This window comes from Paenibacillus sp. CF384 (genome assembly GCF_900106745.1).
GTDB lineage: Bacteria > Bacillota > Bacilli > Paenibacillales > Paenibacillaceae > Paenibacillus_Z.
In genome coordinates this window covers 288,358-346,028 of sequence record NZ_FNNV01000003.1, presented here as the reverse complement: position 1 = coordinate 346,028, position 57,671 = coordinate 288,358, and the positions used below count along the sequence as shown (strand labels likewise).

Below are 57,671 nucleotides of genomic sequence, written 5' to 3'. Positions count from 1 at the left end.
GCCGTTCTGAGCGCCGCGCTCATCCTGACAGCTTCGACGCCAATGACTTTTGCTGCGGCTACGGCCCCATCGGCTCAAGAGCCAAGCGTTGCCCAGGTCGCAGACAAACAAGCGTCCGACCGCGTTCACTTGACGAGCAAGAACGTCACCAAATCGAACGCTCAATTGAAAACCGATTTGGATGTGCCAGTCATCAGCGGCATGAAAGATACCTCCTATCAGAATGCGCTTAACGCCAACATTGCGGCGCGGGCCAATGCGGCAGTCGATGCTATCGCGAAGCAGGCTGCAGAAGCTTATGCGTCCAGAGACTCCTCCGATGTATTCTGGCCATTCGAAGCAGCCGTCAAGTTCGAGTTGATCTCGGACGGCAGCGCGGCTAATTGAGGTATCTTGTCGTTCAAGGTACTCACCTATACGTATAGAGGCGGCGCGCATGGGGAGACGGTCGCTGCTACCTACAATGTTCGCAACGCGGCGAAAGCTTCCCCTGTCAAGCTGAAGGACCTATTCGGTTCCAATTACAAAAGTATCGTCAATTTCGCGGTCAAGGCCGAGATCGCTACTCGCCCGGACGAATTCGACGCGTTCAAATCGATCTCCGATAACCAGGCGTTCTTGGCGCGGCTCCGGCTGCCAAAGGCGGTTCCTTGTACGTCCCGCTGGCCTATTTCACCAAAGTTCTGCACGCCGATTTATCATTCGTGAATGAGGCTATCGTGCTGACCTCGGCCGCAACGAAATAATCGAAGCCGACATACATTGCGTTATAGAAGAGAGGCCGCCTAACATAGGCGGCCTCTCTTTAATTGCTGCGGTTAGGACGATCGAGGGCGATGAAATTAATCCCTGCTTGCTTCGAATATTTTTTGTGCTAAATAGGCTGGTCTTGTACGTGTATATGTAAAGTGGTCCCCATCACCCACGATAAGGCGGAACAAACCGAGTCGATTTGACATGTGGGGATTCCAGCCGTAACCTTCCCCTTGCGGCAATACGTTATCCTGATAGAAATATACATAGCTTTTGGGGATTTGCAGCGTATAGAACTTTTTTAGATCCAATTTCTCAAAAAGGGGTTTAGCGGGCTCAGGCAGGACACTTGTATAAAAGAGTTTTGCGTCCTCCGTTGTTGCCGTATTTACAAACAATGCTCGAAATATATCGAATGGAAGCATAATCGTATCGTCAGCTGACATCGCTCGGAGTTGTTCAAAACCCTGTACGGTTTGGGGAGGTATTTCATCAACCACAGCTTCTCCGTCCTTTAGAACGAAAGCATCCCAGAATACTAACCGCTTGATCCGCTCGGGCACTTGTTCGGCGACTTTTTGGATAACCGATCCGCCAAAGCTGTGCCCGACGAGGATAAAGTCTTGTAATTGCATCTGTTTGATATAATCAACAACTGATTTGGTTATCATCGCATGGGTAACATTTTTATTGCTGTTGATTCCGTGTCCTGCGTATTCTGGCGTATAAACAATGTGTCCTTGACTTCGCAGTACGGCGGCTACGCCATTCCAGAAATGCGCGTCAGCCCAGGAACCATGCACCAGTACGAAAGTAAGCTGCTGTCGTGCAGGTATCAGATAGTTTCCTCTCCCATCTTGCGGATAACTCCACCATACATGTCCGGGTCCATAATAAGGGTTATAATAATATGACATCACGAGAAACATCCTCTCCTAAGCGACTTTATTGAGTTTATGCTTCTAGTGTCTTGTGAATTCACACTTCTGTTACCAGCTCGAAATGGTCCAAAAAAAAAGCCGAACCCGGTAAGATACCAAGCTCATGCCCTTATTTCTACTCCTTTATTCGGTCACGCTGAACAGACTTTCCATTGACATAGGCTTGCGTTTTGCCAATCGTAAATTGTACGATATTGTTTCCGTGTGTGATTATGATAGGTTCCGAAGTTAATTTATTCCTGTATTCAAGCAAGTTCCTCCATGGCTTTTTCAATATGAATCATGACCATTTTCCTGCTAGATACGAGGATACCCTCATTTGATAATTCCTGTAAAGTACGTGATACTGCTTCTCTTGTAGCACCAATCATATTAGCCAACTCTTGATGAGTTAGTGGAATATCAATCTTTTTATATCCATTTTCTTCAACGCTGAATTTTTTAGAAAGTCTGATTAGGAAATATAGCACTTTTCCTCGAAGATCTTTAAAAATAAGCTTTTCCACTAATTCATCCTGATCTCGCATCCTCATACTCATTTCAGATAAAAATCTTAAAGCAAGTTCTGGATATTTCCTTAAAACCGGCTCGAACTGTTCAGTCGGAATCGAATATATTATCGTTTCCTCCATCGTTTCTGCGTAAGCCCCGCTTGCGCCAAGCGAAAACGATTCGACTTCACCAAATACCCCACCTTCAATAACGATGCAAACCGTATATTGTTTACCGGTTGAATTAGCCTTGTATAATCGAAGCTTACCGGCGATTACGAAACATAATCCTAGCTTCTCGTTGTCAGAAGGTTGAATGAGGTAGTTTTTAGGAAGCTTATTGATATTTGACTTCCTAATAAGTTGTTCAAGTTCATTGACAATTTTCATTGGAAGGGATTCCAATATTTTGAATCCAGACAATATTGACGTTTGACTGCTGTCCTGTTCCATATGTATAACTCCGATCAATTTTATGCCGAGGAAACATCGAGTTTTCAGATATTCACTGATTTGAGTCGGCGTTTTGCGAATTTATTATGCAAATGATTCAGTTGGTGACCATTTTTGAATACGAGCAAAATTGGAATTCAGCGTACAGCGTATTATTCATCGAGCATAACAAAATTGTTCAGAATCACCGGCGAAGAACGATTTGTCATTATGCTCATTGTTGATATCTCCGATAAAACGCTCTAAATCCTTGCAATCGGGACAAGATGTGTCGTCGAATTTTTGTACCAAGACGGCATCCGTTACAATTATCCTGAATACCCTGCAGTCGATTGTCACTTCATCATAAACCATCATAATTCAATCTTCCGTAATCCAGATTACAATTTTTGCTCCGTGAGGGTTGAATTAAAAAAAAATTCAAAATCAGTAACTGATCTTTCTGAGTTAGAGTTTTGGCTTATTCATAAAATAGATGCAAAAGGATGACATCCGTGTGAGTTTTTAGCTCTCGACTATGCTATATCTTTAATATTTTCACCTTCACTTAAGGATTCAAGAGCCACCAGCGGAGCGAAGCTCTTGGAAACTTAATTTTTATCCCCTAAAAAACAAAAAAGAAACCCGCCGTTTTGAAAAAACGTGGGTTTCTCGTCACTCTGAGGAAGCGCGTGCGTTTGCGCTTCCTTTTTTCCTTGCCTAGCCGCTTATTCGGTTAACCCCAAATCCAAGCTCGCATCCAGCGCACGCAGGATGAGGACCACAGCCTCTTCGCGCGTTGCATTGGCGTTCGGGGCAAAGGAATGCTCCCCTCTGCCTTTCACGACGCTCGCTTCGGTCATGGCATCGATCGCTTGAGCTGCCCAGTGGTTATTCAGATCGGTGAACGCACTGCTATGGGCGGCTTTGCCGAAGTCGATGACCTTCGCCAAAATCGTTACCATTTCCGCGCGCGTAATCTGTTGGTTCGGCTTAAAGGAGCCGTCGCCGTATCCCTTGATGAAGCCCAATGCTTCCAGCGCGCTGATGACGTCATGCGCCCAATGGTTGTCTTTCACGTCCGTGAACGACACCGGTGCCGATCCGGCCAGGCCAAACGCATTTGCCAGCATCGACGCGAATTCGGCGCGCGTCACGTTCTTCTTCGGCAGGAAAGAGCCGTCCGCATAACCTTGGACTAAGCCGGCTTTCGCAGCCAATTCGATCGAAGATGCGCTCCAAGAAGCAGATGGTACGTCGCTGAACGTAACGGATGCCGGATCGGCTTTCGCCTTGCCGATACGGTCCTTCACCGCTGCCCCGTTTACGGAAGCGTTCAATACCGGCGTTTCCGGCGTCGGATCTGTTTCAGGATCCGTTACCGGAGGCGCCGGAGGAGTCACGATCGGCCCCCCACCGCTGCCGCTGCTCGCTTGCATAACCGTAATGGTCAGGTATTCGTTGAAGCCCCAATAGTGCACGCGAAGCTTCGCCGTACCCGGCTTGACGGCAGTGACTAGACCATCTTGGCTGACGCTAACTACGTCCGGATTCTTCGACTCGAATTGCGCAGCAAACGTCACGTCAGACTCGCTCAAATCGCTCATCGATTCCTTTACCTTCAACTGCTGCGTTCCGCCGACCGTCATCGATGTCAGATCGGGCGTAATATCCAGGCGCGTAGTAAACGGCGCTTCATTCGAGTAGGTTGCGATAACAGGCACCCTGACGCCGATCCCCTTATATTGGCCAACGATGTTCGTTCCGCCCTTGCGGGAAGTACGCTTGATCTTGCCGTCTTTCGTAAGATCGGCAACCGTCGGATCATTGCTTAACCACGTCAAATCCGCATTGTTCAGCGTCTTAATGGTCGCGTCGCTGTAGATGGCTTTGACGACTGGAGTAACCGGCTGATCGTCGGCGTCATCGAACACGTAATAAGTCGGATCCGCGACAATCGTCATGATTTTTGGTTTGATCGGGTTCTTCGTGACCGTCACGTCGAACGTGATCGGATGGCCGAAGTATTCTCCCGTCACCTGCGTCGTACCCTCTTGCGTTCCGCCAACGAAACGGACATAAGGAGATTCGTCGTAAACTTCGATGATCGAAGGGTCCTCGACCTGCCAATTGACGAATCCAGACAGTGGATCCGTATGCGATTGGTTATCTTTATCCACATACGTTTCATTCAAGGCGACGAGCGACGAGCCTTGCGGATGTACGTCGACAGCGTAGACGCCGCCTGCTTCGTCCGCATCGGCAGCGATGCCCTGCAGGTCGATGACCTCGAAGTGCAGCGTACGCGTGTAGGTTACGCCGAAACGCTCGTACGTGAACACGGCATCCGTCTCTCCGTTTGCCTCGGCCACAAAGCCGCTTTCATCGTTAACGCTGACGATTCCTGGCTGCGAGAACGTCCATTGACCTTCCGCCGGGAAGGTTTCCCCCGTCGTATCCAGAGCGAACGGCTTCAACTCGTAAGGCGATTGCCCTTTGTACAATCTGAAAGACGCATTGTCGAAGTACCAATCGTATTTGGAAGTGCGGAAGCCAAAGTCAAGCACGTCGGGCTGATCCGGCTGCTCGCTAACGGACACGTTCACGATCGTCGGCTTAAAATCGCCGTATCCGACTTTAAGCGTCGTTTTGCCGAACTTCTGATACTTCTCGGGCGGATTCTCGTTACCCGTCGATTTGCCGAGGATGCTGACGGCACCGTTCTCCTTCACCACGTCGGCGATTTCGGTATCATAGACCGACCAATCCGCTTGGTCGCTCACGTCCTCCGTCGTGCCGTCGCTCTTGATTGCTAGTAGCTGAACGGGATATTTATGCCCTTTCTGAACCATAACCTTCGTCGTCGACAACAGCAGCGCATCAATCGTCGGTTCCGCCGCTGCTCCTTGGTCCGACAATCGGACGTTGGAAGAGTAGTCGCCTTCCGTAACGGTTACCCGAACCACTGTTACCGCGCCGTCCAGCACCAAATGCACGAGGGTAGAACCGGGAGCCACCGGCGTCAAGACGCCGTCCTTGACCGTCACCACGCCGGCATCCTGCGTCGACCACTTGCCCTGCCCCGTTACGTCTGCGCTCGTGCCGTCACTGTAGGCAGCCTGCACGGTAACAGGGCGAGGGCCAGCCGTCACATCCAGCGTGATCTTTGGATCGCTTACGGTAATGCCGGTAATCTGCTTCGGCGTCTCCGCTGCCGGCAGCAATCCTTCGGAAGCAGCGACCTCGATCGTGACCGTTTGCTGCTGTCCGCCGTACGACACCTCGATGTCTGCCGTCCCTTTGCCGACAGCCGCGATCTCGCCTTTGCGGTTAACGGTGATTACCTGAGGGTTGGATGAACGATAGGCGGCAGCCTTCGTTTTATCCAGCTTCTCGCCGCCGGACATCACTGCTTCGACCGACAACGCTTCATGCTTGCCAAGCTGCAGGTTCAGCGAGCCCGGCGTTACGGAGAGAGAGACCGCCGTCTTCGGCTCGGCCTGCTTCACGATAACAGGAATAATGACGACTGCATCGTTATAGATCGCGCCGAGGACGGCCGATCCTACGGCTTCGGCAACGATCGTACCGTTGTCGCTGTGGTAGGCTAGCGTTGCATCGGAAGTGAGCCAATCGCCGTCGGCGATTTGGGACGTAACATCCACTACCGTGCCGTCGTTGTAAATGGCTTTGATGGTCGGCGACTGAACAGGCTTGCCGTCCTTGATTTCCACGTAGGCCGGTTCAGCCACCAAATTCAGCACCGTGTTCGCGGAAGCAGCCTTCATCACCGTCACTTTGAACGTGAAAGGCTCAAGCGCTAAATAATGGCCCGTAATGGTCGTCGTACCTTCCTGGCCGCCTGCAAAGATGCGGCCGGATTCGCCGATGGTCGCGATGGATTTATCCGCGACGGTCCATTCAATATCGGCCGTGACGTCATCGGCGATATAGTTATAGCCTGTCCGAGGATCCTCGGAGTACACGCCCATGATCGTAATTTCCTGATAGCTTCGCGGCGCAAGCGTGACAGGCGTGTCGAGGTCCAACTGCGCCATCATGTCCGGCGAGAACCGCTCCAGCTTGAATGGTCCGCCGACGAACACGAGCGAAGAATCGACCAGCAGGCCGTCGTCGTAGCCGTCTTGCCCTTCCGTGCCGGACGGCGCCGTATACTTATATTCGAAGTAAACATAGGCCTTACCTTTGCCTACCGGCGTAACTTTGCCTGTCTGGTCGACCGTGGCAACGGATTCGTTGCTCGAATACCATCGGCCCAGATTCGTCACCTCGTAACGATCCGCGTCGGGATATTCCAGATTCACATATAATTGATGCGGCGCGTCGGTCTCCATAATCTTCAGTATGCTTTCCGACATCATAAGACCGAACGACTGAAGCGGAATGGGATCCTTCTGAACGGTGACCGCGATCGACAGCGTCGGCATGCTGCCGTATTTCACGTGGATGAATGTCGATTTTCCAGCTTGGATACCCTTGATCATCCCGTGCGACACCGTCGCGACCGCGGCATCTTCAGTGCTCCAGACGGCATTGGACGTAATATCCCGCTTCTCCCCGTCCGAGAACGTCCCATACAGATGAAGCGGATAGTTCGTATCCGCCTCGACGAACACGTTCAGCGTGGACACCAGGTATGTGACAAGCGTCGGCTCCGAAGGCTCATTTGCTTCCGCCGCTCCGGCGCCTGCGGTGATCGTAACAAGAACGTTGACAACGGCGTCGCCGAGATTAAGGCTTACTTCCGTCGTTCCGGCCGCTTTGGCCGTAATGACGCCCCGGTCGACGACGGCGATTGCTGGATTCTTCGACATCCACATGCCTTGCGTCGTCACGTCTTTCGAAGAACCATCCTTGTACTTCGCTTCGACCGTTACCGGATGGCTTCCATCCGACAAGGCAAAGGCCACCTTCGACTCGCTTGGTGTCAGCGTGTCGAACTGCGCGGAAGACGCATCCTGAACAGCCGGTTGTTCTTGCGCGTTCCCCTGCTCGACGCTGATTCCCGTGCTTGTGCTTGGCGAGGCAGAAGCCATGCTGCCGAACAACGAACTAATAAGTACGGCTAATGCAAGTGATAATGAAAGAACTTTTCTGACAACCTTCCGATGATACATGACTTTCCTCCTAAATAAAATTTATATGTAATCCTTTTTTTAAGAAAGGCTCATATATAAACCAAAAAACTGTGATCCTAAATTAATGCAGGTAAGTTTACAAAATTAAAATAAAATAGATATAGCGTACATAATACATAATTTTCCGATATTTTGTCTGTAATCCACGTCACAATTTACCACATTTTAGCGCAAGGCATACTTTTTTGTGCCTGAGAAACAGATAGAGGCAAGGGGAACTCCCCTTGCCTCTCACATCTTATTTTCTAGCTCTGATAATCATAACGTTCTGTTAATCATGTATAGGAAGACTGAAAATTATTACTTTGACACATAGAGTAATCTGTGATAAATTTACTCCATCAGATAGAACTATGTCAGATAGAGCACTATGTGACATAGTAAATGACAGATCTATTTATTTTGTACTGGAGGACCACACATGATTCGAAGTGATATCATTCGCGGACATCTCGATGCGATCATTTTGCGGCTGATTTATGAAGAAGACCGCTATGGCTACGAGATTTCCAAAGAAATCAGTTTGCGGACCGGGGATCGATTCCAAATCAAGGAAGCCACGCTGTATGCGGTATTCCAAAGGCTCGAGCGCAAAGAACTGATTGAATCGTACGTCGGCGACATTTCGCACGGGAGCAAGCGGCGTTATTACAAGATTACGAAGCTCGGCAAGGCGTATTTGAAGGAAACCATTGAAGAATGGATCGAAATCAAAGAGATCGTTAATATTTTCATGGAGGGATTGTAGGATGAAGAAGATTAGTGCACATGTTGAGGAATGGTTTTTCGATATACCGGACAGCGAACAGAAGCAATCGATGCAAGAGGAAATAACGCAAAATTTAGAGGAAAAGGTTTATGATCTGATGCGCCGCGGCAAATCAGAGGAAGATGCAATCAATAAAGCTATTGTCGAGTTCGGCGATATCTCCGATATCAAATTGGAATTCGGCGCAAACAGCACAGATCCCGTATCAGCCCGAAAACAATATGGACTGCATTTGGGTTTCTCGCTCTGGGGAAGCGGCTTGATCGTCGCCCTCATGGTTTTCATCAACGTGTATTACACGCCGGGCACGATTTGGTTTGTATATCCTACATTCGGCGTCGCTTGGTGGCCGCTTGTGATGTTCTACAAGTGGCTCGGCTGGAAATGAGGAGGTCGTGAGATGACAAGTCCCCGCGTCGCTTTTGCCGTGATGGGCAGTCTGATGAGTATTGCATTTCTTATTCTCGTCAACCATCTGACTTCGCCCGGCTATCTGTGGGTTATTCACCCCGCTTTCGCCATTATTCAATGGCCGATTGCCATGTATTTCGCCGCTTCAGGCAGGATCAAAGCCTACTCGGCCGTAACCAGCTTATTGATTATCTTGTACCTCATCGTGGAGAATATTGCACAAAGTTCTGGTCATCCGTGGTTCTTGTATCCGGCTTTCGCCATTATTTGGTGGCCGATCATCATGTATGCCGGCCGCTTTGCCGGAACGCTTCGGATGGCTCTTATCGGCAGTTTCTGTATCATCATATCGTACGGTGCGCTGAATTTGCTGCTGTCGCCTCAGTTTCCATGGATCATCTTCCCTGCTTACGCTGCGATTTGGTGGCCGATGTCCATATACTTCAGCCGCAGCCGCAAATGGTTTGAGTTTGCCTTATGCGCCTCGCTCCTTACCAGTGCTTTGTTCATTATTCTGAATGCCGTTACGTCACCGGAGGAAATCTGGGCAATCTATCCCATATTCGCTGTCATCTGGTGGCCGCTCAGTATATATTTCTACGCCAGACGCCCTCCCGTTTGATCGCTTAAGGCATCGGATGCTATAATGTTCAAAAACATAAAACGGAGAATGAACTATGCCCTCATACCTCATGAAAAATAATCAAGCCAACGCACGTATTCAAGTATCCCAAGCAGTGGCGGCTGATGCCCCTGCTGTCATGGAACTGCTAGTCGGAGCTGCGACTTGGCTAAAGAGCAAAGGCTCCAAGCAATGGAGCGCCTTGTTGAACGGTGACGATCACCATAACGTAACTGGTCATATCGACAAAGGGGAGCTGTTCCTCTTTAAGGAAGGCGAGGTTCTGGCTGGCATCGTCCTGCTGATGCAAGTTCCCGGCGACTGGGATCATGGCTTATGGGGCAAGGATGGGCACGAATCGATCGTTTATCTGCACCGCTTGGCGATCAACCGCGAATATGCAGGACAAGGCCTCGGAGCTGATATTGTTCGCTGGGCCGAAGAAGGCGTATCATTCCCAGGGAAAGATCGCATCCGACTCGACTGCATCGCAAACAACGAGAAGCTGAACGCCTTCTACGTCGGTCTTGGCTATACGTATAAAGGAACCTCGCCTAGCGGGTTCTGCTTGTACGAGAAGTTTTACAGCTAAGTATTATCGAAGCTGCCTCAAGTCATCGCGACTTTGAGGCAGCTTTTTGTTTTGATCAGAGATGGATCTGCTGCTTAATTAGGAGCGGGGAGCGACTTTCACCGTGAGATTATCGAGCGACAGCTGCGTGTTTTCGTTCCCTATACTTCTAACGAACCGTAGCGGGCTTATTTGCTCGAAAAACCTCGATTTGGAATTCTAACGGATCCTACAGGACTTATTTGCTCCAAAACCCGTGCATTTCCCTATAAAATCACGAAATAAGACCTCTGTGGTTCGTTAGAATTTTGAAAGTGTCCATTTCTTCAAAATAAGACCTCTACGGTTCGTTAGCGTCGCGGGAGCGGGAGAAACGGTGGAGGCTGACTAGCATTGTTGGGCATGTGCAACGGGCCAATCCGTGAGACGGGTAACGAGGAGCGGCAACAAAAAGGTGGCAAAAGGGCTTCACCCTATTGCCACCTTTCTTGATTTCATGAAAAAGACTACTAGAACGCCCAGTTGCCGCCGCGGAACAGCGGTTCCAGCGTACCGTCCTGCAGAACGCCGTCGATATCCAAATCCTCGGTACCAATCATGAAATCAACATGCGTTAAACTGTGATTCAAGCCGCGTTCGGCAAGCTCTTCCTTGCTCATGGACAAGCCGCCTTCCACGCAGAACGGGAACGCGAAGCCGATCGCCAAGTGGCAGGCGGCATTCTCATCAAACAAGGTGTTGTAGAATGTCAGGTTCGTATCCGAAATCGGCGAACGGTAAGGTACCAACGCAATTTCCCCCAGATAGTGAGAGCCTTCATCCGTTTCAACGAGCCCTTTTAGAGCCTCGTAGCCAACCTCAGCTTGATACGCCGTAATTCTACCTTCCACGAAAGTGATCGAGAAGTTGTCAATCAGATTACCGTTATAACTAAGCGGCTTGCTGCTGACTACCGTACCGTTCACGCTTGTTCGCAGCGGCGAAGTGAATACTTCCTCCGTTGGCATATTCGGAATAAAGGTTGTCCCCTGTCCGTTGCGTGTCCCTGCGCTTACCCAAATATGACCTTCCGGAAGTCCTATCGTCACATCGGTTCCCGCCGAACTGCGATAACGCAGCTCTTGGTATCTGCGCTCGTTCAGCCGGCTTGCCTTGGATCGCAAGTTGTCAGCATGCTCGCGCCAAGATTGAACCGGATCTGCCGCATCCACCCGCGTTGCTGCGAAGATCGCTTCCCACAGGGCATCGACGCGCTCCGTGGCAGGAAGTGCCGGGAATACCTTCTCCGCCCATTCCGGCGTAGGTACGGCGACTATCGACCATGAGACTTCATTGCTAAGCGTAAATTTGCGGAACGGCTGAAGAGCAGCTTGCTGGGATTTGGTTGCAAGACCAATCCGGGAAGCGTCGACTCCATTCAGCAGATCCGGGTTCTCGGCAACGACCCAGAGAAAAGCCGCGCCTTCTTCCGCCAACGCCACTCGTCCCTTCGCATGCCATTCCGGATAATAGGAAAGTCCCTCTTCCGGCGATTTCTCCAGGCGCGTACGTGTAATTAACTCGTCGCTCCAATCGACATGTACATAGCTTGCTCCTATTTCATAGGCACGTTTCGCCACTTCTCGGACGAACTCTGCTGCTGCGATCTGCGAAATAATACAGAGCTTTTGACCGGGCTGAACGTTAACGCCGACCTCTACGGCAAGTGCCGCGTATTGCTCCAGACGATGTTGGAATGATTTCATGTTATCGACTCCTTTATGTAGGGCTGAATTCTTCACCATTGAACCCTAATACCGATACCAATTATAACAGTGCCTAATTAGCAGATGCAAAAAAACACCTGAACAGCCTCCAACTACGGACAGCCGTTCAAATGTTCATCGTTCACTTATGTCGTCTGAAATTGTGCATAATGTAGTCTGCTGTAATGGCCGCCGGCTTCAAGAAGCTCTTCGTGCTTGCCCTGCTCCGATACGCCATCTTCCGTGTCAACGACGATGCGATCAGCATTCTTGATCGTCGCCAAACCATGCGCCTGTTCTTCATGAATTATCTTGTCCTTGTGAGCAAATAGAGAAAATACGGGGCCCCGATAATAGCAACTACGATTCCCGTCGGCACATCGTACATACGAGCGAGTGTATCTGAAATGATGAGCAGCAATCCACCGGTAATCGCCGAAGCCGGCAACAAGTATGTATGCTGCGGACCGACAAGTCTGCGAGCCAGATGAGGTCCGATTAACCCAACGAAGGCGATTCCGCCGCCAACCGCTACGCAGGAAGCGGCCAGTGCGACGGCTGCCCCGTACAGATACAACCGTTCACGGTTAAGTGCCGTACCAAGTCCGGAAGCGGTTTGATCCCCCAGATTCAGCACGTCCAGCACACGTGCCTTGTAGTGGACGAAAGGCAGCAGCACGACGATCCAAGGCAATAATGCCAAGACGAAACGCCAATCCATCCCGAGCATGCTGCCTGCCAGCCATACTTGCACGAACTTGAATTGATCGGGATTGAGCTTCAGCGTCAATACGAGCATGAATGCTGAAATCCCGGCAGCTACAGCGATTCCGACGAGCAGCAGCCGAATGGTCGAAATGCCGTGATGACGTCGATAGGAGAGACTATAGATTAGCGTTGCTGTCGCTCCCGCTCCAATCATTGCAAGAAGGGGCAGCAGAAATATGGCATGGTTTATCGGGGTTACGGATATATACAGAATGACGATCAGTCCCGCTCCGGCGTTTATGCCAAGGATGCCGGGATCGGCCAGCGCATTTCGCGTAACCCCTTGCAAGATACAGCCGGACACCGCGAAACCGGCGCCGATCAGCAGTGACATGACGATCCGAGGCAGACGGAACTGATACAGGATCAGCTCCTGTTTTGCCGTTCCGGATCCGATTAAGGTATGCATCATCTCGCTTGGCGATAGCCGGAGGGTGCCTGTACTCATGCTAATCATGAATACAATGAGAATGAGACCGCCCATCCATCCCATGACGATGTAAGCCCGCTTCTTCCGCGCCTTCTCTGCAGGAGTAACTGTATAAGCATCCATTACAGCTCCCTCCTTTCATTAATGGCCAAGTAAAGGAAGAACGGTACTCCAATAACGGCAATCAGCGCGCCTAGCGGCGTTTCGGAGTACGGATTAAACATCCGGGCACCGATGTCGGCTACGATGAGCAGCAGCGCCCCCAGAACGGCAGAGCACGGAATGATCCAGCGGTAATCAACGCCAACCAAATACCTTGCAATATGCGGAATAATGAGTCCGACGAATCCGACAGCCCCTACTACACTGACTGAAGCTCCGGCAAGGATTAACACCAGAATCGTTCCGATTAGCTTTATCAGCCCTGTGCGTTGTCCGAGACCAATTGCAATATCTTCACCGAGACTTAACAGTGTAATGGAACGCGAAATCATGATCGCCACGATTATGCTGCCGAGCACCCAAGGCCAAATAATCCGAATTTGCGTCCACTCTACGCCTGCCATTCCGCCCGCGAGCCAGAAGGCCAGCTCACGACCTACCTGATAATGAATGGCGATCGCATCGCTGATGGCGAGCAGCAATGCCGTTACGGCAGCACCTGCAAGAACCAAACGCACCGGCGTAAGACCGCCTTTGACAAACGCTCCAGTCCCGAACACTAGTCCAGCAGCAGCCGCTGCGCCGATGAAAGAGAACAACATGAGATTCACGAATGACATGCCCGGAAAGAACGCAAAACAGACGGCAAGCAGGACCCCTGCCCCTGCATTAATGCCGAGCAAGCCTGAATCTGCCAGCGGGTTACGCGTCATTCCCTGCATAATCGCACCGGCTGCGGCAAAGGCCGCTCCTGTCAGCGCAGCTGCGAGCACGCGTGGAATCCGAAGCTCTCTGATGATTTGATGTTGGGTCAAATCCGTATTGAAGTGAAAGAGCGCATCCCATACGGTTGATAAGGATGTGTCTGCGGCACCGACACAAATCGAGATTGCGGCAGTCAATACAAGTGCAAGCGTTCCGAAAATCAGAATCATTAAAGCAGCGAGCGGCCGGGACTGAATGACCGGTTGCTGTGAGTGTGAGGAAGAATGAACGTCCACTTCAAATAAACCACCTTTACATGGATGACGAACGAGCCGAAATGCGATCATTGAGAATTATTTTCATTTTCATAATAAAGAGTTCAGCGACTCTTGTCCATTTATTTGACGATTGTTTCCTAGGAACGTGCAAGATTCATGTGAAAAGCTCGCATTATTTGAACAAGTCTCGGTAGGAGGTGACTCCCATGGATCAGCGCATGGATCGCGGGATTGATCGACTGGTTCAGCTGTTGCTCCGCAAACAAAGCCAAGATGGCAGTTGGCGGCTTGGCTTTATTGATAGTGGAACAACCACTGACGCTGCTGCGGTTATGCTTCTGACTAGTGCAGGTATCCGGAAGCCTGCCTTAGTCGCTTCCTTATGTGAGCGCATATTAGCCAAGCAAGGTGCGGACGGCGCTTGGCGTGTATATCCAGACGAAGAAGGCGGCAATCTCGCCGCGACGGCAGAGTGTTATTTTGCCTTACAATTCGCCGGTCTATCACCTTCCCTTGCTCGTATGAAGCAGGCTCGCGAACGGATCTCCGAGCTCGGCGGGCTCTCCCGCATCGACAGCCTATTGACCAAGTTCCTGCTTGCAATTGTCGGTCAATACGAATGGCCGCGCTGGTTCCCGGTTCCACTCTCCCTTCTGCTGCTTCCGCCGAGCGCACCGCTGCACTTCTATCAATTCTCCGGATATGCCCGTGTCCACATGGCCCCCATGATGCTGCTCGGGTCTGTCAAGCCTACATTCACCTTGCCTCATATCGAACCTCTTCGCTCCCATGATAGCGATCTGTCGCTTCAGCAGCTGCTCACGCAGCAGGACAGTTGGCAGCAGCATATCAGTATGCGAATCCCTTCCATCTCAGGCTTGTCGCCGCTTACCGCTCTTAACAAGCTAGGCACTGCTCGTGCGCTGCAATATATGCAGCGTCGCATTGAGCCGGACGGCACGCTGTACTGCTATGCCAGTGCGACCATTCTAATGATTCATGCGCTGCGTGCATTGGAATACGACATTCGGCATCCCCTTATTACGAAAGCAGTTTCGGGGCTCGAAACACTGCTGATTCGCGACGATACGAACCTGCTAACGACGCAGAACACGACCTCAACCGTGTGGGATACCGCATTAATCAGCCACACGCTCCAAGATGCAGGCGTTAACACGAATCATCCGAGCATACGATCCGCCGGGCAGTATTTATTGAAGCATCAGCATACCAAGCTTGGCGACTGGAAGCTGAACGTGGAGCATCCGCTGCCCGGAGGCTGGGGCTTCTCCGAATCGAATACGATGAATCCTGATCTCGATGACACCACTGCAGTTTTGCGCGCAATTGAAAGACTCGCACATTCCGCTCCTTACCGGGAAGCACGTGAACTCGGTCTGCAATGGCTCCTGTCTATGCAAAATTCCGACGGAGGCTGGGCTGCTTTCGAGCGAAATGTGAACAGCCGTTTAATCAGCTGGGTGCCGCTCGACGGAGCTGAAGATGCTGCGACAGATCCGTCTACGCCGGATCTGACCGGCAGAACGCTTGAATATTTAGGCAAGCATACGGGGCTGACAACCAGCGGCAGCCACTTCATGCGCCGAGCCGCAGATTGGTTGTATTGTGCGCAGCAGGCAGACGGCTCATGGTACGGCCGCTGGGGCGTCTGTTACATCTATGGCACCTGGGCCGCTCTTACCGGTTTGATCGCTGCAGGTGAGTCGCCGAACCATCCTCAGATCCGCAAAGCCAAAGAGTGGCTGCATCGCATCCAACTCCCGGATGGCGGCTTTGGCGAATCCTGTCGCAGTGATCATGTGAAACGATACATCCCGCTCTCCTATTCGACACTTTCTCAAACCGCATGGGCGCTCGATGCGCTTATCGCGATAAGCGCTGAGCCTTCACCTGCCATGGAGCGAGCATGCGATTTCCTGCTTCGCGCATCGGATTCGGAGAACCCACTCCCGCGGAAATATCCGACCGGAGCAGGTTTACCGGGTTATATCTATACGCAATATGAGAGCTACTCCCACGTATGGCCGCTCCTCGCGCTTGCGAATTATCGCGGCAAATTTGGAGGCGGCGCGCTTCCTGCCACATGACGCTCACGCCAAATTAAAAGGGACTATTCCGTACACACGCAATCGTGCGACGGATAGTCCCAAGTAACGCAATAAGTTCGATTAACGCTGCAAACGCCAGTACATATCATTCAAACGAAGTTCATTGCGGAACGCCAGTGGATTCGTCGAGTTGTCGATGATGACACACTCAATGCCGATCATCTCTGCCCAGTCCACCAACTGCTCTGCCGTAACCTCGTACGAGAAAACCGTATGATGGGCACCGCCTGCACGGATCCACGCTTCCGCGGAATCTTTAAGCGATGGCTGAGGCTTCCATAACACACGCGCAACCGGAAGATTCGGCATATCATGCGGCGTTGCTACGGCATCGACGATGTTTACAATGAGGCGGAAGCGATTGCCGACATCAATAAGCGATGCATTCACGGCTTGGCCGCTGCGACCGTTAAAGGTCATACGGGCCGGGTCAGCTTTGCCGCCAATGCCAAGCGGATGAACCTCAAGACGAGGCTTGCCATCAGCGATCGTCGGGCAAATTTCGAGCATATGCGCGCCAAGAATGAGTTCATTGCCCGGCTCCAGATGATACGTATAATCCTCCATAAAGGAAGTCCCTTTATTGCCCGCAATCGTCTTCATGACACGTGTCAGTGCCGCGGTCTTCCAGTCGCCTTCACCGCCGAAGCCATAACCTGCCTCCATCAAACGCTGCACGGCCAGCCCCGGCAGCTGCTTCATGCCGTGCAAATCCTCGAACGTTGTCGTAAATGCGGTGAAGCCGCCTTCTTGCAGGAATGCTTTCATGCCAAGCTCAATGCGAGCCTGCTCGCGAATCGATTCCCATTTCTCGGCGTTGGAACGAGTCTCCGGCGTAATTTCGTAAGTCGCTTCGTATTCGTCAGTCAACGTGTTCAGCTGCTCTTCCGTCACTTGCGCGATGTATGCAGCCAAATCGCCGATTCCGTAGCCGTTAATCGACCAGCCGAACTTGATTTGCGCTTCTACTTTGTCGCCTTCCGTTACAGCAACTTGGCGCATATTGTCTCCGAAACGTGCTACTTTGAGCGAACGGCCTTCTGTGTAAGCAACCGATGTGCGCATCCAGCCGGCGATCCGGCCGCGTACCTCAGTATCTTCCCAGTACCCAACGACCACCTTGCGAGCAATCCCCATTCGAGCACCGATAAATCCGTATTCGCGATCACCGTGCGCGGATTGATTCAAGTTCATGAAATCCATATCAATGGAATCCCATGGTATATCGCGGTTAAACTGGGTGTGCAGGTGAAGCAGCGGCTTGCGCAGCTCGGATAAACCGGAGATCCACATCTTCGCGGGAGAGAAGGTATGCATCCAGGTGATCAGACCCGCACAATGCTCATCTGCATTTGCTGCCGCGCACAAGCTATAAATTTCTTCGGGAGTTGTCAGTACCGGTTTAAACACAACTTCATACGTAATCGCTTCATCGCGATCCAAGCCCTCAGCAATAATGCGGGAATGATCGGCAACCTCAAGCAGCGTTTCCGGGCCGTAGAGATGCTGACTGCCGGTAACAAACCAGAATTGATAACGTTTCACTTGTATCACGTGAATACTCCTCCTCAGGATTCGGAATGAAATTAACTTGTACGAACATGATAGCAAATTCAAGCAGCATATCGGTCCTTATACAGACATTTAAGCCTAATTCAAGCCCAATATCCGACTATGTACAGCCAATAACTTGTACGTACAACTACCAACAACCTCATTGTACGCTCCCGCAGATCGGTTTTCAATACTTAATTATTAACGTTTCTATACTTAACACTTGACACTGATACACTTTGTATCATAAATTACTATTAGTGGGGCCGAAGTGTAGCTTTTTCACTAGTACTAGATGTGAAGATTGAGTAAGGAGCTAGAAACTATGACGATGGGAGATCGATTAAGGGAATTGCGGCTTCGCAAGCATATTTCACAAGAAGAAGTCGCAAGGCAAATTGGCATTACCCGTTCTGCTTACAGTCATTACGAAATTAACAACCGCCAGCCGGTCTACGAAACGTTAAAGAAGCTTGCCATTTTGTTTAACGTCTCTCTGGACTACATTATCGGCGGAGAGGCTGCAAGATCGGAAACGCCTGTAACTCCTGAAGCGATCGAAATTATCCGTATTCTAAACGGCATGGATCAGGAACGCCGAAAGCAATCCATCGATCGAATGATGGCGGTTATCAGGCAAGCTGACTAACGCTTCGTAGGGTTGCAGGCAGCGCGAACCAGATCATTGTCCCTTTATCCAAGGTACTGACAGCACCGATTGTGCCGCCATGTGCTTCAACAATTTCTTTGGCAATCGCGAGCCCCAAACCGCTGCCGCCTTCTGCTGAGTTCCTGGAAATTTCTTTCTTGTAGAACCGGTCGAAAATAAAGGGCAAATGCTCTTCCTCAATTCCGCTGCCTGTATCACTAACTGTTACGATCGTCCGGTTTGCTGTCTCATCGAAGAAAAAAGAAAGCGCTATCTCGCCCCCCTTCTCCGTATGTTTGATCGCATTGTAAATGACATTTGCAATGACTTGATCCATTCTCGGCAAATCCAGGCGCAGCATGATGCGGTTCTGTTGCTCCATTTCATGGGCATGTCCCTCCTGCTCGGAGTGCGCACTGTGAAAATCGCATCTGAACCGCATGCCGCTGCTTACGACATCGATTTCGTAAAGATCATGCAGCTGTTGAATCCAGTGACCAAGCGGCACGTTCGCAAAGTCGAACCTCGTCTGTCCAGCCTCCAGCTTCGTCAGCTCGAACAAATCGTGAATCAACCTGTTCAGTCCGCCGACCTTCCCTAGCATCATGCGCAAGTAGCGCTGCTGCTGCTCCTCCGTTTTGACAACTCCATCTTGAAAAGCTTCCAAATACCCTTGCAGAAGGGTAATCGGCGTGCGCAAATCATGCGAGATATTCGTCATCAAATGCCTTCTGGACGATTCCGATCGATGCAAGACTCGGTTCGTTTGCTCCAGCGATTCATTCGCCGCACTCAGCTCCATCGTCCGCTCTTCAATCCGCTCCTCCAAATGCGCATTCAGCTCCCTCAGCTCGCTTGAGACATGCTCCGCGCGGTACATGGCGCTTGAGAACCTTTTGGAAATAATAAAAGACTGCATCAGCATGAAGAAGAACAATCCCAGCGGTATCAGCTGTGCATATAGAAACCACTCGTTGTAGAACAGCATGTCGTTCAGTACCGTTACGACGAACACCGCTACCCCTGTCAGTACAAAAGCAGAGCCGATCCGCTTGCGAATCTTTGCCGTAATTAGAACGATTAAGGTATAGATGCTCACCGCTACAACGAAGATTTGAAACCATGAGATTTGCTTCGTGTACACGATTGCCGGGGTGAACAGCACGAATCCAACCAAGAACGTACCGATCCCGATTACGAATGGGATGACGCGCTTGGAGGCATCCAGCGGAAATAACCGATAGACGTACAAGTACCCCGCCAATGCGCTAAGCGAGAATGCAATATATTCGATCTTCATTCCAATCTCCCACGAGAGCGGAATCAACTGTAAAATATAATTTTCGCCGGTTACGCCTGCTCTTGCGGCAATGAATAAGCATAGCAAGCCAAAATGAATCGTAAATTGCTCCTGCCTGCGGAACGCATACAGACCGATATGATAAATTCCAATGATTAATAGACTGCCTAGGATGAGGATCTCCTGGACAGATGCTTTCATCTGATTCGCCACGAGCGTATCGCTGTTGCCCATCTTGAAGGGAACCCAAATGCCCCCTTTGCGATGCTGGAAGTTGGACACCTGCACGACAAAATCAAGCTGCTGCTTGCCATCTGGATGAAAGGAAACAATCCGCGGGAATTGCTGTGCTTTCGATGTGCTTCTGCTAGTCCCGACTATGCCTTGCTCGGCAAGCAGCTTGCCGTCGATCCAGAACCTATAGCTGCTGAAAATATTCGGTACGCGCACAGCCAGCACGCGATCCGTAGGTTGGATGAGTACAGATAATTTATAGGTCGCATAGCCTTGTCCATTCTTAATCCCGCTGTTTCCCGGATAGCTGTTCCAGGAACGCGGCACCGTTACATGCTTGCCGTTGTCTTTCATCGCAAGCTCCGGGCTCAACAGCATCCCGCTGAAGAACGTCCACTCCCCGGTCAACGGGAGCTCGCCATCACGGTCAAACGACCAATTTCTAAGATCAAGCACACCTTGCTTCGCAGCAGGATTCTCCCCGCCGCTCGGGGCACTGCAGCCTGCGAGCAGGAGCATGGGGAACAAGATGAGGATTAAAGATCGGAATAATCGGCGAATCATAGCAGCCTCCCGGAAAATCGTTGATTGCTCACCCCTCCCTCCATTCGCTATAATAGCCTAGGAAGAGGGGGAAGATGGAGATGAATGGTAGCAAAATTCTTGTCGTTGACGATGAAGCCGATATTACCGAGCTGATTACTTTATATATGGAACGAGAAGGTTTTGAAGTACATACGACGGACAACGGTGAAGATGCCGTCCTGCTCGCAGCCGGGCTGAAGCCGGATATGATCCTGCTGGACATCTCACTCAAGAATCTGGATGGTTTCGAAGTGTGCAAGCACATCCGAGCAATTTCCAACGTTCCCATATTGTTCATAAGCTGTATGAGCGATGATACTGACATTATACATGGACTTACGGTAGGCGGCGATGATTATATGACCAAGCCTTTCAGTCCAAGTCAGCTTGTCGCTCGTGTTAAAGCACATCTGCGCCGTCAATCTGTAATCGGTCAATATTCGTTTGACCGTGCTGTAGGCGAAGTGCTGGAATACGATGGTTTACGAATTGATTTGCCTGCACGGACCGTTCATCTGGGCAGCAAAGAAGTCTTCCTATCGGCTAAGGAGTTCGAGCTTCTTGTCCGCTTAGCCAAAACACCGAACCGCGCTTTTGCACTCGATGATCTGTACACGATCGTTTGGGGACATGATAGTATGGGCGATACTCGTACATTGATGGTTCATGTCAGCAATTTGCGCAAGAAAATCGAGCCCGACCCTGCTAACCCGATCTATATCGTCACCGTTCGGGGAGTAGGCTACAAATTCAACGCCAAGGAAGGTTACAACACACATGTACAACGCTGATTTATGGAAAGATTACGAACTACTCGATACCGGCAATGGTGAGAAGCTTGAGCGCTGGGGCGGCTACGTGCTGCGCAGACCAGATCCTCAAGTAATTTGGCCGATCGCCAATGAATCTGGATTATGGAAAACAGCCGATGGCCACTATCACCGCAGCTCCTCCGGCGGCGGAGAATGGGAATTCCGCACGAAAATGCCGGATCGCTGGTCTATCTCGTACGGCGAACTAAAGTTTCATATTAAACCGACTAGTTTCAAACATACCGGACTATTCCCGGAGCAGGCTGTCAACTGGACCTGGATGATGGATAAGATCCGCAAAGCCGGTCGTCCTATCCGCGTGCTGAACTTGTTTGCTTATACTGGCGGAGCTACTGTGGCAGCAGCTGCAGCCGGGGCAGAAGTGTGCCATGTCGATGCCGCTAAAGGAATGGTGCAGTGGGCCAAGGAAAATGCCGAGCTATCCGGTCTCAGCACAGCTCCTGTTCGTTACATAACCGATGATGTATTTAAATTTGTGCAGCGCGAGCAGCGCCGCGGCAGCAAGTACGATGCCATCATTATGGATCCGCCTTCCTACGGTCGCGGACCAAACGGCGAAACCTGGAAGCTGGAGCAGAATCTCTATCCGTTCCTTGAGTTCTGTACGACGATCCTTACGGAGAATCCTCTGTTCGTGCTAGTGAATTCGTATACGACAGGACTGTCACCGACCGTTCTTCACAATATGCTGCATATGACGGTTGGCCGTAAACATACCGGCTCCATCCACTGCGGCGAGATCGGCATCCCTATCTCCGCATCCGGGCTAACGCTACCATGCGGTATCTTGGGACGTTGGGAGGGTAAGTAAGATGGGGAATGACCCGATTGCAGCCCCGGCCCCGCTTCTGCCTGTGCTGTATGAGGACAACCATCTGCTTGCCGTCATTAAACCTCCGGGACTGTTATCACAAGCGGATGAAACGGGCGAAATGGATATGGTCACGCTGCTGAAAGACGACCTAAAGGCTCGCTATCAGAAACCGGGCAACGTGTATGTCGGACTAGTCCATCGCTTGGACCGTCCCGTGGGCGGAGCCATGCTCTTTGCGAAGACATCCAAAGCAGCTTCCCGCCTGTCAGAGTCTGTTCGCAGCCGCTCATTCGATAAGCTGTATGTAGCTGTTGTTCATGGCTCCCCTGCGGCGGCGAGCGGCCGCTTGCGTCATTATCTGCGTAAAGATGCCGGCAGAAACATCGTAACCGTACATAAGAAGCAGGTTCCGGACGCCAAAGAAGCCATACTGGATTATGCGGTTGTCGCCAAACAAGGTGGTCTCACTCTTATTACCGTGAAGCTGCTTACCGGACGCTCGCATCAGATTAGAGCTCAGATGGCCGAAATCGGCTGTCCGCTCGTCTATGACCGCAAATACGGCGCTCCTGCCGTTCAAGGCGAACAAGATATCGCATTATGGTCGACATCCATAGGAGTAGCGCATCCCGTAACGAAAGAATGGCTAACCATTCATGCCATGCCTCCGAAGACGGAGCCATGGAGCCGGTTTCGCGATGACGATTTCATCCGGGCACGTTCAATCTTGCCGCTGGAAGGAATGTAGAGCTATGTATAGACACAAATTAGGGCTGCTCGGCTTACTCGTCCTCGCCCTGTTCTTGCTAAGCAGCTGCGGGAGCGGTCCGCACTTGGAGCCTGATCCTGACAATCAACAGGAAACGGTGCAGGAGCCGCCTCCGAAAGTGGAACCGCCGACAACCGAAACCGATCAGGCACCAGACAACGCTGGGGACACCGCTAATCAATCTCCTAATGATGACGCCAATTTATCCCAACCTGATAATCCAGACGCGGAGAGCACGCCTCCAGCCCCTGAGAAGTCGGTTGATGCGCTTTGGGTTGCTGTCGGTGACATTATGATGCATATGCCGCAGCTTCCCGGTGCCTATAACGAGAAAACGAAGAAATATAACTTCGAGCATTTCTTTAAGCCGATGAAGCCGATTCTCGAGCAAGGCGATTGGACGTTGGCCAATCTCGAAACGCCGATTGCGGGCAAGTCGCTCGGTTATTCCGGGTACCCGCGCTTTAATGCGCCGACCGAGCTTGGGGACGCGCTCAAGTATGCCGGCTTTACAACCGTTACGACAGCTAACAATCATGCTCTTGATCGCGGTGCCAAAGGCATCGCACTGACGCTTCAGAAGCTGGATGAGCTTGGCTTCGAAACGAAAGGGACGGCACGCTCGCGGGCGGAAGCCGACCGAATTGTTATTGCAGAGCGCAAAGGCATCGCAATGGGGCTGCTCGCTTACACATACGGTACGAACGGCATTCCACTGCCCAAAGATCAGCCGTATGCGGTATCCTTAATCGATGAAGCGAAAATCATCAGCGACATCGCGAAGCTGCGCAAGGCCGGCGCTGACTTCATAACGGTCGTGCTGCATTTCGGCATTGAATATCAGACGCAGCCGAATGACGCGCAGAAGAATCTGGCACGCAAGCTGATCGCAGCCGGTGCCGACATCATTGCCGGCTCGCACCCGCATGTTGTTCAGCCTTATGAGATTGTTGAAGCGGCTGAACCGGACGGTTCCGTCAGAAAAGGACTCATTATTTATTCCATGGGTAATTTCATATCGAATCAACGCGGGGATTCGAAGGATTACGGCGTCGTCTTCAGAGTCAACATTCACAAAGACGGCCCCACAGGCAGAACGTCGATTCAGAATGTCGAAGCCCTCCCTACTTGGGTCCACCGAGTAACCAGCAAAGGCGTGACCAACTATAATGTTGTTCCGCTGCAGCAGGTTATTGCCTCCAAGTCGCTTAAGGATCTCTCCGGGGCGGATTACTCGACACTCAAACAGATGTACAACCAGCTCATGAAACGGCTCAAATCCATGTCAGGCAAGCCGTTCCAGGTGACTGACGGACTAAACCAATAGACTTAACCTAGTGGCTGAACCGGAATTTCCGGGACAGCCACTTTTCTTACGTTCATGAGAGGTAAGTAATACAACAGACATAGTTAATAACTTTCGAAGGCTTTAGAATGTTGCACCTAGCTCGTTTAATCTACTGCTGGGGCGCCTACTCTGTGGATGGCGCCTACTCTGTGGATGGCGGCTACTCTGTGGGGGGCGGCTTCTCTGCGGGGGCGGCTTCTCTGCGGGGGGCGGCTTCTCTGCGGGGGCGGCTTCTCTGCTTCAAGAATGTTACATTTCATGCAACATTCTCCATGCAAAAAGAGAAGTTTTAAGCAAATGTTGCTCTTTTTGCAACATTTCATACCCATTCCCCCCTATAGCCCCCTTTGCTAGTAGAATTGTTGCATTTCTTGCAACATTCTGCTCTTCACAGCTACTTTGACGCTCCAAATGTTGCACTTTCTGCAACATTTCCTCTGCAGCCCACCACCAAACCTCTATCAAAATAAACAAAAAAGCCTGTACACAGCGGTTCCGCGTCGGAATCTGCTGATGTGCAGGCCTTTTCTATTACAGCAGTCTTCTCAGACTTGCCTTGTTCGATCTAGCATAAGCGCATCCTACGAATTGGCTACCTTACCAAGCAGATAAACCAGCAGCTGCTGATTATGGGAAGATATCCGGTCAAGCGCTTCGCTGATGTACGCATCGCGAATGGCGATACCGCGAGCAGCTTCGACCTGACCTTTGTCAGTCACGGTTACCCATACGATACGGCGATCACTCTCATCCCGGTTACGCACGACGAGGCCGCCGCGCTCCATGCGGTCAAGCAGCGTCGTTATAGCAGCGGGTGTCGTCTCCAAGTATCCGAGCAAATCCGAGGGTTTCATCGGCTGATGCACCAGCAGCAGCTCCAATACACTTAGTTGTCCTTCCGTTAATCCGGGAGCCAGTTCTTCCTCCAGATGCGACTTCCATTCCTTCGTCATCTTCATCCACAACCGGGCAAATTCCGCAGAAACGATGACCATCACCCGCCTTCTGTCCGATTTTATCTTATACCTTATTATACCATGCCGAAATGTCGAATATAAGGTTAATGCAGTTAATATTTTGTCTGACTAATCGCTACAAAAGAGAACCATTTGACAGGATTAGACATACATTGGTGGTATAGGCTGTTGTACCGGCTCGAAATTAGGAATGGAGCGTGATCCGCACTATGGAGGAGCGCAAGCTCGAACTTGTACGTAAATTATCGCAAATCGGCATACAAAAAGACCCGCAATGGGTGGAACGGCTTGATGAACCGGCCCCATTGTGGGTCGTGCTTGAGCTTATTGTAGAAATGATGGAGCGACGTGATTCTCCCCACCAGCCATTTGATTGAGCGTTACAGATCGGCGCGAACGAAGAACGTCGTCAATACATCCTTCTTATCGACCGCTGTTACCGCGCGGCCAGTCGATTTCCGATCATCAATCGGCGCTTTCTCTGTCGAAACGATCTGATTGGTGCCGGCTGCCGATAGCAGCACCAGGTCACGTGCTTCCTTACAGTGAAGACCGCCGATGAGACCGACACCATTCGAGCGGACCCGAGCGCCTTCTTTAAACTCGAAGGTTGCGACGCCCTTGCCGCCACGACCTTGAATCGGATAATCAAGCAGCAAGGAACGTTTGCCGTAACCAAGCTCCGTAAGGACAAGCACTTCGCCTTCGTCCCCTGTCACCCACTCTGCAGCGACAATTTCATCGCCATCACGAACGGTAATGCCTCGAACACCGGCAGCTACGCGGCCCATCGGATTCACTTCGCTCTCTGGGAAACGGATACTCATGCCGTTCTTCGTAATGAGCAGCAGCTCCTTGCTGTTGTCGCTAAGCGAAACACGCAATACATCATCGCCGTCAGCCAGCTTCACGGCCGCAATGGCGGTGGAACGCGAAGATTTATATTCCTTCAGCTCCGTCCGTTTCACTTGTCCGCGTTTCGTGACGAAGACCAGCGTACGATCCGGCACTTCAAAATCCTTCACAGGAATGACGCTAATGATGCTGTCGTCCTTCGGCATCGGTACGACGTTAACGACCGCCGTCCCCGTATCCTTCCACTTAAACTCCGGAATTTGATGGACAGGCAGTTGATAATACATCCCTTTGCGCGTAAACAGAAGCAGCTGATCAATGGTATTCACATCAAGCAGCGTACGAATAACGTCGCCTTCCTTAACGCCTGCACTTCCAAGCTCGCCGCCGGAACGAGTGAACGATAGCTTCGAGGTCCGCTTGATATAACCGTCTTGGCTAAGCGTAACCAGTACATCTTCAGCAGCGACGATTACCTCAAGATTAACCTTCAGCTCTTCCACTTCACCTTGAATGTCGGAACGACGGTCAATGCCGTATTTCTCGCGAATTTCCATCAGCTCTTCTTTAATGACTGAACGCAGCTTCTTCTCGCTGTCTAGAATGGAACGCAAATACGTAATTTTCTTCTGAATATCCTTCAATTCTTTCTCGATCGAAGTAATCTCCAGATTCGTCAAACGGTATAATTGGAGCGTCAGAATCGCATCTGCTTGGCGCTCTGTGAACGTAAACTTCGCCACCAAGTTCTGCTGAGCATCCTGCCGATTCTTCGACGCTTTAATCGTTGCGATGATTTCATCCAGCAGGTTAAGCGCCTTCGCCAAACCTTCCAATACATGAGCGCGGTCTTCCGCTTTCTCAAGCTCGTACTTGGAACGCTCGGTTACCACCTCTCTCTGATGCGCGATATACGCGGTCAGCATGTCCTTCAGCCCGAGCTGCTTCGGCGTTTTGTTCACAATTGCAACCATGTTGAAGTTGTACGCAACCTGAAGGTCTGTTTTCTTCAGCAAATACGCCAGAATACCCTGCGCGTCGGCATCTTTCTTCAGCTCGATCACGATTCGAAGTCCATTACGACCGCTTTCATCACGAACCTCGGCGATGCCTTCGACCTTCTTCTCGATCCGAATGTTCTCCATCGCCGTTACAAGGCGGGACTTCACGACCTGATACGGAATTTCCGTAATGACGATCTGCTGGCGTCCGCCCTTCATGTCTTCAATCATTGATTTGGAGCGGTGATAAATCCGTCCCTTCCCGCTCAAGTAAGCGTCTCGGATACCGTCCTCACCCATAATGAGCCCGCCTGTAGGGAAATCGGGCCCTTTCACAATGTTCATCAGCTGTGCAAGCTCGATGTCAGGGTTGTCCATTACGGCATTACAAGCGTCGATTACTTCACGCAAGTTATGCGGCGGAATTTCCGTCGCGAAACCGGAAGAAATCCCGCTAACCCCGTTAACGAGCAGGTTGGGATACCGCGATGGCAGCACAACCGGCTCTTTTGTCGTATTATCGAAATTGTCTTTGAATAAGACCGTTCGTTTCTCAATATCGCGAAGCAGCTCCATCGCAATCGGCGATAGACGCGCTTCGGTATAACGCATAGCTGCCGCCGGGTCATCATCGATCGAGCCCCAGTTGCCATGGCCGTCAATGAGCATATGTCCCATTTTCCACGGCTGCGCCATACGGACCATACCTTCATAAATCGAGGAATCGCCGTGCGGATGATAATTACCCATTACATCACCGACCGTCTTGGCCGATTTGCGATACCCTTTGTCAGGCGTGTTGCCTGCATCATACATCGCGTACAAAATACGCCGCTGCACCGGTTTCAATCCGTCTCGTACATCGGGAATGGCGCGGTCCTGAATGATGTATTTGGAATAGCGCCCGAAGCGGTCACCCACGACCTCCTCAAGATACGCCGGCAAAAACTGTTCCAGGATACTCATGCCGAAACTCTCCTCAACTGTTATTCAACATATTCGGTAAAATCAACATTCTCCACGATCCAGCGTTTACGCGGATCTACTTTGTCGCCCATCAGCGTGGATACGCGGCGTTCCGCCTTGGCTGCATCTTCGATTTGAACTTGAAGCAGCGTGCGCGTCTCTGAATTCATCGTCGTTTCCCACAATTGCTCGGGATTCATCTCGCCGAGTCCTTTATAACGCTGCAGCTCAAAGTTCTTGCCGAACTCCTTCAAATAATTCTGGAGCTCATCATCCGACCAAGCGTACCGAACGGTCTCGAGCTTACCGGATTTGCGCGTAATCTTATAAAGCGGCGGCTGCGCAATAAAGACGCGGCCCAAGTCAATCAAAGGTTTCATATAGCGGTAGAAGAACGTCAGGAGCAGCACTTGAATGTGCGCGCCGTCCGTGTCCGCATCCGTCATAATGATGATTTTGCTATAATTACACGATTCCGCGTCGAACTCAGGTCCAATGCCTGCGCCGATCGCCGCGATAACCGCCTTGTATTCGTCGTTTTTAAGAATATCGAGCAGCTTCGCCTTCTCCGGATTCATCGGTTTTCCCTTGAGGGGAAGAATCGCCTGAAACTTGGAGTCACGGCCTTGCTTCGCGGAACCGCCTGCGGAGTCACCTTCTACGATAAACAGCTCCGTACGGGTAACATCCTTCGATTGTGCCGGCGTCAGCTTGCCGCCAAGGTTGGAGCTCTCGCTCTTCTTCTTGCCGCTGCGAATTTCGTCACGCGCTTTGCGCGCAGCTTCGCGGGCTCTTGATGCTTGAACCGCTTTCTTCAGCAGCATCTGAGCAACCTGCGGATTTTCTTCCAGGAAAACCTGCATTTTGTCCGAAACAATCGCATCTACAGCACTTCTGGCCGAAGAGCTGCCAAGCTGATCCTTCGTTTGACCTACAAATTCAACCTCGGACATCTTGATGTTGATAACCGCCATCATGCCTTCTCGCAAGTCGTTACCGTCAAGATTCTTGTCTTTCTCCTTGATCAGCGCATTCTTACGCGCATAATCGTTCATCACTCGCGTATATGCGGTTCTGAATCCGGTCTCATGCGTACCTCCGCCTCGTGTAGGGATGGAGTTTACGAACGAGGCCAGCGTTTCGGTGTAACCGTCGTTGTACTGCAAGGCCACCTCAACTTCGATCTCATCACGTTCACCGGCAAAATGAACGACATCATGCAGCACGGTTTTGTCTTCATTCAGAAACTGAACGAACTGACGCGCGCCGCCTTCGTAATGAAACTGGTCTAGTTTGCCGCTGCGATCGTCCTTTACCGTTACCTTCAGCCCGGAGTTCAGGAACGCGATCTCCTGCAGACGCTCCGAAAGCGTATCGTAATTAATAGAAATATTACCGTGGAAAACACGTGAATCCGGCTTAAAAGTTACCTTCGTGCCTGTGCGATTCGTATTCCCCGTTACGACGAGCCCTGTTACAGGTTCTCCGACATGCTCTTTGCCCGCATCATCGACCCAATACTCGAAGCGCTGCTTATGTATTTTACCATCGCGGTAAATTTCCACTTCAAGCCACTCCGACAACGCATTCGTAACGGATGCGCCAACGCCGTGCAAACCGCCGGATTTCTTATATCCGCCGCCGCCGAACTTACCGCCCGCATGCAAGATCGTAAAGACAACCTGAGGCGTAGGAATACCGGTCTTATGCATGCCGGTAGGAATACCGCGGCCATTGTCCTTAACTGTAATCGACCCATCGTTATGGATCGTTACGTCGATGGCAGAGCAGAACTTTGCCAGATGCTCGTCAACCGCGTTGTCGACGATTTCCCAGACAAGGTGATGCAAGCCCGACGTGCTCGTGCTGCCGATATACATCCCGGGCCGTTTCCGAACAGCGGTCAGCCCCTCCAGCACCTGGATATCGTCTGCACCATAGCTGTCGGTACCCAAATTCGCTTCGCCCGCAAGATTCAACTGCTCAGTCATAGGGTCCTCCTAATAAAGTTAATTGCGCTTCCTTGCATTCTTTTTCCATTCAAGCCGATTCGCTCACTTCAAGCTATTCTAATTCATGATGTCCTGTTTCGTAAAGACACCGAATGAAACGATAAGTCCAATTGCCGACCAAATCGCGAGGATAATCAAGGAGAATGAAAGTGTCATGCCCTGAATTGGCGGCGGAGAGCCTGCTAAATAATCCGTTAACTGCAAATTGACCGCGAACACATATTTAGCGCTTTCCCACGATGAAGACATACTCGACAAGATCGTACCTGCGATGACAGCCGCCATCATCGTCACGATACTCGCCGCCGTGCTTCGAACAAGAACAGATACCATGAGCGCCAGAATGGCTACGGTCATGGATGAGACCCATATCAGTCCGCCTTCCATGAGCACAAACAACCACTGTGGAACGGCATGTACATAAGAGCTCTCCATGGTAGAGCCTTCGATGACAAATCCTGTAAACACAGGAATTCGCCAGCCGGAATACCCGAATACCGCGCCTGATATAAGATAACAGAGAATGGCGCTGACCACAACGGTTAATGAAACATAGAACGTTAAAGCAACGAGCTTGCTCAGTAAAATTTTCCATCGTCTTACAGGTCTTGTGAGAAGCATCTTGATTGTTCCTGTCGATCGTTCGCCCGACACGAGGTCAGAGGCAATCGCAAGCACCAACAGCGGATAAAAGAGCGTTACGGCATTCGACATAAAGCTTCGAGTAAACGTTACACCATTAGGTGAGTTAGGATTTACATCATGATCCAAATAATACTGAAGCTGTTGAACGGCAATTCGGCGGTTGCGCTTCCACTCTTCCGGAATACGTTCGCTTGAGAGCATATTTTGATACTCATTGATCTGCTGAACAAGCTGATTCCGCCAATCGGCGAAGTTTTTGCGATTGGTTTCCGCGATTTTCATTTGGGCATAGGTAAAGATGGGAATGAGTACGAGCAGCACAAGCACAACTACGTAGAAACGCTTCTTCTTCCATATCTTGAGCGTCTCATTCTGAATGAGCGGCAGCAGTCTATCCAATGCTCTCACCTTCCGTCATTTGCAAAAATAGTTCTTCCAGCGTCGGCGCGATCTTCTGTACCGAAACGATGCCGATACCCGCATGCACGGCTTTCTCGACAATAGCCGAAATAGGTTCAGCCCCCATAGAGGTGATAATGGCATCCTTCAATCCTGCCAATATGCTTTCGTCGATTCGATGCTCGCCTTCACCAATTAATCGGATATTAGTCTCTGCCTCAAGCAGCTTCCTGCCCGCTTCTGCATCATCGAATTGCCAGACGACATAGCTGCCGGTCTGATTCACCAGCTCGTCAACGGAGCCGACCGCAAGCACTTCACCATGGCTGATAATCGCGACACGGTCGCACATCAACTGAATTTCGCTTAATAGATGGCTTGAAATAAACAAGCTCATCCCCTGATCCGCGAGCATACGAACAAACTCACGAAGCTCTTTAATCCCTTTCGGATCGAGACCGTTCGTCGGTTCATCCAGAATGAGCAGCTTCGGTCTGCCAAGCAGCGCTTGCGCAATGCCAAGACGCTGACGCATGCCAAGCGAATACGTCTTTACTTTATCGTGAATGCGCTGCTGCATACCGACGATACTGACAACCTCAGCAATACGATCTTGACCAATACCCCGCTGCATACGGGCAAAATGCTCTAGGTTCTCCCAACCGGTCATATAGCTGTAGACCTCCGGGTTCTCCACGATACAGCCGATATGGCTGAGCGCTCTCTCCGGATCACGCTGCACGTCGCTGCCACAGATCAGAATCTCACCCGAAGTCTGCTTGATCAAGCCAACTAGCATACGGATGGTTGTGGTCTTCCCAGATCCATTGGGGCCGAGAAATCCGAAAATTTCACCGGGTTTCACTTCAAAAGAGACGTTTTTTATGATCATTTTACTGCCGATCCGCTTCTTCACATCTTTAACGGAGAGGACGACTTCTGTTTCCGGAATGGATTGTACGCTCATCAGACAGGTCTCCTATTTCAGCGACTGCACGATACGTGCCGCAATTTGTGCGTAGCCTTCGTGGTTGGGATGAAAATGATCGCTCGACAGATAAGTATCGATGGACCGTTCGAACATATCGAATGATGGCACCAAGGTCATGTTCGGATAGTTATGCAGAATCGAATAGGCTTCCTCGTTCCACTTCTGAACTTGCAGACTGCCGTCTCTAAGGTCCGTAATATTATAAAATGGGTTATATAGGCCTGTGTACACCACTTGCGCGTTAGGATTGATTTCGTGCAGCAGCTTGATCACTTTCGACAATCGGTCGATGCCTTTGGGCAGTTCCTTCTTCAGCGTATCCAGACTAATATCTCCCGTCACATCACCGGCTGATTGACCGTTCGCGATTTGGAACAAGTCATTTCCTCCGATCGTGAAAACAATGAGATTAGCTTGCTGCAAAGAATAACGATACCCCTTGTCCGTACTAAGCAAATGCGCGAGTTGATCGGACCTTAAGCCGTTTATAGCCAAATTGTTGTTCAATTTGACAGGAATGAGCGGGTATTTCTTCTTAAGCAGCGTTACGACTTGTTTGACATAACCTTCGCCTGTTGCATCGCCCGTCCCCTTCGTGAGCGAATCGCCAATCGCGGTAATGTTGATCGCCTTGCTGCTGCCCAGGTTGCTTGACTCCGGCTGCGCCGGCTTCCCCTGCTCCCCTGCGTAAGCATCTGCTTGCGGATACAGCATATCTTTCACCGCATACCCGAACCCGCCAATCAACAGCAATGTCGAGACCAGCGCTGAAATACCGATCGTTCTCCATAACACGCCGGAAGATGCATTTCTCATGCTTTCAACGCTCCTTTACTTATATCGGACCCTTAACGGTAATTTAATATTCTTAATAAAAGTAATGCTTTCAGCCGTAATTTGCAAATTCCACCAATTGCGGATGGTACAAAAAAAGCCGGTATGCGCTGACAGCAGCCCTTGGAAGGAAGCTGCTGTCAGTAGTTTCGGCATACTCGGCGTATCTATCGCAAGATTATTCGTAGTTGATCGTGAGGGATTGTGCCGCTTGTTTAGCTAATTCGCGCGCCTTCGTGCAGTCATCGGCAGAGCTGAGAGCAACAGCCATGCGGCGGCCCGGTTTCGTTACCGGTTTGCCAAACACGCGCACCTGCGTATTCGGTACAGCCAGCGCTTGCTCTAGCCCGCCGATTTGGAAATGCTCCGAATCGCGATCTGCTTTAAGCGTATACGATGCACCGGGCGTCAATAGACGGATGGTTGGAATCGGGAACCCCAGAATCGCTCTTGCGTGAAGCGCAAACTCGGAGAGATCCTGCGTAACCATCGTAACCATGCCCGTGTCATGCGGACGAGGCGAAACTTCGCTGAACAGCACGCCATCCTTCGTCAGGAACAGCTCGACACCATAGATGCCGTAGCCGCCAAGCTCCTCGGTTACGGCACGTGCAATCGCTTCGGCTTCTTCGATTTGCTGCGCCGACATCTCATGCGGCTGCCAGGATTCGATGTAATCGCCGTCCTTCTGTACATGTCCGATCGGCGCGCAGAACGATGTACGCGATGCCGAACGTACCGTTAACAATGTAATTTCCGATTCAAAATGGATAAATCCTTCGACGATAACACGCGTTTTCTTCGCGCGTCCGCCTTCCATGGCATAGTTCCAGCAAGCTTCAGCATCCCCTTCCGTTTTGCAGACGCTTTGCCCTTTGCCGGAAGAGCTCATAATCGGTTTGATTACGCAAGGCGTTCCCAGCTCTGCAACTGCAGCTTTAAGCTCGTCCAGCGTATCCGCGAATCGATACGGCGCGGTAGGCAGACTCAGTGTTTCCGCTGCCAAACGACGAATGCCTTCGCGATCCATGGTGAGAAGCGCTGCGCGTGCGGTAGGGATAACGCGGTAGCCTTCCTTCTCCAGCTCCACCAGAGCGGAAGTCGCGATCGCTTCGATCTCCGGAACGAGCAGGTCCGGCTTCTCCTTCTCGATCAGTGCGCGAAGTGCTGCGGGATCAAGCATATCGATGACATAGGAACGATGAGCTACCTGCATGGCCGGAGCGTTCTCATAACGATCGACAGCGATCGTTTCTACGCCAAGGCGCTGTGCTTCGATGATAACTTCTTTGCCAAGCTCGCCTGAACCGAGCAGCATAATTTTGCGAGCCGTAGATGAAAGCGGTGATCCATACATATAGAAAAAGAACCTCCTGGAAGAAATGTTTTCTTCCATTGTGGAGGTTCTTTGGCGAAAAATCAAGAATTATGCCGATAAAAAACGATACTGTGCTTCAATTAAACCATTATACGTGCCTTTATGACGAATGAGTTCGTCATGGCTGCCTTGTTCTACGATTTGACCATGATCCAGAACGACGATACGGTCCGCATTACGAATCGTGGATAAACGATGCGCTACGATGAAGGAAGTACGGCCTTGCAATAGTTTTTTGAGCGCTTCTTGAATTTTGAGCTCGGTCTCGGTATCAATGCTTGCCGTCGCTTCATCCAGAATCAAGACGCGCGGATCTGCGAGCAATGCTCTGGCAAAGGACAAAAGCTGGCGTTGTCCCATCGACAGGCTGTTGCCGCGTTCTTGCACTTCCGTGTCATACCCGTCCGGCAAACTCATGATGAAATCATGGGCATCAACCGCCGTAGCAGCTTTTACGATTTCATCGTCCGTAGCGTTCAAGCGGCCGAACCGGATATTCTCGCGAATCGTACCGGAGAAAATAAACGTATCCTGCAGCACGACCCCAACCTGCGAACGCAAGCTCTCAATGCTGACATTGCGAATATCGATACCATCGACTCGTACAGCGCCTTGTACCGGATCATAGAAGCGGCAGAGCAGGTTCATAATGGTACTCTTGCCTGATCCTGTATGTCCGACAAGCGCGATCGTTTGTCCGGCTGATACGTCGAGCGAAATGCCGCGAAGTGCCGGACGACCTTTCTCGTATTCGAAGATAATGTTGTCGAATGACACATCTCCGCGGATTCGCGGCAAAGCGCCTGCGTTCTCTTCCTCGCCGACAGTCGGCTTCTCGTCGATAAACTCGAAGATTCGCTCAGAGGATGCCATGGCGATTAGCAGCTGTGCGTACATTTGACCCAGCCTGTTAATCGGCTCCCAGAAGTTGCCGACGTAGTTGGCAAAACCAACTAGCACCCCGACCGTAATCGCACCGACTTGAATGAGATGCGAGCCATACCAGAACAAGATTAACGTACCGATCGCGGACGTGACTTCGATAATCGGGCCGAATGCTTGGTTAAGAGCAGAAGCTCTGTTCCAGGCTTTAATATTCGTGTTATTGATGTTCGTGAAGAAACTGAAATTGGATTTCTCCTGCGTATACGCTTGCGTTACGCGCATACCTTGAATACTTTCGTTCAAATGTGCATTGATTCGCGACTGCTTCATCCGTACATCCTGCCAAGCGAATCGAATCCGTTTACGCAGCGCCGTGGAAACAACGAACATGAGTGGAACCGTAATCATAATGGCAATGCCCAGCTTGAAATTCCATGCCAGCAAAATGATGACGATACCGACGAGCTGTACGCAATCCATCAACAAGTTGACTACGCCGTTCGTAAACAAATCCTGCAACGCATTAACGTCATTCGTAATACGCACGAGAACGGAGCCTGCCGGGCGTTTATCGAAGAAACGAAAGGAAAGTTTCTGAATGTGTTTAAAGAGATCCTCACGCAAATCATAAATGACTTGCTGACCAATTACATTCGTGTACTTAATCCGGTACGTGTTAGCTGCCCATTGAATAATATAGAGGGTCAGCATCATCCCCGCGTACATGTAAAGCTTGCCGAGACTTGGATCCCCGCCGTCCTTCGGCTGGATCGCTTCATCGATCGCCATGATGATGATCGCGGGAATGGCCAGACGTGTGAGCGTCCCCAGCACCATCATGACGATAATGACAGGCAATAATTGTTTCCGATACGGTTTCATATAGGAGAACAAACGGGTAATTTGAGACCAGTTGAACGGTTTCTCGATCGCATCGTCATCCTTGTAGATGAAACGCTCATGACTGCCGCGCGGCTGCCCTTTCTGTTGCTGCTGCTCCTCACTCACTGTGCGACCCTTCTTTCTGCTGCTAATTCGGCTGTGGCGGTACTGGGACGGTCAGCATATTGGATGTTATACGTATCCTGATACGGTCCGGCCTGGGCGACTAATTGCTCGTGTTTCCCGCGTTGTACGATATGACCGTTGTCGAACACGAGAATCTCATCGGCATGACGCAGTGACGAAATCCGGTGTGCGATGATAAAGGTTGTGCGGCCAGCCATAAGCTCACTGAAGCCGGCTTGAATCTCATGCTCGGTTTCCATGTCGACTGCGCTTGTAGCGTCATCGAGAATGAGGATGCGCGGGTTCTTGATCAGTGCCCGAGCAATGGCAATCCGCTGCTTCTGACCGCCTGAGAGTCCCATGCCGCGCTCGCCGACGATCGTGTCATACCCTTCGGGAAGCTCCATGATGAAATCATGCGCTTTGGCCAGCTTCGCGGCTGCAATGATTTGATCCATGGTGACATCTTTAATCGCATAGGCGATGTTGTCGCGTATCGAGCAAGAGAAGAGGAATGTCTCTTGGAATACGGTCGCGATCTGGGAGCGAAGACTTTCGATGGAAATGTTGCGAATATCTTCGCCATCGAGCGTAATGGAGCCCGTCTTAATGTTATAAGCACGCATGAGCAGCTGAATGACCGTTGACTTGCCGGAACCCGTTCCGCCGAGCATCCCAATGACCATGCCCGGTTTCGCATCAATGTTCACATGGGTCAATGCAGGTGCTTTATCCGCATAATTAAATGTCACATTATGAAATTGCACATGACCTTCGATTGAGCTCTCGTCCAAGATTGTCGGAGATTCGACATCTTTCACATGTACATACTCGTTGAGCAGCTCCAGCAACCGTTCACCGGAAGCTTTGGACTGCGTGTAGTTATTGATCAGGAAGCCCATCGCCCACATCGGGTTGATGATATACCAAAGCATACTGAAGAAGGCAACCATCTCACCGAGCGTAATCGAACCGCGAATAACGAGCGTACCACCGGCAACAAGCAGAATTACGGCACATACGCTTGCAAGCAGCTCCATGACAGGGAAGAACTTTCCCCACAAGCCGGATGCGGCAATTTGGTTTTGTTTGTAAGCCGCACTGCGTGTCGAGAACTTATCCATTTCGAACGATTCGCGGGCAAATGATTTAACGGTACGAACACCTGTGATGTTCTCTTGAACCGCAGTCGTCAAATGGCTCATCGCTTGGCGCATTTCTCTGAATGCCGGATGAATCACCTTCTCGAAGCGGAGCGCCACTGTGACCAGAACAGGCATGGTGACAAGCGTGATCAGCGTGAGCTGCCAGTGAATCGAGAACATCATCGCAGCACCGAAGATGATCATGAGGAACATGTTGAAAATTTGCGCAAAACCGAATGCGATGAAATTTCGAACCGCTTCCAAATCTGCGGTCAGCCTCGACATCAAATCGCCGGTTTTGGCCGTGTCGTAATACTGAAACGACAGCGATTGCAATTTCGTGTAGCAGGCATTACGAAGCCTGAATGCGACGCGGTTGCCTAGACGACCGCCGAAGAACCCGTGCAGAAACTGAAGACCACCCTTTAAGGTAACGACCCCGACGACAGCGAGCGATAATGCGGGCACCCACTCAAATGTTTTGGGAACGATGACTTTGTCGATCAGTACGCGAAGTAAATTAGGATAAACCAATCCGAGCGCGGTGGCGCAGATCAAGAAGGCGATCGAAGCAAACAAACTTCTGCGTTCGACCCAGTAAAACGGTTTAAGTTGCCTGAAGACGTCCAATGGGTAACCCACTCCCTGTTGCAATTTTATGAATCTTTTTATGAATATGAATGAATATTAACAGCATGAGTTTCTTACGGCAAACAGAGTGCTGGGGCATATAGTTGACAATATTCGCTTCCTCTTCCATCTCGGGTAAAGTTTGGGGGGTATTCTCCGATATCGTCGTAAATCATTGCCAACATGCGCATTTTGCTCCGTTTTTGCACATTTGCCTCTGTTTTTGCATGATTTCATTTTCACAAAATAAAGAAGCTTATCCGCCTCTAATCGAGCGCTGGATAAGCTTCTTTTCTTGTTGCTATTGGATTTATATGGAAATCAAAGCAGTATGAATAGTGCGCAGTTCTTCTACGTCTGCAGTATCAGACAAGGAAGCGAGCTTACCTTCGCTGAAGGCGTCTAAGTCCTTGCGGAGCGTATCCGCACCATGCATCATCGCTTGATTCCAAAGTTCTGTGTAGCGGATGCTCCACGCTTCCTCTGCAGCCTGCAGCCAGCGCTGCATCGGCGCAGTGAGCTGGGTTTCCAGTTCGCTGCGCAGCGCGGCTTTGCCATCGCCTTCGAAGAAATGACGCGGCGACTTGAACTTGCTCCAGAGCAGCTTCGTATCGATTTCCTTAGCTTGCCACGGAGATTGCGCTTCCGGGCTCTCCGGCTGCACCGGTTTGAAGTCGGACGCTTCGAAGCCTTGGAGCTGTGCCCCGGCCTCTGCGGCGACCTCCGAGAACTTCTTCACAGCGAGCTTGCCCAGCATGTTGTCCAGACGAAGCGAAGTGGCTTCAAGCTCCTGTGCCAGTTCGATCTGCAGCAAACGCTGCAGCTCCAGCCAAGATGTCCACATCGCTTTACGGAGATCGCGTCCATCGTCTTGCAGTGAAGATGGATTGAACGCGAAGTTATAATGGTCGCCGAAACGAAGCTGCACGCGCTGCAGCACATAGAAGAGCAGCTCTTTCAGCTCTTGCTGCAGCTTCGCGTTCGCTTGCGGCTCGTTCAGTTCATCCACAAGGCTGCGAGCACGCGCCGTATGCGCGATAATATCAGCCTTTGCCTGTTCGCGGCTGAGCGCATCTCCGGAAGCCGCTTCGAGCCAGTTCGCGATCGTGCTGCGGGCACGGGCAAGTTCTTGCTCCGCTGCCGTAACAGCCAAAGCGCCGAGATCGCCGCTCGTGAAGCTTAAGAAAGAGGCCTCAAATGCGCCGATGCCGGATTGTTCGATTAGTGCCTGATTGTTCGAGCGTTTCCCATCCAGCGCCTGAAGGCTGGAAACCGGGAACATGCGCGGGAATCGGATACCGTGCTGCTGCAGGTTCCGTTCCACATGCGCCAGAACGCCGTCTCGTTCCTCTTCGTCCGCTGCCAGATCGGCCGCGTTGACGATGAAGAACATTTTATCGAGCTCGAATTGATCCTTCACGCGGCCAAGCTGCAGCAGAAACTGACGATCGGCCTGCGAGAAGGCATGATTATAATAGGTGACAAACAGAATCGCGTCCGCGTTCTTAATATAATTGAAGGCTACGCCTGTATGCCTTGCATTGACCGAGTCCGCCCCGGGCGTATCCACAAGCACAATGCCCTGCGCCGTCAACGGATTGCTGTGATGCAGCTCGATTTCGCTGACGAAACAAGACCGCGACTCTTCCGCGACATACAGCTGGAATTCCTCGCCGCTTACAGCCAATCGCTGGCCTAAGTGGGCTTCGTGGGCTTCCCAGCCTTTGGCAGCGGCTTTCAAGAAGCTGTAATGCGGACGTCCGCCGGCATGCACGGCATCCGGCGTTAGTTTATGAATGGTTTGCAGCAGCGCATCGTCGCTTAGCGACTGTGCGTCTTCACCTAGTAAGTTAAGCGAGTAGCGCAAATCGTCCAGCATCGCCTCGCGCGACTTCATCAGAACCGTAGCCGTACCGTGCGGATGCTCCGCGGTTGGCGGCACGATGCGGTTGACCGCCGCCGTCGTCGGATTCGGCGACACGGGCAATACAGCCTCGCCGAGCAGGGCGTTGGCGAGCGAGGATTTGCCTGCGCTGAACGCTCCGAACAGCGCAATCGTGAACCGGCTGCTGCGAAGGCGCTCCGCCTTCTCGCGCATGCCGTGCACGGCCTGGGCGAGCGACGCATGCGGCGCCAGCAGAGCGGCTGCTTTGCTCAGACGCTCCGCTGCTTGGCGCTGCGGCGCGAGCGCGTCCTGGGAAGCGCCGGGGTGTGCCGGCGCTTCCGGGGTTGCGCTGCCGGCGGCAGCGCGCGGCGCCGCCGCGGCCGCTGGCGCGGGCGCGCCGGTGCCGGCGCTAGGCGCAGCCGGCGGCGCCGGCACGGCGCCTGGGGCGCTGTGCGCCCCGCTGCCGAGCGCAGCCGGCTTCGGCAGCGCCGGGCGCGGCGGCGCCGGCGGCAGCAGCGCCGCGAGCCGCGCGAGATGCGCGGCCGCGCGCGCCTGCAGCGCGGCCAGCTGCGCTAGCGCGCCGGCTTGCAGCGCGAGCGCGCTAAGCCGCGCGCGCAGCGGCGCAGCGGCAGCTTCGCCGGCCGCTGCTGCGCGGTCGCTGAGCGCGTCGATGAGAGGCATCGCGCTCTTGCGGAACAACCCCTTCACAGCCGCTGCAAGCTCGCGGCTGTATGTCATCGTATACTCGTTCCCCATGACAGCCCCTGGGTTAACGAGGGAGATCAACAGGTCGGGCGTTAATAACCCGCCGAACGTATCCTTCAACTGCTTCTCGAGAGCCTCATCCCGCCAACCCAAACGATCTGCCGTTCGTCTCAGCAGATCGATGACATGCCATTCGATGCCGGCCTGCACGAGATCAGCCAAATCATGGAAGAAGGCTTGAAGCCGGCGCTCTTGCTCAGCGGCAGTCTTCGCTCCGGCGAACAGAAGCCCGGCTTTAAACCCCGTCTTACGGCTTTCCAGGAAGGACTGAGCCAGATCCCGTGTTGCCGCAGGGGTAATATTCGCATTATCAAGGATGCTTTGCACATCCAGACGAATCTTCACCCGTAAGCTCTCAGCCTCAGCTGCATAAACGCGCAGCTGCTCCTCAAGTCCGGCGATCTCGTCACGCACTCGTTCTGCTTCCCCTTCGCCCCCTGCTTCAACAAGCAGACGTTCGCGTTCAGGTTCTGCCAGCTCATCCATCGCTTTGCCATGCATCCGAACGACATAACGAGCGGATGCATCTACGCTGCAAAGCGCAAGCGGCACCCGAATATCGGCGAGCGATTCGAACAAACCTTCGAGCGCAGCCCATTCCGAATGCGGATGATTCGGCTCGCGCAACGACAAATAGACGATCCCGCTCGGTTCCAAATGCCAGTTCCCGAACGCCTCGTCAACACTTTGTTTATACGCTTCAAATGTCAGTTCGCTTTCGCGATGCTTATCGATTTGATTCACGATCAGATATAACGGCTTGCCCCACTCCTTGAGTTGTTTGGCAAAGGTGAAATTGATTTCGGATTGCACGTGATTGTAGTCCATCACATAAAAAACGACGTCCGCCAAATGAAGCGCCGATTCGGTCGCCATCCGGTGCGCGTCGTCAGTGGAATCAATGCCCGGGGTATCAAGCAGCACGGTATGCGTGCCCAAACGCGGGATCGGATAGGACAAGGAAATCGACAATACGGTTTCGCCGTCTTTGCAGTACTCATTGACTTCGTTTACAGGCACTTCTATCGTTTGCTCTTGCCCGTTCACCAGCTTCTTAATGGTCGCCTTCGCTTCCCCGTTCACAATACTTACGACATTCGCGCTCGTCGGTATCGGACTTGACGGCAGCAATTGCGTGCCGCAAAGCCGATTGACGAGAGTAGATTTCCCCGCTGAGAAATGTCCGCAGAAGGCTACGGTCAACTTACCGTTACCCAGCTTATCACGCAGTTCAAGCAGCCGCGCTGCGTCTTGCGCATCCCCGGCGGCTGCCATGATCGGCGATATTTCTGCAAGCGAGGTGTCCAGCGAATGAGCAGCTTTTTCAATCGTTTGGCTCATTTCTCTCTCTCCCTGTTTCCTACTCGTTCAAGCGAACTTGAACGTACGAGCTGTTATACCAATTGAACTTCGGGCACACAAATCTCAAATACTTCACCATGTTGAAGAATCGTAATGTTGCGTTCTTTCTCTTTCATGACAACACACTCAGGCTTAAGTCTCATACGTTCAATATATTGATCCGGTACGTCGCCTGCTCCGCTAACTGTCACGCCTTCAACAATAATATCTTCGTTCTCTTGCGGCGGGGATTCCATGATTTGCTCATAGATATCAGAGAATAAAGCGAAGTCTTTCGTGTATACGGAAATGCATTTCATGTGGGATCATCCTATTCATTATGTTTTGGGTCAAACGTCTTATTACTTAGCCTTTCGGTTTAGAGCAGGTTTCATACGTTGTTTGCCTTCTTTGCATTCATCTAGCATCGGACAAACCGGACAATTCGGATTCTGAGCCTTACAATGGTATCGCCCGAAGAAAATCAATCGATGATGAGTTTCGGTCCACAACGCTCGCGGAACGAGTTTCATCAATTTCTTCTCGACTTCAAGCACGCTATCATCAGCCTTGGCAAAACCAAGCCTCTTGGATACACGCTCCACATGCGTATCCACTGCAATTGCAGGTACTCCAAATGCATTGGATACCACTACATTTGCGGTTTTTCGGCCTACGCCCGGCAATTTCGTCAGTTCCTCATGCTGCTGCGGTATTTCTCCGCCATAGTCATCTATGAGCATCCGGCATAGTTTCTGGATAAACAAAGCCTTATTGCGAAACAGTCCAATCCGCCTGATGTCGTGCTCAAGCTCATCGAGTGGAACAGCCAAATAATCAGCCGGCGTCTGATACTTCTGGAACAAATCCGCTGTTACTTTATTCACTGTTTCATCCGTGCACTGCGCAGACAACAGAACTGCGATTGTTAGCTCGAACGGATTGCGATGATGGAGCTCGCAATGTGCGTCAGGGAACATTTCACCGACCACACCTAAAAAATGATCCATTTTCTCTTTCGCCTTCAACCGATCTCTCACTCCTAATTGAACCATCGAATCAAAGTGTAGCGAATATTGTCGCATTAATCAACCGCAAATGACCCTTAAATGATTGAATTTGTGCAGGATTTCACAGAATTGCAAAATAAAAATGTCCCGGCAGATTTCACCGGGACATCTGTCATTCATGTTGTGCTTACACCTTCGCAATTTCGACCAATACGTTCTGGTAGAAATACAGCAGAAGCGCATCGCCGTCTTTCAATTGAGCGATCGAAATTTGCTGATCGCCTTGGGTAACTTTTGTAGTCGACGTTACAGTATACGTGTTTAATTCTGTGAGAGTAGCTCGCTTAACAGAAAGCTCGCCTGTAGCGGCGTTATACTTCCAGAACTTCTTGCTGATACCGCTGTTTACCGTTACGAAGACGCGGTCTTTAGCATCCTTCTTCACTTCAACACGGTCTCCGATTTGAAGAACCGCAGTGGAGCTGCCTGTAAGTCCGTTCTTTACAACGGTATACGAATCGCCTAGCGTCACGCTAGAAACAACCCCGGTACTATCAACGATCGTCATGGAACCTGTATTTACACCCGTCAGCTTGCCATAGGTGACTTTAACAAGTTTATACGAAACGGGACTCGAGCCGACGTATTGAACATTACCGGTTTGACCTGATTTAAGATCAGAAAGCGTAATCTTATTGCCGAGTTCATTGTAAATGTCCAACACTGACGCATTCAAATCAAGGATTGAACCATCCGCTGTTTTCACTTTCAAACGTTTGCCTGCAATTTCAGCTGCGTAAACGCTCGTTTGCAAGGACGTATGCACCTGCAGCGTGATCACTTTATCTTGATTCGCGTTCAGCAGTCCTGTAACGGTATCGCCTACTTTGACATCTGCAATCGTAGAAGATGTTTTACCGGCAATTTCAATGGAATTCGGCAGCTCTAGCGGCAAAGTAATGATAGCTCCGTTACTCTGCGTGATCGAAACTTGGCTTGTATTAATGGCTGCCACGGTTCCGCTATATTTGTATACGAATTGAATGAGGACCGCTTTATTATCGGTTACTCCGATCGTCAGCTTCCTGTTCTTGGCCAGCAGCGATCCTGCAGCACTTACGGCAACCGTTGATCCGTTTAGATCGATCCTCGTTTTGTCCGTCAAGTAAACCGACATCGGATTACCGTCTTTATCTTTAAAATCCAAAATTCTCGTGTCCGGTTCATAGTTTCGAACCGTTGCGCCAATCATCAATGTTACATTACGATTCACGACTTTGATCGCAACTACTTGATCGCTCGAATTCAGTGAGATATCCAGGATATCTCCTTTAACAAGGTCAGCGATAGTCGTACCTGTCAGGCCATCGATTGTAACATCGGCCAGAATGGATACAAACTTCGCTTCCAAAGCGCTTTGTGCAGTTCCTGCATTTTTCACGTATTGGATCGTCTTGCCGTCACTGCTCGCAGAATAGAATTCTCCGCGAATGAGCTTGGCCGACGTTTGTGTGATCGTGATCTTGGTCACGATCGAATTCTTGACTTCGTATGAAATGGCATCGCCAACCCGAAGCTGCGACAAACCGCCGTCCAAAATCTGTCCCTGCCAGATCACATCCACTTGCGGCGAGACATTAAATTTGTACTCCGTTCCGGTTACACTGTCTTTCACAGTTACAGCTGACGCAGACGTATCAACCGCGCTGACTGTACCTTGCGCATTATTGTTAATCGGTGCAGACTGCACTTTAATGGAGATCGCTTGTGGTTTCGTTCTGTATGTATCGCGTGTAATCTCCACTTCGCTGTCTTTCGCAAGTGCGCTCGGTTTAATGACTGTACCCGCTCCATCTGTCACAACAGTTGTGCTGTTATACGTGATGGCAACAGGCTCATCATTGATCCATACCCAGATCTTACTATCGTTAACTAGGACGCGATCTACGGTACCTTTAAGCTTCTCAACCTGCTTTGCAGCATCAAGCTGCTCGACGTAAAGTGCTTTATTCCCGCTCGAGATCACGAGCAGCTTCGTATTGGCTTCAAGATCCGCCACCTTGGCAGGTTTCTCGGAATCGAAGCGGTACACGTAAGTATCCGGCGTCATCTCAATCGCCGATTCTTTATCATTCTGATACAGATGAACGGAAGTTGCATCTATGCTAGTCATCACTGCGGTCTGCTGTCCCGTGTATGTAACCGGGAATTGCGTTTCTGCTCTGCTGAAGATGGTAGCGATAGACGCGCGAGTAATGAATCCTTTGGGATCGAAACGATCTGCTGTAATTCCTTTGATCAACTGCAAGGATACGGCAGCATTCACATAACCCTTGTAACCCGAACCTACCTTGCTTCCGTCGGAGAAGCTAATCGTATCATTCGCAAGCGCTTCGGCTTCCTTCTGCTTGCCAATCGCTTTCACGATCAGCTTCGTAATCCATTCGCGCGTTGCTTTCTGCGTTCCCCACGCAGAGCTCGGATTCGCTTCAGCCAGTTCGAATTCTGCCTTTTGGTCTAGCAAACCTTCTTGAAAAGCAAGAATGATATAAGGTTTAAAATAAGTGCTGACCTCAAACGTATCCGGGAAGACGATAGCATCATCCACTTTAACCGCTTGCTCTTTGCCGATAAAACGGATGGCAAGTGCGATCGCTTCCTGCTGCGACACGTTATCAGCCGGTTTGAAAGCTCCGTTTGTTCCTTTTACGATCCCTTGTGTGGCGAGCTTGGCAATATGCTTCTCTGCCCAGTGGCCGGCAGGCACATCGCTGAATCGTGAAGTCGAAGCTGAATCCGCATACGCTAACGAACCGCCTACTGCAGAAAACCCTGTAAGTACTGAGAAAACCAACATCGATGAAACCACTTTAACCCATTTCTTCTGCTGCGGCATATTCTGTGAGCTCCTCCTTATGGTTTAGTAATGGGATGATCGATTTCTTCATGGCCCATTAAACTATCGACTGCTTCACCATCAACCAATAGATCGATGGACGTAACATCCTGCAACTGGAAATAGGTGCGAGTCAGTGCTTGAATGGCAAGCATTTCGCCTGGCGCGCCTAGTCTGGCTTCATCAGGCAAATGAAGGTCAAGCGTGACGGCAGCTCCGTCTTGTTTCGCGCTCAGCAGCTCGGCATGTTTCCATAACGAAGCTTCGCCCTTTGCTCCATCCTTCTGGAGTGCAGTAAACATCACTTTCAGCTTGTCCTTCGGATCAGCGAATTCGATATCCGACTTCTGCTCATGGAGCTCCATCATATCGTCGTCCGTATAGAATACAGATATCTGCTCTTTAACAAGTGCAGGTTCTTCCGGCTGAGCAGGCTCCGTTTGAACATTGTTCGTTTCTTGTTCCTGATCTTGATTTTGTTCACTGGAAGTATTGTTAGTTCCATCTGCCGGCTGTTCTTGAACCGCTCCGCCGCCTTGCGTCAGCGATTCTGTACGATTGCCGCAAGCGCTAAGCGGTACGATAAGTGCGGCTGCAACGATTACCGATAATAATGATGTAGTAATATGACGTTTCATCGGCATTCTCCTAGCTTAGTTTTAAATATTCTTTAATACCCGCTACGATTTCCGCAGCAATCTTGTTCTGTTTCGCATCATTGAAGAGTACGGAAGTGTCTCCACTGTTAGAGAGATAACCCGCTTCAAGCAATACGGCTGGCATTGTCGTCTTCTTAATGACTCTGAAATCCGCTTGTCTTACTCCACGATCCTTGAAGCCTGTCCCTTGAACCAAATACTTGTGCAAGACCTTCGCCAAAGCGATACTGTCCCCGCGTGAGTAATACGTCTCGGAGCCCGATACCGTTGCACTTTCCGTCTTGTTAGCATGGAAAGAGATAAACAAATCCGCTTTAAGATTGTTTGCAAAAGCTGCGCGATCATCAAGCTCCACGAAAGTATCGTTGGAACGTGTAAGATACGGCTTGATCTTCGCTTCTTGATCAAGAAGCGCTTTGACCTTTAACGTGATGGCAAGATTGTATTCCTTCTCCTGCCGTCCGGTTACGCTAAGTGCACCGGGATCTTTCGCGCCATGACCTGCATCGAGCACTACTTTATAAATCTTATCCCCCGGCGTTACCGGCGGAGTAACAGGCGGTGGACCGGTTTGCTCCAAGACATCAATACGAATGGATTGATCTTCTTTGACGGTCTGGACATTGGTAGGCGCTAGTAGGTCCAGTACCACCCTAACTGTATCCGGCTTGTCCGAATAATAGGAATACCGCACCTTCTGAAGTGTCGGATGCGAATCGATCAATAATTCGCCAAGCTTAGTCGAACTGTTCAGCTGCGTGAAGGCAGGCGTAAAAGCAGAATTAAAGTTCATATAAGGCAGGTCGATGACAACACGCTCCGGGTTATGCAGCACCTCAGTTTTGACATCTTTGAAATCGCCTTCATAGGCTAGGTAAATACTGCCTAAACCATTATACTCGATTGATTTGAGACTTGCAGAAGTATCTGACGGTGGATCTACGATCGGCCCTTCACCGTCTCCTGGATTCGTTCCCGGGTCCGGCGTTTCGGTCGGTGGATCTACAACCGGCGGAGTCACTACGGTTTGCTGAAAGAGATGTACAGAGCGGGAGGGCTTGTCCCAATATACACTTAACCCGAACTGCTCACTTATAAAACGCAGCGGCACCATCGTTGAGCCGTCTGTATTGAGAGCTGGCGCGTCTAGAGAGACTTCCCGGTCATTCACTATGGCATTCTTACCGCCAATTGTCAGTACCATGTTTGTTTCGCCGTTGGAGATGGTTACATTCGGCTTCTCCCATGCCACATCAAAACCAAGCCCTTCCGTCACCGTTCGAATTGGAACGAGTGTCGAATCGCCAACAATGCGGGGCTCAGCAGTACTTTGAAGCTGTTTTCCATTCAGATAAAGCTTTGGTGCTTCCGCTGCTCCCACGAGACTGGGGAACAAAGAGATCAAGAGCGACAACAGCAACACAGCGGACACAAACTTCTTCATCCTTCACCTCTAAAACGATTTATTTCGCCAGTCAGCCCGCCTGAATTCGACGATAACTGTAGACAATGATTAGACGCAGCTTGTCAGAAAAAGTTGCGTATTCAGGAAAAATGTAACTATCTAGTTCAGACAGCGCTCACAATGCAAAAATGGTGCGTGAAAGAGCGGTTTTGTGGGGGTGCGAGGTTGATAGCGGATATGCCTCTTTCAGCGGAGTAAATGGGTTAGTTTGGACACTGAGAGCGGTATATCCGCTTTCGGTTTATTTAACAATGAGCTCCTCAGAATGGTTAAGCTGAGAGTTCAATTTCCGAACTCTCAGTCTCCCCCGGCCGCGAAAACGCCGAAAAAATAAAAAAACAGCCCCAATCATCAAACGATGATTGGGGCTGCCTTATGTCCTTATGTGATTTAAAACGCGACGCGGCTTGCTTCGTACGCGGAGATTTTATCTTCGTGCTGAAGCGTAAGACCGATGTCATCAAGGCCTTGAAGCAGGAATTGGCGGCGGTGCTCATCGAGGTCGAAGTCGATGTGCAGTCCGGCATCATCTGTCAGCGTTTTGTTTACCAAGTCAACATTCAGCTTGTAGCCTTCTGTCTTCGTCGTGCGTTGGAACAAGTCTTCCACTTGCTCTTCGCTCAAACGGATTGGAAGAATGCCGTTCTTGAAGCAGTTATTATAGAAGATATCAGCGAACGAAGGCGCGATAACCACTTTAAAACCATAATCGAGAATCGCCCAAGGCGCATGCTCACGGGATGAGCCGCAGCCAAAGTTAGCGCGGGAAATCAGAACTTCCGAACCTTGATAACGAGGTTGATTCAGGCTGAACGAATCGATTACGTTACCTTGCTCATCCCAGCGCCATTCGAAGAACAGGAACTGGCCGAACCCGCTGCGCTCAATGCGCTTCAGAAATTGTTTAGGAATGATTGCATCTGTATCTACGTTAACACGATCTACCGGGGCAACAAGACCCGTTAGCTGTTTAAATTCTTCCATGATCGTTAACTCCTCTCGTCTCTCTTGCTAGTTCAATACTTCGGATTTGATTTTCCAGTCACGAACGTCTGTGAATTTACCCATGATCGCAGCTGCTGCGGCCATTGCCGGGGAAACCAAGTGCGTACGTCCGCCGCGGCCTTGACGGCCTTCGAAGTTACGGTTGGATGTCGATGCGCAGCGTTGACCCGGTTGCAGAACGTCTGGGTTCATCGCAAGACACATGGAGCAGCCAGCGTCACGCCATTCGAAACCTGCTTCCGTGAAGATCACATCAAGGCCTTCTTTCTCAGCCTGAATCTTAACGCGGCCCGAACCCGGAACAACAATCGCTGTAACGCGGTCGCTTACTTTATAGCCTTTTGCAATTTCAGCAGCGGCGCGCAAATCTTCGATCCGACCATTGGTGCAAGAACCGATAAAGACGTAGTCGATGTCGATCTCACTCATTGGCGTACCAGGAGTAAGTCCCATATATTCAAGTGCTTTCTCAGCTGCTTTACGCTCGTTCTCCGTTGGAAGCTCGGCAGGTACCGGTACGTTCTTCGTGATGTCAGTACCCATGCCCGGGCTTGTACCCCAAGTTACTTGCGGGATCAAGGAGTCTACATCGAATTCAAGAACGGTATCGAACGCAGCGCCTTCGTCTGTCGCAAGGTCAGCCCAAACGGCAATTGCACGATCAAACGCTTCGCCTTGCGGTGCGTATTCACGGCCGCGCAGGTAATTGAACGTAGTTTCGTCAGGAGCGATCAAGCCAGCGCGTGCGCCTGCTTCGATGGACATGTTACAAACGGTCATACGCTCTTCCATCGACAGGCTGCGGATAGCTTCGCCCGTGAACTCCATTACATAACCGGTACCGAAATCCGTACCGTATTTGGCAATAACGCCAAGAATCATATCTTTAGCGGTTACGCCGGGTTTGCGGCTGCCTGTGTAACGAATTTCCATTGTTTTGGCTTTGGACTGCTGCAAGCACTGCGTTGCAAGAACATGCTCAACCTCGGAAGTACCGATACCGAAAGCAAGAGCTCCGAAAGCGCCGTGCGTGGAAGTGTGGCTGTCGCCGCAAACGATTGTTTTACCCGGATGCGTAAGGCCAAGCTCAGGTCCCATAACGTGAACGACACCTTGGTCGATGCTGTCTAGGTCGAACAATGTTACGCCGAAGTCTTTACAGTTCTGAGTCAGCGTATCGATTTGTTGCTTCGAGATCGGATCTGTAATGTTGAAACGATCCTTCGTTGGTACGTTGTGGTCCATTGTTGCGAATGTCAGATCAGGACGGCGAACTTTGCGGCCAGACATACGAAGACCTTCAAACGCTTGCGGAGAAGTTACTTCATGGACAAGCTGCAAATCGATATAGATTACGCTCGGTTTACCTGCATCCGAATGAATGACGTGATTATCCCAAATTTTCTCAAACATCGTTCTTTTCGTCATTATATTCACCTCATAAGTTCATTTGCTCGTAGCAATAATTCAATGTAGCCATCATAACATTTCTTTCTTCATTGATCTAAGATATAATATCTATAACAGCAATAGGTACGGCCTATGAAGATAAATCATGTTAAAACTTGGTTCTGGAGTGGTCAATCATGGAATTTCGCCAGCTGCAATACGTCATCCAAATTGCCAAAGAGAAGAATTTCTCGCGCGCAGCGGAGAAACTGCATATCGCTCAGCCATCGCTCAGCCAGCAGCTGTCGAAGCTGGAGAAGGAAATCGGCGTGCTCCTATTCCGCCGAACCACAAACTCCGTTGAGCTTACACATGCAGGCGCGGTGTTTGTAGATAAAGCGCAGAATATCTTAGACAACATCGAACAATTGAAACAGGAGCTCGACGACCTTGCTCATATGCGCAAAGGGAAGCTCGTTGTGGGCAGTTTATCCATTACCGGCTCACACGTCCTGCCAACCGTACTGCCTATCTTTAATAAAAGGTATCCCGAAATCGAAGTCGTCCTTGTCGAAGATACACCTTCCAAGCTGGAGCAACTAACCGCGAGCGGCCAAACCGACCTCAGCTTGCTTGCATTGCCTCTATTCGAGCCGTCACTGGAGTGGGTTCCCATCATTGAAGAGGAAATCGTGCTGGCAGTTCCTCCTGATCATCCTCTTGCAAAGATGAATGATCCGATTCACATCGAAAACTTAAGTGCCGAACCTTTTATCGTGTTGAAGAAAGGCCAAGGCTTCCGGCAAAATGTAATGGAGCTGTGCGAACAAGCAGGCTTCGAGCCGCGCATCGTATTCGAGAGCACGAACATCGAAACCATCCAATCTCTCGTTGCCGCTGGAATGGGGATCACATTCGTGCCAAAGATGCTCATAAGGGATAGAGTCGATGAACGAACGCCTGTCTATTTGCCGCTTTCTGCTCCCACACCGATCCGTACGCTCGTCATTGCAAGCCGTAAAGGCCGCTATCTCTCGAGAGCGGCCGAGGCTTTTATTGAAACGATGAAAGCTACATTAATAAAGTGAAGGACGGCGGTCTTCGAATACCGGAATCTTGGCGCGGACGGCGTCGACGAGATTCAGATCGATCTCCGCTCTCATGATGACTTCGTCTTCTCCCGCTTCTGCCACAATTTCGCCCCATGGATCAATGATTAAGGAATGCCCGAAGAATGAACTCGTTCCGCTCGTTCCGCAGCGATTGCATGCGATAACAAACATCTGATTCTCGATGGCTCTGGCTGTTAACAAGGTCCGCCAATGATGCAATCTCGGGTTGGGCCACTGGGCCGGAACGAACAAGACTTTAGCACCGCCAAGCGCGAGCTTGCGCGCGAGCTCCGGGAACCGGATGTCGTAGCAGATCATCATTCCTGCTTCAGAGCCTGCCACTTCGAGCGTGCCGAGCTTCTCCCCTGCTTTCAGATGCTTTTCTTCATCCATGAGACGGAACAAATGAATTTTGGAATAGTCCGATACCACTTCGCCGTTCTCATTGAACGCATAGATCGTATTATAAACGCCGCCTTCGCGTTTCTCCGCAATGGAACCTCCGATAATTTGAACCTGGTGCTCACGGGCAAAAGCTGACAGAAGCGCCTTCGTGCGCTCTCCATCTTGATCCGCAATCTGATCGATCTGCTCAAGCGCGTAACCGGTATTCCACATCTCCGGGAACATGATCAAATCAGGCTTATCCGGCCCTTGAACGGCTTCGTACAGTCTTTCCTCCAGCCTTGCAAAATTCGCCTCGGGATATCCCGCATCAACGTGCATCTGCACGATCGCAAGCTTTAATTTCCTCTCACTCATTCGATTGCCTCCTGAATTGCTCAGTTTTACCTAATCATATCGTCTCATGCTTCGCTGTCAAGATGGGCACTGTAAGGAGGAAACCATCCTGTACCGATTAAGGAGACTGCGTAAATGAGAAGATGGAGTACAAAAATCGTATCCGCCCTGGCACTGCTTTTGTTTCTGGTTCTTCCTGCTGTAGTCAGCGCCGGAGCACTGGATGACCACGATACCATGCAGCGGCCAGTTCAGGCTTTCGATGTCGTTGCCGGCAAAGTTGTGAAGAGCGTCCCGAACAATGCCGAGTTTCAAGGCTATGCGAAGTCATGGCTGAATTCCGTTACAGGCATGTCGCCAAGATTGCAAGCCGAAGATAAATGCGGTTATGTGTTCCGCATCCCGCTTGACCAACCGACTGCTGTGAAAGCAGGAGCACTGCAGGTCATGACACAGGATGTGTTCCTGTTCTATTGTCCGAAGAAACCGCAGCTGCTGCTTATTTTTGACGAGAACCGCAAGCCGTATCTGCTTCAATTCAAAGCCAATATCAAGCCATTCCTCAAAGCGATGGATCTGTAAGAGGTTTATCCAGCAACACGCTAGGCTCACTCCACCTCGCCGCTTAAGGAACCGGGCGCTCGACACTCATTCCAACATTATGCTACATTTAGGGTTAGATTAACGGTGGAGTGATAACAATGGATGGAATAAAAACAGTTCAAATCAATCCGGCAGACCGGATGACCGGTTTGCCGGCACAATTCTTTGCCGGACTTGTCCGCAAAGCCAACGCGCAAGCAGCCAAAGGCCGCGATGTCATCAATCTGGGGCAGGGCAATCCGGATCAGCCTACACCGCCTCATATCGTAGCTGCACTTCAAGACGCAGCTCCGAACCCGATGTATCATCGTTATCCGCCTTTCAGCGGATATCCTTTTCTCAAACAAGCGGTCGCGCAGCGTTATAAAGAAGACTATGGCGTCGACCTCGATCCGGAGAAAGAAGTCGCCATCTTGTTCGGCGGCAAAACAGGTCTGATCGAAATTAGCCAATGTTTGCTGAATCCCGGCGATATCTGCCTCGTGCCTGATCCCGGCTATCCGGATTACTGGTCCGGGGTTGCACTTGCGGGCGGTAAGATGGAATATATGCCGCTGACGTCTGACAATGCTTTTTTACCTGATTACAGTGCGGTATCTCCGGCTATTGCGGATAAAGCGAAACTTATGTTCATCAATTATCCGAACAATCCGACCGGGGCCACAGCTGATCCGGAATTTTACAAGCAAACCGTGGAATTCGCTGCCAAACACGGCATCGTCGTTGCGAGTGATTTTGCTTATGGCGCAATTGGGTTTGACGGCAAACAACCTGTCAGCTTCTTGCAAACACCTGGAGCCAAAGAAGTCGGCGTTGAATTCTATACGCTGTCCAAGACGTACAATATGGCCGGCTGGCGTGTCGGCTTTGCCCTTGGCAATACCGAAATCATTTCATTGATCAATCTCATTCAAGATCATTACTATTGCAGTTTGTTCGGCGGCATTCAAGCGGCTGCAGCCGCTGCGCTTACCGGCCCGCAGCAATGCGTGACCGATCTTGCTGCTGCTTACGAGAGCAGACGCAATGCTTTATTCGGCGCGATGGACGAGATTGGCTGGAAGGCTGCGAAGCCAAGCGGTTCTTTCTTCTGCTGGCTGCCAGTGCCTAAAGGCTATACCTCCTCTTCCTTCTCTGATCTCGTACTGGAGAAAGCCGATGTCGTATTAGCACCGGGAGTCGGGTTCGGCACGCATGGAGAAAATTACGTGCGACTTGGACTGCTTGCCTCAGAAGAACGGCTGCAAGAAGCGATTCACCGCATCGGCAAACTGGGTCTGTTCGAATAATCTAAAAATAATTTATACTCCGCCCATAAAGCCCGTCTTTATGGGCTTTTCTTTGCTTTACAGTACCAGGCAGAACATGGTATGATTCTCTTTAATTAAAAACCATTAACGTCTTGATGGGGCCAAGTATGCACTCCGCAATGCGACAGAGAGTAAATTCGTTCGCTGTGAGAATTTACCGTTATTGCTGCAGAAACCTTCCCCGGAACGGCCGGCGATGAGTCGGACAGCGACCTGCTGTTATCAGGTCTAAGAAAGCGGAACGGCATGCCAAACATAGCCGTTAATAAAGGTGGTACCGCGGAAGTTAAACTTTCGTCCTTTGTATATATACAAGGATGAGAGTTTTTTTTATTTTCTAGGAAAGGTTCGGGGAGACATATGACAGATACCATTGTAGTCAAAATCGGCAGCAGCTCCTTAACCTCCGATGAAGGCGGCATTAATCGGGAACGAATCGCCTTCTTCGCGCATGAGCTCGCTGCCCTCCATGAAGCAGGCTACCAAGTGCTGCTCGTCACCTCCGGTGCCATCGCCGCCGGATTCAAGAAAATCGGCTATCATACCCGTCCGAAGCTCGTCCACGAGAAACAAGCGGCCGCGGCCGTCGGTCAAGCCCTGCTTATGCAGGCCTATCAAGAAGCCTTCGCATCCTACGGCAACAATGGCGGCATTGGCGTTGCTCAAATTCTGCTGACCCGAGCAGATTTCTCCAATCGCAAACGGATTCAGAATGCACTGATGACCATAGAAGAGCTGCTCCATCGGCGCATGCTTCCGATCGTGAACGAGAACGACACCGTCGCAACGGATGAATTGAAGTTCAGCGAGAACGATACGTTATCTGCGCTTGTCGGCAATCTTGTGAAAGCGAAGCGGCTTATTATTTTGACCGACATGGATGGCCTGTATACGGAAGATCCGCGTAAGAACCCGAATGCCGTTCGTTACGATCGTGTCGAGCAAATCTCCGATGACATTCTGCGCGTCGCTGGCGGTGCAGGATCCGCTGTCGGAACCGGCGGGATGCGTTCGAAGATTGAAGCAGCACGTATCGCGATGCGCGGCGGTGTTCCGGTATTTATCGGCCGCGTCGTGGAGCCCGGCGATTTGAATCTCGCCGTATCCGGAATCGGCAAAGGGACGTATTTCGAAACGAGCCAGCACAACCTGACGACAAAGAAACAGTGGCTTGGCTTCCATTCCATGCCGCAAGGCCGTATCTTCGTCGACCAAGGTGCGGAACGAGCATTGCTCGAAGGCGGCAAAAGCTTGCTGCCAGCCGGGATACGAACCATTGAAGGCGATTTTCATCCCGGCGATGTCGTTGAAGTGTACAATGAACAGCAGCAATCGCTTGGCCGCGGCGTCGTGAACTATGCCGCTTGGCAGGTGCAAGCCGTTGCCGGCTTAAGTACGGAAGAAGTGCGCAGACGTGTTGAAGTAACTCGAATAGAAGTCATCCACCGTGATGAGTGGGTCACACTTAGATCTTAGACGACAGGACTTATGAGGGAGAGAGACCATATGAGCGAAGTACGGGAGAAAGCCGCCCTTGCCAAACAAGCAGCGGGTATAATGAACCGATTAACGACGAATCAGAAGAATGAAGCCCTTCTCGAAATGGCAAATGCGTTGATCCGTCATCAAGATTCGATTATTCAAGCGAACCGAATCGACATTGAACGTGGACGCGTAAACGGAACGAGCGAATCGCTGCTTGACCGACTGACGCTTACATCTTCACGTGTGGAAGATATCGCCGAAGGTCTTCGCCAAGTCGTGCAACTGAACGATCCTGTAGGCCTTACCTTGGAATCGTTTGAACGTCCTAACGGACTGCGCGTCGACAAAATCACGGTTCCGCTCGGTGTGATCGGGATGATCTATGAAGCTCGCCCCAACGTAACGGTCGATGCAGCCGGACTTTGTCTCAAGACAGGCAACTCCGTCGTCCTTCGCGGTGGATCTGCTGCGCTGGAATCCAACCGCCGTATCGTCGAAGTCCTTCGCGAAGCGCTTGCCTCCACTTCCATGCCTGCTGATGCCCTCCAATTGATTGAGGACCCATCGCGTGCTTCCGTTGACGAAATGTTGAAGTTAAATGGCCTGCTCGACGTCGTAATCCCTCGCGGCGGCGCATCATTAATTCGAAATGTTGTTGAAAATGCGACCGTTCCCGTCATTGAAACAGGAGCCGGCGTTTGTCATACTTACTTGGACGACAGCGCGCAGCTTGCGATGGCATCGGATATCGCCTTCAACGCTAAGGTTCAGCGCCCTTCTGTTTGCAACTCTATGGAGACGCTGCTTGTCCATGAAGCTTTCGCCGAACGCCATCTTCGTGAACTGGCTGAACGCTTCCTTGCAGCTAATGTCGAGCTCCGCGGTTGTGAACGGACGCTTGCTATCGTCCCTGAGGCAAATGCTGTAACCGAATCGGATTACGCGACGGAATATAATGATTACATTATGAATATTCATATCGTTTCCGGCATAGATGAAGCCATGCAGCATATTAGCAAATTCGGCACGATGCATTCGGAATGCATCGTCACCGAGAATCAAGAGAACGCGGATCAGTTCTTGCAGCAGATTGATGCGGCTGCGGTCTACCATAACGCTTCCACCCGTTTCACGGATGGCTTCGAATTTGGCTACGGTGCCGAAATCGGCATCAGTACCCAGAAGCTTCATGCCAGAGGACCAATGGGTCTGCCTGCACTGACTTCAACCAAATTCCGCATTTACGGCAGCGGACAAATACGCGGATAGAACAGGAGGATTCACGATCATGACGTTACTTTCATCTTCTAGTATTTCAACTGCAATCGGATCGCTTAAAATGTGTTTCTATGGTGCAGGCTCCATTGCCGAAGCGATGGTTCGCGGACTGCTTGACCGCGGCTTGACCGAGCCGGGTCAGATCAGCATGATGAATCGGCAAAACGCTGCGCGAATGGAAGAACTCACGTCTAGGTACGGCGTGAATACATCCTCTCTGGAAGCGGAGAAATCCGTCATGCTGCAGGAAGCGGATATTGTTTTTCTCATGATGAAACCCAAGGATGCCGCGGAAGCGATCCTTCAAGTGCGCGATCTTCTGCATCCGGGTCAATTAATCATCTCGGTTATTGCCGGCATGACTATTCGCACGTTGGAAACATTACTCGGCAAACCGATGGCGATTGTACGCACGATGCCGAATACGTCGAGCACGATCGGACTTGGAGCTACCGGCGTCAGCTTCTCTGCTTCTGTCACGGGCAATCAGCGTGACCTCGCTGAGACGATGTTTCAAGCGGTTGGCTTAACCGCGGTTGTGGAAGAACA

Annotated in this window: 46 protein-coding genes and 1 pseudogene (2 of these 47 only partly in view); 19 read left to right on the top strand and 28 right to left on the bottom strand. The window is 50.9% G+C overall.

All coding sequences use genetic code 11. The features are described from left to right. Both BLW29_RS08970 and BLW29_RS08965 read left to right on the top strand, forming a co-directional pair. Positions 1-387 carry the 3' portion of a PdaC/SigV domain-containing protein gene (locus tag BLW29_RS08970; RefSeq protein ID WP_090978361.1) on the top strand. It extends 45 nt beyond the left edge of the window, so the window shows 387 of its 432 coding nt (coding positions 46-432); the start codon falls outside the window, past its left edge; its stop codon occupies positions 385-387. Between the two features lie 6 nt (positions 388-393). Then, positions 394-708 (top strand): hypothetical protein, encoded by a 315-nt coding sequence (locus tag BLW29_RS08965; RefSeq protein WP_090978359.1) that lies wholly within the window; start codon positions 394-396, stop codon positions 706-708. 134 nt (positions 709-842) lie between these two features. Here the strand turns inward: BLW29_RS08965 and BLW29_RS08960 are convergent, their stop codons facing one another. The 3 genes from BLW29_RS08960 to BLW29_RS08945 form a co-directional block, all read right to left on the bottom strand. Continuing rightward, positions 843-1,670 (bottom strand): alpha/beta fold hydrolase, encoded by an 828-nt coding sequence (locus BLW29_RS08960; RefSeq protein WP_256208463.1) that lies wholly within the window; start codon positions 1,668-1,670, stop codon positions 843-845. A gap of 269 nt (positions 1,671-1,939) precedes the next feature. Continuing rightward, positions 1,940-2,638: a Crp/Fnr family transcriptional regulator gene (locus tag BLW29_RS08955; RefSeq protein WP_090978488.1), complete on the bottom strand. Its 699-nt coding sequence runs from the start codon at positions 2,636-2,638 to the stop codon at positions 1,940-1,942. 707 nt (positions 2,639-3,345) lie between these two features. After that, complete coding sequence (locus tag BLW29_RS08945; protein ID WP_090978356.1) at positions 3,346-7,755, bottom strand: S-layer homology domain-containing protein; 4,410 nt, start codon at positions 7,753-7,755, stop codon at positions 3,346-3,348. A 442-nt stretch (positions 7,756-8,197) separates the two neighbouring features. On the opposite strand from BLW29_RS08945, the gene BLW29_RS08940 reads away from it, so the two are divergent. The 4 genes from BLW29_RS08940 to BLW29_RS08925 are packed head-to-tail and all read left to right on the top strand — an operon-like array spanning position 8,198 to position 10,170. Next, positions 8,198-8,524: a PadR family transcriptional regulator gene (locus tag BLW29_RS08940; protein WP_090978354.1), complete on the top strand. Its 327-nt coding sequence runs from the start codon at positions 8,198-8,200 to the stop codon at positions 8,522-8,524. A gap of 1 nt (position 8,525) precedes the next feature. Then, positions 8,526-8,933 carry a permease prefix domain 1-containing protein gene (locus BLW29_RS08935; RefSeq protein WP_090978352.1) on the top strand — a complete coding sequence of 136 codons (408 nt, stop codon included), beginning with the start codon at positions 8,526-8,528 and terminating at the stop codon, positions 8,931-8,933. Positions 8,934-8,945: 12 nt separating this feature from the next. Next, complete coding sequence (locus tag BLW29_RS08930) at positions 8,946-9,578, top strand: hypothetical protein (RefSeq protein WP_090978350.1); 633 nt, start codon at positions 8,946-8,948, stop codon at positions 9,576-9,578. Between the two features lie 55 nt (positions 9,579-9,633). Continuing rightward, complete coding sequence (locus BLW29_RS08925) at positions 9,634-10,170, top strand: GNAT family N-acetyltransferase (RefSeq protein ID WP_090978348.1); 537 nt, start codon at positions 9,634-9,636, stop codon at positions 10,168-10,170. Positions 10,171-10,658: 488 nt separating this feature from the next. Here BLW29_RS08925 and BLW29_RS08920 read toward each other — a convergent pair whose 3' ends face one another. The 4 genes and pseudogenes from BLW29_RS08920 to BLW29_RS08905 form a co-directional block, all read right to left on the bottom strand. Continuing rightward, positions 10,659-11,894: an aminopeptidase gene (locus BLW29_RS08920; RefSeq protein WP_090978346.1), complete on the bottom strand. Its 1,236-nt coding sequence runs from the start codon at positions 11,892-11,894 to the stop codon at positions 10,659-10,661. A 146-nt stretch (positions 11,895-12,040) separates the two neighbouring features. Next, positions 12,041-12,187: pseudogene (locus BLW29_RS08915) on the bottom strand (ABC transporter); the annotation flags it as partial. A gap of 14 nt (positions 12,188-12,201) precedes the next feature. Beyond that, a complete protein-coding gene (locus tag BLW29_RS08910; RefSeq protein ID WP_090978344.1) occupies positions 12,202-13,215 on the bottom strand; it encodes a FecCD family ABC transporter permease in 1,014 nt (337 codons plus the stop codon). Continuing rightward, positions 13,215-14,255: a FecCD family ABC transporter permease gene (locus BLW29_RS08905; protein ID WP_256208462.1), complete on the bottom strand. Its 1,041-nt coding sequence runs from the start codon at positions 14,253-14,255 to the stop codon at positions 13,215-13,217. Before BLW29_RS08905 ends, BLW29_RS08910 begins: the two co-directional genes overlap by 1 nt. A gap of 188 nt (positions 14,256-14,443) precedes the next feature. Between BLW29_RS08905 and BLW29_RS08900 the strand changes: the two genes are divergently transcribed. Next, positions 14,444-16,345 (top strand): terpene cyclase/mutase family protein, encoded by a 1,902-nt coding sequence (locus BLW29_RS08900; protein ID WP_256208461.1) that lies wholly within the window; start codon positions 14,444-14,446, stop codon positions 16,343-16,345. Positions 16,346-16,426: 81 nt separating this feature from the next. Here the strand turns inward: BLW29_RS08900 and araA are convergent, their stop codons facing one another. Continuing rightward, the gene (gene araA / locus BLW29_RS08895; protein ID WP_090978338.1) at positions 16,427-17,920 is read right to left on the bottom strand and encodes an L-arabinose isomerase; all 1,494 of its coding nucleotides are present in this window, start codon (positions 17,918-17,920) and stop codon (positions 16,427-16,429) included. Positions 17,921-18,245: 325 nt separating this feature from the next. On the opposite strand from araA, the gene BLW29_RS08890 reads away from it, so the two are divergent. After that, a complete protein-coding gene (locus tag BLW29_RS08890) occupies positions 18,246-18,569 on the top strand; it encodes a helix-turn-helix domain-containing protein (protein WP_090978336.1) in 324 nt (107 codons plus the stop codon). Here the strand turns inward: BLW29_RS08890 and BLW29_RS08885 are convergent. Then, a complete protein-coding gene (locus tag BLW29_RS08885) occupies positions 18,553-20,667 on the bottom strand; it encodes a sensor histidine kinase (protein ID WP_090978334.1) in 2,115 nt (704 codons plus the stop codon). The two genes, BLW29_RS08890 and BLW29_RS08885, sit on opposite strands and share 17 nt — an antisense overlap. Before the next feature lie 80 nt (positions 20,668-20,747). Between BLW29_RS08885 and BLW29_RS08880 the strand changes: the two genes are divergently transcribed. From BLW29_RS08880 to BLW29_RS08865, 4 genes are read left to right on the top strand one after another with little or no spacing between them, the layout of a single operon-like run. Further along, the gene (locus BLW29_RS08880; RefSeq protein ID WP_090978486.1) at positions 20,748-21,479 is read left to right on the top strand and encodes a response regulator transcription factor; all 732 of its coding nucleotides are present in this window, start codon (positions 20,748-20,750) and stop codon (positions 21,477-21,479) included. Further along, positions 21,466-22,332: a class I SAM-dependent methyltransferase gene (locus tag BLW29_RS08875; RefSeq protein ID WP_090978332.1), complete on the top strand. Its 867-nt coding sequence runs from the start codon at positions 21,466-21,468 to the stop codon at positions 22,330-22,332. The genes BLW29_RS08880 and BLW29_RS08875 overlap by 14 nt, the downstream gene beginning before the upstream one ends. Position 22,333: 1 nt before the next feature. After that, entirely contained in the window at positions 22,334-23,083 is a 750-nt protein-coding gene (locus tag BLW29_RS08870; protein WP_090978330.1) for an RluA family pseudouridine synthase, read from the top strand. A 4-nt stretch (positions 23,084-23,087) separates the two neighbouring features. After that, positions 23,088-24,431 carry a CapA family protein gene (locus BLW29_RS08865; RefSeq protein WP_090978328.1) on the top strand — a complete coding sequence of 448 codons (1,344 nt, stop codon included), beginning with the start codon at positions 23,088-23,090 and terminating at the stop codon, positions 24,429-24,431. A 270-nt stretch (positions 24,432-24,701) separates the two neighbouring features. On the opposite strand, the gene BLW29_RS08860 is transcribed toward BLW29_RS08865, so the two are convergent. Then, the gene (locus tag BLW29_RS08860) at positions 24,702-24,884 is read right to left on the bottom strand and encodes a hypothetical protein (RefSeq protein WP_090978326.1); all 183 of its coding nucleotides are present in this window, start codon (positions 24,882-24,884) and stop codon (positions 24,702-24,704) included. 149 nt (positions 24,885-25,033) lie between these two features. Further along, positions 25,034-25,441 carry a MarR family winged helix-turn-helix transcriptional regulator gene (locus BLW29_RS08855; protein WP_090978484.1) on the bottom strand — a complete coding sequence of 136 codons (408 nt, stop codon included), beginning with the start codon at positions 25,439-25,441 and terminating at the stop codon, positions 25,034-25,036. Between the two features lie 197 nt (positions 25,442-25,638). On the opposite strand from BLW29_RS08855, the gene BLW29_RS31370 reads away from it, so the two are divergent. Beyond that, positions 25,639-25,806 carry a hypothetical protein gene (locus BLW29_RS31370; protein ID WP_177186544.1) on the top strand — a complete coding sequence of 56 codons (168 nt, stop codon included), beginning with the start codon at positions 25,639-25,641 and terminating at the stop codon, positions 25,804-25,806. Positions 25,807-25,809: 3 nt separating this feature from the next. Here BLW29_RS31370 and gyrA read toward each other — a convergent pair whose 3' ends face one another. The 16 genes from gyrA to leuC all read right to left on the bottom strand — a co-directional run bounded on the left by gyrA (position 25,810) and on the right by leuC (position 50,632). Then, positions 25,810-28,251: a DNA gyrase subunit A gene (gene gyrA / locus BLW29_RS08850; protein ID WP_090978324.1), complete on the bottom strand. Its 2,442-nt coding sequence runs from the start codon at positions 28,249-28,251 to the stop codon at positions 25,810-25,812. A gap of 20 nt (positions 28,252-28,271) precedes the next feature. Beyond that, entirely contained in the window at positions 28,272-30,242 is a 1,971-nt protein-coding gene (gene parE / locus BLW29_RS08845; protein ID WP_090978322.1) for a DNA topoisomerase IV subunit B, read from the bottom strand. Between the two features lie 78 nt (positions 30,243-30,320). Further along, positions 30,321-31,307, bottom strand: coding sequence for an ABC transporter permease (locus BLW29_RS08840; protein WP_090978320.1), 987 nt, complete (start codon positions 31,305-31,307; stop codon positions 30,321-30,323). Next, positions 31,300-32,274, bottom strand: a complete 975-nt coding sequence (locus tag BLW29_RS08835) for an ABC transporter ATP-binding protein (protein ID WP_090978318.1) — start codon at positions 32,272-32,274, stop codon at positions 31,300-31,302. Before BLW29_RS08835 ends, BLW29_RS08840 begins: the two co-directional genes overlap by 8 nt. A 12-nt stretch (positions 32,275-32,286) precedes the next feature. After that, complete coding sequence (locus BLW29_RS08830; protein WP_090978316.1) at positions 32,287-33,114, bottom strand: GDSL-type esterase/lipase family protein; 828 nt, start codon at positions 33,112-33,114, stop codon at positions 32,287-32,289. Between the two features lie 196 nt (positions 33,115-33,310). Beyond that, positions 33,311-34,489 (bottom strand): formate-dependent phosphoribosylglycinamide formyltransferase, encoded by a 1,179-nt coding sequence (gene purT / locus BLW29_RS08825; protein ID WP_090978314.1) that lies wholly within the window; start codon positions 34,487-34,489, stop codon positions 33,311-33,313. Positions 34,490-34,558: 69 nt separating this feature from the next. After that, positions 34,559-36,403, bottom strand: a complete 1,845-nt coding sequence (locus BLW29_RS08820; protein ID WP_256208459.1) for an ABC transporter ATP-binding protein — start codon at positions 36,401-36,403, stop codon at positions 34,559-34,561. Then, a complete protein-coding gene (locus BLW29_RS08815; protein ID WP_090978312.1) occupies positions 36,400-38,178 on the bottom strand; it encodes an ABC transporter ATP-binding protein in 1,779 nt (592 codons plus the stop codon). Before BLW29_RS08815 ends, BLW29_RS08820 begins: the two co-directional genes overlap by 4 nt. Positions 38,179-38,488: 310 nt before the next feature. Continuing rightward, entirely contained in the window at positions 38,489-42,169 is a 3,681-nt protein-coding gene (locus BLW29_RS08810) for a dynamin family protein (protein WP_090978310.1), read from the bottom strand. A gap of 53 nt (positions 42,170-42,222) precedes the next feature. Further along, entirely contained in the window at positions 42,223-42,489 is a 267-nt protein-coding gene (locus BLW29_RS08805) for an NAD/NADP transhydrogenase alpha subunit (protein ID WP_090978306.1), read from the bottom strand. Positions 42,490-42,531: 42 nt separating this feature from the next. Further along, positions 42,532-43,179 carry an endonuclease III gene (gene nth, locus BLW29_RS08800; RefSeq protein WP_090978480.1) on the bottom strand — a complete coding sequence of 216 codons (648 nt, stop codon included), beginning with the start codon at positions 43,177-43,179 and terminating at the stop codon, positions 42,532-42,534. A 187-nt stretch (positions 43,180-43,366) separates the two neighbouring features. Then, positions 43,367-46,075 carry an S-layer homology domain-containing protein gene (locus BLW29_RS08795; RefSeq protein ID WP_090978304.1) on the bottom strand — a complete coding sequence of 903 codons (2,709 nt, stop codon included), beginning with the start codon at positions 46,073-46,075 and terminating at the stop codon, positions 43,367-43,369. 17 nt (positions 46,076-46,092) lie between these two features. Then, positions 46,093-46,713, bottom strand: coding sequence for a GerMN domain-containing protein (locus BLW29_RS08790; RefSeq protein WP_177186543.1), 621 nt, complete (start codon positions 46,711-46,713; stop codon positions 46,093-46,095). A gap of 10 nt (positions 46,714-46,723) precedes the next feature. Further along, complete coding sequence (locus tag BLW29_RS08785; protein WP_090978300.1) at positions 46,724-48,178, bottom strand: N-acetylmuramoyl-L-alanine amidase; 1,455 nt, start codon at positions 48,176-48,178, stop codon at positions 46,724-46,726. Positions 48,179-48,589: 411 nt separating this feature from the next. Beyond that, positions 48,590-49,183 (bottom strand): 3-isopropylmalate dehydratase small subunit, encoded by a 594-nt coding sequence (gene leuD / locus BLW29_RS08780; RefSeq protein ID WP_090978298.1) that lies wholly within the window; start codon positions 49,181-49,183, stop codon positions 48,590-48,592. Between the two features lie 27 nt (positions 49,184-49,210). Further along, on the bottom strand, positions 49,211-50,632 hold the full coding sequence (leuC, locus tag BLW29_RS08775) for a 3-isopropylmalate dehydratase large subunit (protein ID WP_090978296.1): 1,422 nt from the start codon (positions 50,630-50,632) through the stop codon (positions 49,211-49,213). Positions 50,633-50,790: 158 nt separating this feature from the next. Here leuC and BLW29_RS08770 point away from each other — a divergent pair, with 158 nt between their 5' ends. Beyond that, positions 50,791-51,681: a LysR family transcriptional regulator gene (locus BLW29_RS08770; protein WP_090978294.1), complete on the top strand. Its 891-nt coding sequence runs from the start codon at positions 50,791-50,793 to the stop codon at positions 51,679-51,681. Here BLW29_RS08770 and BLW29_RS08765 read toward each other — a convergent pair. Beyond that, on the bottom strand, positions 51,670-52,467 hold the full coding sequence (locus tag BLW29_RS08765) for a carbon-nitrogen family hydrolase (RefSeq protein WP_090978292.1): 798 nt from the start codon (positions 52,465-52,467) through the stop codon (positions 51,670-51,672). The two genes, BLW29_RS08770 and BLW29_RS08765, sit on opposite strands and share 12 nt — an antisense overlap. 114 nt (positions 52,468-52,581) lie before the next feature. Here BLW29_RS08765 and BLW29_RS08760 point away from each other — a divergent pair, with 114 nt between their 5' ends. From BLW29_RS08760 to proC, 5 genes are all read left to right on the top strand, one after another. Then, positions 52,582-53,028: a hypothetical protein gene (locus BLW29_RS08760; RefSeq protein WP_090978290.1), complete on the top strand. Its 447-nt coding sequence runs from the start codon at positions 52,582-52,584 to the stop codon at positions 53,026-53,028. Positions 53,029-53,147: 119 nt separating this feature from the next. Further along, positions 53,148-54,338 (top strand): pyridoxal phosphate-dependent aminotransferase, encoded by a 1,191-nt coding sequence (locus BLW29_RS08755; protein ID WP_090978288.1) that lies wholly within the window; start codon positions 53,148-53,150, stop codon positions 54,336-54,338. A gap of 381 nt (positions 54,339-54,719) precedes the next feature. Further along, positions 54,720-55,835 carry a glutamate 5-kinase gene (gene proB, locus BLW29_RS08750; protein ID WP_090978286.1) on the top strand — a complete coding sequence of 372 codons (1,116 nt, stop codon included), beginning with the start codon at positions 54,720-54,722 and terminating at the stop codon, positions 55,833-55,835. A 30-nt stretch (positions 55,836-55,865) separates the two neighbouring features. Continuing rightward, positions 55,866-57,113: a glutamate-5-semialdehyde dehydrogenase gene (locus BLW29_RS08745; RefSeq protein WP_090978284.1), complete on the top strand. Its 1,248-nt coding sequence runs from the start codon at positions 55,866-55,868 to the stop codon at positions 57,111-57,113. A gap of 19 nt (positions 57,114-57,132) precedes the next feature. Then, positions 57,133-57,671, top strand: the 5' portion of a protein-coding gene (gene proC, locus BLW29_RS08740; RefSeq protein ID WP_177186542.1) for a pyrroline-5-carboxylate reductase. The gene runs 343 nt beyond the window's last position; the window shows 539 of its 882 coding nt (coding positions 1-539); it begins with the start codon at positions 57,133-57,135; its stop codon lies off the right edge, out of view.

What these genes read in the sequence shown, in the direction of transcription:
- BLW29_RS08955 (WP_090978488.1), bottom strand. Translation starts at nt 2,638, where the DNA reads ATGGAACAGGACAGCAGTCAAACGTCAATATTGTCTGGATTCAAAATA.
- BLW29_RS08805 (WP_090978306.1), bottom strand. Translation starts at nt 42,489, where the DNA reads ATGAAATGCATTTCCGTATACACGAAAGACTTCGCTTTATTCTCTGAT.
- purT (WP_090978314.1), bottom strand. Translation starts at nt 34,489, where the DNA reads ATGTATGGATCACCGCTTTCATCTACGGCTCGCAAAATTATGCTGCTC.
- BLW29_RS08830 (WP_090978316.1), bottom strand. Translation starts at nt 33,114, where the DNA reads ATGAGAAATGCATCTTCCGGCGTGTTATGGAGAACGATCGGTATTTCA.
- BLW29_RS08930 (WP_090978350.1), top strand. Translation starts at nt 8,946, where the DNA reads ATGACAAGTCCCCGCGTCGCTTTTGCCGTGATGGGCAGTCTGATGAGT.
- BLW29_RS08795 (WP_090978304.1), bottom strand. Translation starts at nt 46,075, where the DNA reads ATGCCGCAGCAGAAGAAATGGGTTAAAGTGGTTTCATCGATGTTGGTT.
- BLW29_RS08765 (WP_090978292.1), bottom strand. Translation starts at nt 52,467, where the DNA reads ATGAGTGAGAGGAAATTAAAGCTTGCGATCGTGCAGATGCACGTTGAT.
- BLW29_RS08935 (WP_090978352.1), top strand. Translation starts at nt 8,526, where the DNA reads ATGAAGAAGATTAGTGCACATGTTGAGGAATGGTTTTTCGATATACCG.
- leuD (WP_090978298.1), bottom strand. Translation starts at nt 49,183, where the DNA reads ATGGAAGAATTTAAACAGCTAACGGGTCTTGTTGCCCCGGTAGATCGT.
- BLW29_RS08755 (WP_090978288.1), top strand. Translation starts at nt 53,148, where the DNA reads ATGGATGGAATAAAAACAGTTCAAATCAATCCGGCAGACCGGATGACC.
- BLW29_RS08960 (WP_256208463.1), bottom strand. Translation starts at nt 1,670, where the DNA reads ATGTCATATTATTATAACCCTTATTATGGACCCGGACATGTATGGTGG.
- BLW29_RS08870 (WP_090978330.1), top strand. Translation starts at nt 22,334, where the DNA reads ATGGGGAATGACCCGATTGCAGCCCCGGCCCCGCTTCTGCCTGTGCTG.
- BLW29_RS08810 (WP_090978310.1), bottom strand. Translation starts at nt 42,169, where the DNA reads ATGAGCCAAACGATTGAAAAAGCTGCTCATTCGCTGGACACCTCGCTT.
- BLW29_RS08900 (WP_256208461.1), top strand. Translation starts at nt 14,444, where the DNA reads ATGGATCAGCGCATGGATCGCGGGATTGATCGACTGGTTCAGCTGTTG.
- BLW29_RS08760 (WP_090978290.1), top strand. Translation starts at nt 52,582, where the DNA reads ATGAGAAGATGGAGTACAAAAATCGTATCCGCCCTGGCACTGCTTTTG.
- BLW29_RS31370 (WP_177186544.1), top strand. Translation starts at nt 25,639, where the DNA reads ATGGAGGAGCGCAAGCTCGAACTTGTACGTAAATTATCGCAAATCGGC.
- BLW29_RS08880 (WP_090978486.1), top strand. Translation starts at nt 20,748, where the DNA reads ATGAATGGTAGCAAAATTCTTGTCGTTGACGATGAAGCCGATATTACC.
- BLW29_RS08745 (WP_090978284.1), top strand. Translation starts at nt 55,866, where the DNA reads ATGAGCGAAGTACGGGAGAAAGCCGCCCTTGCCAAACAAGCAGCGGGT.
- BLW29_RS08790 (WP_177186543.1), bottom strand. Translation starts at nt 46,713, where the DNA reads ATGAAACGTCATATTACTACATCATTATTATCGGTAATCGTTGCAGCC.
- proB (WP_090978286.1), top strand. Translation starts at nt 54,720, where the DNA reads ATGACAGATACCATTGTAGTCAAAATCGGCAGCAGCTCCTTAACCTCC.
- BLW29_RS08885 (WP_090978334.1), bottom strand. Translation starts at nt 20,667, where the DNA reads ATGATTCGCCGATTATTCCGATCTTTAATCCTCATCTTGTTCCCCATG.
- BLW29_RS08835 (WP_090978318.1), bottom strand. Translation starts at nt 32,274, where the DNA reads ATGAGCGTACAATCCATTCCGGAAACAGAAGTCGTCCTCTCCGTTAAA.
- BLW29_RS08940 (WP_090978354.1), top strand. Translation starts at nt 8,198, where the DNA reads ATGATTCGAAGTGATATCATTCGCGGACATCTCGATGCGATCATTTTG.
- BLW29_RS08770 (WP_090978294.1), top strand. Translation starts at nt 50,791, where the DNA reads ATGGAATTTCGCCAGCTGCAATACGTCATCCAAATTGCCAAAGAGAAG.
- BLW29_RS08945 (WP_090978356.1), bottom strand. Translation starts at nt 7,755, where the DNA reads ATGTATCATCGGAAGGTTGTCAGAAAAGTTCTTTCATTATCACTTGCA.
- gyrA (WP_090978324.1), bottom strand. Translation starts at nt 28,251, where the DNA reads ATGAGTATCCTGGAACAGTTTTTGCCGGCGTATCTTGAGGAGGTCGTG.
- BLW29_RS08875 (WP_090978332.1), top strand. Translation starts at nt 21,466, where the DNA reads ATGTACAACGCTGATTTATGGAAAGATTACGAACTACTCGATACCGGC.
- BLW29_RS08860 (WP_090978326.1), bottom strand. Translation starts at nt 24,884, where the DNA reads ATGTTGCAGAAAGTGCAACATTTGGAGCGTCAAAGTAGCTGTGAAGAG.
- nth (WP_090978480.1), bottom strand. Translation starts at nt 43,179, where the DNA reads ATGGATCATTTTTTAGGTGTGGTCGGTGAAATGTTCCCTGACGCACAT.
- leuC (WP_090978296.1), bottom strand. Translation starts at nt 50,632, where the DNA reads ATGACGAAAAGAACGATGTTTGAGAAAATTTGGGATAATCACGTCATT.
- BLW29_RS08890 (WP_090978336.1), top strand. Translation starts at nt 18,246, where the DNA reads ATGACGATGGGAGATCGATTAAGGGAATTGCGGCTTCGCAAGCATATT.
- BLW29_RS08925 (WP_090978348.1), top strand. Translation starts at nt 9,634, where the DNA reads ATGCCCTCATACCTCATGAAAAATAATCAAGCCAACGCACGTATTCAA.
- BLW29_RS08785 (WP_090978300.1), bottom strand. Translation starts at nt 48,178, where the DNA reads ATGAAGAAGTTTGTGTCCGCTGTGTTGCTGTTGTCGCTCTTGATCTCT.
- BLW29_RS08865 (WP_090978328.1), top strand. Translation starts at nt 23,088, where the DNA reads ATGTATAGACACAAATTAGGGCTGCTCGGCTTACTCGTCCTCGCCCTG.
- BLW29_RS08920 (WP_090978346.1), bottom strand. Translation starts at nt 11,894, where the DNA reads ATGAAATCATTCCAACATCGTCTGGAGCAATACGCGGCACTTGCCGTA.
- parE (WP_090978322.1), bottom strand. Translation starts at nt 30,242, where the DNA reads ATGACTGAGCAGTTGAATCTTGCGGGCGAAGCGAATTTGGGTACCGAC.
- BLW29_RS08910 (WP_090978344.1), bottom strand. Translation starts at nt 13,215, where the DNA reads ATGGATGCTTATACAGTTACTCCTGCAGAGAAGGCGCGGAAGAAGCGG.